At 67.3% G+C, this 55,715-nt stretch carries 56 protein-coding genes, 1 tRNA gene and 2 pseudogenes (2 of these 59 running past the window's edge); 34 read left to right on the forward strand and 25 right to left on the reverse strand.

The window, feature by feature from the left end:
* Nucleotides 1–29, forward strand: the 3' portion of a protein-coding gene (gene rsrA, locus MAAFP003_RS06260) for a mycothiol system anti-sigma-R factor (protein ID WP_096285360.1). It extends 268 nt beyond the left edge of the window; only the last 29 of its 297 coding nucleotides appear in the window; its start codon lies off the left edge, out of view; it ends in the stop codon at nt 27–29.
* Nucleotides 30–57: 28 nt separating this feature from the next.
* Here the strand turns inward: rsrA and MAAFP003_RS30080 are convergent, their stop codons facing one another.
* Complete coding sequence (locus MAAFP003_RS30080; RefSeq protein WP_085976028.1) at nt 58–132, reverse strand: 50S ribosomal protein bL37; 75 nt, start codon at nt 130–132, stop codon at nt 58–60.
* Between the two features lie 215 nt (nt 133–347).
* On the opposite strand from MAAFP003_RS30080, the gene MAAFP003_RS06270 reads away from it, so the two are divergent.
* Nucleotides 348–563 carry a biotin/lipoyl-binding carrier protein gene (locus tag MAAFP003_RS06270; protein ID WP_066956294.1) on the forward strand — a complete coding sequence of 72 codons (216 nt, stop codon included), beginning with the start codon at nt 348–350 and terminating at the stop codon, nt 561–563.
* A gap of 48 nt (nt 564–611) precedes the next feature.
* Nucleotides 612–2,114: a sensor histidine kinase gene (locus tag MAAFP003_RS06275; RefSeq protein WP_096285362.1), complete on the forward strand. Its 1,503-nt coding sequence runs from the start codon at nt 612–614 to the stop codon at nt 2,112–2,114.
* 61 nt (nt 2,115–2,175) lie between these two features.
* On the opposite strand, the gene whiB1 is transcribed toward MAAFP003_RS06275, so the two are convergent.
* Both whiB1 and MAAFP003_RS06285 read right to left on the reverse strand, forming a co-directional pair.
* Nucleotides 2,176–2,430 (reverse strand): transcriptional regulator WhiB1, encoded by a 255-nt coding sequence (whiB1, locus tag MAAFP003_RS06280; protein ID WP_036467351.1) that lies wholly within the window; start codon nt 2,428–2,430, stop codon nt 2,176–2,178.
* A gap of 283 nt (nt 2,431–2,713) precedes the next feature.
* Nucleotides 2,714–3,679, reverse strand: coding sequence for a diacylglycerol/lipid kinase family protein (locus tag MAAFP003_RS06285; RefSeq protein ID WP_096285364.1), 966 nt, complete (start codon nt 3,677–3,679; stop codon nt 2,714–2,716).
* A 119-nt stretch (nt 3,680–3,798) separates the two neighbouring features.
* On the opposite strand from MAAFP003_RS06285, the gene MAAFP003_RS06290 reads away from it, so the two are divergent.
* Nucleotides 3,799–4,227, forward strand: a complete 429-nt coding sequence (locus MAAFP003_RS06290) for a hypothetical protein (RefSeq protein WP_096290913.1) — start codon at nt 3,799–3,801, stop codon at nt 4,225–4,227.
* Here MAAFP003_RS06290 and MAAFP003_RS06295 read toward each other — a convergent pair.
* The 3 genes from MAAFP003_RS06295 to MAAFP003_RS06305 are packed head-to-tail and all read right to left on the reverse strand — an operon-like array spanning nt 4,179 to nt 6,366.
* Nucleotides 4,179–4,661: a GNAT family N-acetyltransferase gene (locus tag MAAFP003_RS06295; RefSeq protein ID WP_096285366.1), complete on the reverse strand. Its 483-nt coding sequence runs from the start codon at nt 4,659–4,661 to the stop codon at nt 4,179–4,181. The two genes, MAAFP003_RS06290 and MAAFP003_RS06295, sit on opposite strands and share 49 nt — an antisense overlap.
* Nucleotides 4,658–5,758 carry an isochorismate synthase gene (locus MAAFP003_RS06300; RefSeq protein ID WP_243393792.1) on the reverse strand — a complete coding sequence of 367 codons (1,101 nt, stop codon included), beginning with the start codon at nt 5,756–5,758 and terminating at the stop codon, nt 4,658–4,660. Before MAAFP003_RS06300 ends, MAAFP003_RS06295 begins: the two co-directional genes overlap by 4 nt.
* Nucleotides 5,755–6,366 carry an acid phosphatase gene (locus MAAFP003_RS06305; RefSeq protein ID WP_096285370.1) on the reverse strand — a complete coding sequence of 204 codons (612 nt, stop codon included), beginning with the start codon at nt 6,364–6,366 and terminating at the stop codon, nt 5,755–5,757. Before MAAFP003_RS06305 ends, MAAFP003_RS06300 begins: the two co-directional genes overlap by 4 nt.
* A gap of 74 nt (nt 6,367–6,440) precedes the next feature.
* On the opposite strand from MAAFP003_RS06305, the gene MAAFP003_RS06310 reads away from it, so the two are divergent.
* Entirely contained in the window at nt 6,441–7,241 is an 801-nt protein-coding gene (locus MAAFP003_RS06310) for a ParA family protein (RefSeq protein ID WP_096290914.1), read from the forward strand.
* A gap of 3 nt (nt 7,242–7,244) precedes the next feature.
* Here the strand turns inward: MAAFP003_RS06310 and MAAFP003_RS06315 are convergent, their stop codons facing one another.
* Complete coding sequence (locus tag MAAFP003_RS06315; RefSeq protein WP_096285372.1) at nt 7,245–8,456, reverse strand: Rv3212 family protein; 1,212 nt, start codon at nt 8,454–8,456, stop codon at nt 7,245–7,247.
* 14 nt (nt 8,457–8,470) lie between these two features.
* The gene (locus MAAFP003_RS06320) at nt 8,471–9,976 is read right to left on the reverse strand and encodes a DEAD/DEAH box helicase (RefSeq protein WP_096285374.1); all 1,506 of its coding nucleotides are present in this window, start codon (nt 9,974–9,976) and stop codon (nt 8,471–8,473) included.
* Between the two features lie 247 nt (nt 9,977–10,223).
* Here MAAFP003_RS06320 and MAAFP003_RS06325 point away from each other — a divergent pair, with 247 nt between their 5' ends.
* A complete protein-coding gene (locus tag MAAFP003_RS06325; protein ID WP_096285376.1) occupies nt 10,224–10,919 on the forward strand; it encodes a ferritin-like fold-containing protein in 696 nt (231 codons plus the stop codon).
* Between the two features lie 3 nt (nt 10,920–10,922).
* Here the strand turns inward: MAAFP003_RS06325 and MAAFP003_RS06330 are convergent, their stop codons facing one another.
* A complete protein-coding gene (locus MAAFP003_RS06330) occupies nt 10,923–11,693 on the reverse strand; it encodes an MmpS family transport accessory protein (RefSeq protein WP_423790883.1) in 771 nt (256 codons plus the stop codon).
* Nucleotides 11,694–11,890: 197 nt separating this feature from the next.
* Between MAAFP003_RS06330 and MAAFP003_RS06335 the strand changes: the two genes are divergently transcribed.
* Nucleotides 11,891–12,163, forward strand: coding sequence for a DUF3107 domain-containing protein (locus MAAFP003_RS06335; RefSeq protein ID WP_096285380.1), 273 nt, complete (start codon nt 11,891–11,893; stop codon nt 12,161–12,163).
* Here the strand turns inward: MAAFP003_RS06335 and fasR are convergent.
* Complete coding sequence (fasR, locus tag MAAFP003_RS06340) at nt 12,150–12,836, reverse strand: HTH-type transcriptional activator FasR (RefSeq protein WP_096285382.1); 687 nt, start codon at nt 12,834–12,836, stop codon at nt 12,150–12,152. The two genes, MAAFP003_RS06335 and fasR, sit on opposite strands and share 14 nt — an antisense overlap.
* Before the next feature lie 196 nt (nt 12,837–13,032).
* Between fasR and MAAFP003_RS06345 the strand changes: the two genes are divergently transcribed.
* The 3 genes from MAAFP003_RS06345 (at nt 13,033) to MAAFP003_RS06355 (ending at nt 16,254) form a co-directional block, all read left to right on the forward strand.
* The gene (locus MAAFP003_RS06345; RefSeq protein ID WP_096285384.1) at nt 13,033–14,070 is read left to right on the forward strand and encodes a DUF3152 domain-containing protein; all 1,038 of its coding nucleotides are present in this window, start codon (nt 13,033–13,035) and stop codon (nt 14,068–14,070) included.
* A gap of 81 nt (nt 14,071–14,151) precedes the next feature.
* Nucleotides 14,152–15,345 carry an adenylyltransferase/sulfurtransferase MoeZ gene (gene moeZ, locus MAAFP003_RS06350; RefSeq protein WP_096285385.1) on the forward strand — a complete coding sequence of 398 codons (1,194 nt, stop codon included), beginning with the start codon at nt 14,152–14,154 and terminating at the stop codon, nt 15,343–15,345.
* A 54-nt stretch (nt 15,346–15,399) separates the two neighbouring features.
* Nucleotides 15,400–16,254, forward strand: a complete 855-nt coding sequence (locus MAAFP003_RS06355) for a TIGR02569 family protein (protein WP_090600798.1) — start codon at nt 15,400–15,402, stop codon at nt 16,252–16,254.
* On the opposite strand, the gene MAAFP003_RS06360 is transcribed toward MAAFP003_RS06355, so the two are convergent.
* Both MAAFP003_RS06360 and MAAFP003_RS06365 read right to left on the reverse strand, forming a co-directional pair.
* A complete protein-coding gene (locus MAAFP003_RS06360) occupies nt 16,251–16,556 on the reverse strand; it encodes an MGMT family protein (RefSeq protein ID WP_096285387.1) in 306 nt (101 codons plus the stop codon). The genes MAAFP003_RS06355 and MAAFP003_RS06360 overlap by 4 nt on opposite strands.
* Nucleotides 16,557–16,558: 2 nt before the next feature.
* Nucleotides 16,559–17,344, reverse strand: coding sequence for an alpha/beta fold hydrolase (locus MAAFP003_RS06365; protein ID WP_096285389.1), 786 nt, complete (start codon nt 17,342–17,344; stop codon nt 16,559–16,561).
* A gap of 79 nt (nt 17,345–17,423) precedes the next feature.
* Here MAAFP003_RS06365 and MAAFP003_RS06370 point away from each other — a divergent pair, with 79 nt between their 5' ends.
* The 4 genes from MAAFP003_RS06370 (at nt 17,424) to nudC (ending at nt 25,959) form a co-directional block, all read left to right on the forward strand.
* Nucleotides 17,424–20,537 (forward strand): ATP-dependent helicase, encoded by a 3,114-nt coding sequence (locus MAAFP003_RS06370; protein WP_096285391.1) that lies wholly within the window; start codon nt 17,424–17,426, stop codon nt 20,535–20,537.
* Nucleotides 20,534–23,818 (forward strand): ATP-dependent helicase, encoded by a 3,285-nt coding sequence (locus tag MAAFP003_RS06375; protein ID WP_096285393.1) that lies wholly within the window; start codon nt 20,534–20,536, stop codon nt 23,816–23,818. Before MAAFP003_RS06370 ends, MAAFP003_RS06375 begins: the two co-directional genes overlap by 4 nt.
* An 89-nt stretch (nt 23,819–23,907) precedes the next feature.
* Entirely contained in the window at nt 23,908–24,978 is a 1,071-nt protein-coding gene (locus MAAFP003_RS06380) for a potassium channel family protein (RefSeq protein ID WP_096285395.1), read from the forward strand.
* Nucleotides 24,979–25,035: 57 nt separating this feature from the next.
* Complete coding sequence (gene nudC, locus MAAFP003_RS06385) at nt 25,036–25,959, forward strand: NAD(+) diphosphatase (RefSeq protein ID WP_096285397.1); 924 nt, start codon at nt 25,036–25,038, stop codon at nt 25,957–25,959.
* 4 nt (nt 25,960–25,963) lie between these two features.
* Here the strand turns inward: nudC and MAAFP003_RS06390 are convergent, their stop codons facing one another.
* Both MAAFP003_RS06390 and mrx1 read right to left on the reverse strand, forming a co-directional pair.
* Nucleotides 25,964–26,605 (reverse strand): sensor domain-containing protein, encoded by a 642-nt coding sequence (locus tag MAAFP003_RS06390; RefSeq protein WP_096285399.1) that lies wholly within the window; start codon nt 26,603–26,605, stop codon nt 25,964–25,966.
* Nucleotides 26,606–26,670: 65 nt separating this feature from the next.
* Complete coding sequence (gene mrx1, locus MAAFP003_RS06395; RefSeq protein ID WP_096285401.1) at nt 26,671–26,925, reverse strand: mycoredoxin Mrx1; 255 nt, start codon at nt 26,923–26,925, stop codon at nt 26,671–26,673.
* Between the two features lie 164 nt (nt 26,926–27,089).
* Here mrx1 and MAAFP003_RS06400 point away from each other — a divergent pair, with 164 nt between their 5' ends.
* The 3 genes from MAAFP003_RS06400 (at nt 27,090) to MAAFP003_RS06405 (ending at nt 29,893) form a co-directional block, all read left to right on the forward strand.
* Nucleotides 27,090–29,201 (forward strand): ATP-dependent DNA helicase UvrD2, encoded by a 2,112-nt coding sequence (locus tag MAAFP003_RS06400; RefSeq protein WP_165796317.1) that lies wholly within the window; start codon nt 27,090–27,092, stop codon nt 29,199–29,201.
* A 131-nt stretch (nt 29,202–29,332) separates the two neighbouring features.
* Entirely contained in the window at nt 29,333–29,482 is a 150-nt protein-coding gene (locus MAAFP003_RS29075) for a hypothetical protein (protein ID WP_165796287.1), read from the forward strand.
* A 141-nt stretch (nt 29,483–29,623) separates the two neighbouring features.
* Nucleotides 29,624–29,893 carry a WhiB family transcriptional regulator gene (locus tag MAAFP003_RS06405; RefSeq protein ID WP_096285413.1) on the forward strand — a complete coding sequence of 90 codons (270 nt, stop codon included), beginning with the start codon at nt 29,624–29,626 and terminating at the stop codon, nt 29,891–29,893.
* Here MAAFP003_RS06405 and MAAFP003_RS06410 read toward each other — a convergent pair.
* The 4 genes from MAAFP003_RS06410 to MAAFP003_RS06425 form a co-directional block, all read right to left on the reverse strand.
* A complete protein-coding gene (locus MAAFP003_RS06410) occupies nt 29,890–31,233 on the reverse strand; it encodes a macrolide-binding ATPase MABP-1 (RefSeq protein WP_096285414.1) in 1,344 nt (447 codons plus the stop codon). The genes MAAFP003_RS06405 and MAAFP003_RS06410 overlap by 4 nt on opposite strands.
* Nucleotides 31,234–31,337: 104 nt before the next feature.
* Entirely contained in the window at nt 31,338–32,189 is an 852-nt protein-coding gene (locus MAAFP003_RS06415) for a cyclodehydratase (protein WP_096285415.1), read from the reverse strand.
* Nucleotides 32,190–32,275: 86 nt separating this feature from the next.
* On the reverse strand, nt 32,276–32,491 hold the full coding sequence (locus MAAFP003_RS06420; protein ID WP_133160823.1) for a hypothetical protein: 216 nt from the start codon (nt 32,489–32,491) through the stop codon (nt 32,276–32,278).
* A gap of 174 nt (nt 32,492–32,665) precedes the next feature.
* Complete coding sequence (locus MAAFP003_RS06425) at nt 32,666–33,418, reverse strand: C39 family peptidase (RefSeq protein WP_096285417.1); 753 nt, start codon at nt 33,416–33,418, stop codon at nt 32,666–32,668.
* A 252-nt stretch (nt 33,419–33,670) separates the two neighbouring features.
* Here MAAFP003_RS06425 and pstS point away from each other — a divergent pair, with 252 nt between their 5' ends.
* Nucleotides 33,671–34,774, forward strand: coding sequence for a phosphate ABC transporter substrate-binding protein PstS (gene pstS, locus MAAFP003_RS06430; RefSeq protein WP_096285418.1), 1,104 nt, complete (start codon nt 33,671–33,673; stop codon nt 34,772–34,774).
* Nucleotides 34,775–34,786: 12 nt separating this feature from the next.
* On the opposite strand, the gene MAAFP003_RS06435 is transcribed toward pstS, so the two are convergent.
* On the reverse strand, nt 34,787–36,172 hold the full coding sequence (locus tag MAAFP003_RS06435) for a zinc-dependent metalloprotease (RefSeq protein WP_096285419.1): 1,386 nt from the start codon (nt 36,170–36,172) through the stop codon (nt 34,787–34,789).
* Nucleotides 36,173–36,250: 78 nt separating this feature from the next.
* Here MAAFP003_RS06435 and MAAFP003_RS06440 point away from each other — a divergent pair, with 78 nt between their 5' ends.
* Nucleotides 36,251–37,273 (forward strand): YlbL family protein, encoded by a 1,023-nt coding sequence (locus MAAFP003_RS06440; RefSeq protein ID WP_096285427.1) that lies wholly within the window; start codon nt 36,251–36,253, stop codon nt 37,271–37,273.
* Between the two features lie 58 nt (nt 37,274–37,331).
* Complete coding sequence (locus MAAFP003_RS06445) at nt 37,332–40,313, forward strand: UPF0182 family protein (protein WP_096285433.1); 2,982 nt, start codon at nt 37,332–37,334, stop codon at nt 40,311–40,313.
* A gap of 6 nt (nt 40,314–40,319) precedes the next feature.
* On the opposite strand, the gene MAAFP003_RS06450 is transcribed toward MAAFP003_RS06445, so the two are convergent.
* Nucleotides 40,320–41,264: a GlxA family transcriptional regulator gene (locus MAAFP003_RS06450; protein WP_096285434.1), complete on the reverse strand. Its 945-nt coding sequence runs from the start codon at nt 41,262–41,264 to the stop codon at nt 40,320–40,322.
* A gap of 125 nt (nt 41,265–41,389) precedes the next feature.
* Between MAAFP003_RS06450 and MAAFP003_RS06455 the strand changes: the two genes are divergently transcribed.
* From MAAFP003_RS06455 to MAAFP003_RS29535, 5 genes and pseudogenes are all read left to right on the forward strand, one after another.
* The gene (locus tag MAAFP003_RS06455) at nt 41,390–42,040 is read left to right on the forward strand and encodes an HD domain-containing protein (RefSeq protein WP_096285435.1); all 651 of its coding nucleotides are present in this window, start codon (nt 41,390–41,392) and stop codon (nt 42,038–42,040) included.
* 38 nt (nt 42,041–42,078) lie between these two features.
* Nucleotides 42,079–42,606 carry a cupin domain-containing protein gene (locus tag MAAFP003_RS06460; protein WP_096285436.1) on the forward strand — a complete coding sequence of 176 codons (528 nt, stop codon included), beginning with the start codon at nt 42,079–42,081 and terminating at the stop codon, nt 42,604–42,606.
* Nucleotides 42,607–42,681: 75 nt separating this feature from the next.
* Nucleotides 42,682–42,755 (forward strand) — tRNA-Met (locus MAAFP003_RS06465).
* Nucleotides 42,756–42,888: 133 nt separating this feature from the next.
* Nucleotides 42,889–44,934, forward strand: a pseudogene (locus MAAFP003_RS06470) (ABC transporter ATP-binding protein); the annotation flags it as partial.
* Nucleotides 44,935–45,015: 81 nt separating this feature from the next.
* A pseudogene (locus tag MAAFP003_RS29535) lies at nt 45,016–45,771 on the forward strand (CbiQ family ECF transporter T component); the annotation flags it as partial.
* A gap of 66 nt (nt 45,772–45,837) precedes the next feature.
* Here the strand turns inward: MAAFP003_RS29535 and MAAFP003_RS06475 are convergent.
* Together MAAFP003_RS06475 and MAAFP003_RS06480 are read right to left on the reverse strand one after the other, a co-directional pair.
* Nucleotides 45,838–46,077, reverse strand: coding sequence for a hypothetical protein (locus MAAFP003_RS06475; protein WP_096285439.1), 240 nt, complete (start codon nt 46,075–46,077; stop codon nt 45,838–45,840).
* Between the two features lie 9 nt (nt 46,078–46,086).
* Complete coding sequence (locus MAAFP003_RS06480; protein WP_133160824.1) at nt 46,087–46,371, reverse strand: hypothetical protein; 285 nt, start codon at nt 46,369–46,371, stop codon at nt 46,087–46,089.
* A gap of 192 nt (nt 46,372–46,563) precedes the next feature.
* On the opposite strand from MAAFP003_RS06480, the gene MAAFP003_RS06485 reads away from it, so the two are divergent.
* Nucleotides 46,564–47,490, forward strand: coding sequence for a metal-dependent hydrolase (locus tag MAAFP003_RS06485; protein ID WP_096285443.1), 927 nt, complete (start codon nt 46,564–46,566; stop codon nt 47,488–47,490).
* Here the strand turns inward: MAAFP003_RS06485 and MAAFP003_RS06490 are convergent.
* Complete coding sequence (locus tag MAAFP003_RS06490) at nt 47,478–48,089, reverse strand: TetR/AcrR family transcriptional regulator (protein ID WP_096285445.1); 612 nt, start codon at nt 48,087–48,089, stop codon at nt 47,478–47,480. The two genes, MAAFP003_RS06485 and MAAFP003_RS06490, sit on opposite strands and share 13 nt — an antisense overlap.
* Before the next feature lie 119 nt (nt 48,090–48,208).
* Between MAAFP003_RS06490 and MAAFP003_RS06495 the strand changes: the two genes are divergently transcribed.
* Nucleotides 48,209–49,354, forward strand: a complete 1,146-nt coding sequence (locus MAAFP003_RS06495) for an epoxide hydrolase family protein (RefSeq protein ID WP_096285447.1) — start codon at nt 48,209–48,211, stop codon at nt 49,352–49,354.
* A gap of 31 nt (nt 49,355–49,385) precedes the next feature.
* Here the strand turns inward: MAAFP003_RS06495 and MAAFP003_RS06500 are convergent, their stop codons facing one another.
* On the reverse strand, nt 49,386–50,318 hold the full coding sequence (locus MAAFP003_RS06500; RefSeq protein ID WP_096285449.1) for an LLM class F420-dependent oxidoreductase: 933 nt from the start codon (nt 50,316–50,318) through the stop codon (nt 49,386–49,388).
* A 205-nt stretch (nt 50,319–50,523) separates the two neighbouring features.
* Nucleotides 50,524–51,012 (reverse strand): glutathione peroxidase, encoded by a 489-nt coding sequence (locus MAAFP003_RS06505; RefSeq protein ID WP_096285450.1) that lies wholly within the window; start codon nt 51,010–51,012, stop codon nt 50,524–50,526.
* A gap of 128 nt (nt 51,013–51,140) precedes the next feature.
* On the opposite strand from MAAFP003_RS06505, the gene MAAFP003_RS06510 reads away from it, so the two are divergent.
* The 7 genes from MAAFP003_RS06510 to MAAFP003_RS06535 all read left to right on the forward strand — a co-directional run.
* Entirely contained in the window at nt 51,141–51,380 is a 240-nt protein-coding gene (locus MAAFP003_RS06510) for a hypothetical protein (RefSeq protein WP_096285452.1), read from the forward strand.
* Nucleotides 51,381–51,497: 117 nt separating this feature from the next.
* On the forward strand, nt 51,498–52,544 hold the full coding sequence (locus tag MAAFP003_RS06515) for an alpha/beta fold hydrolase (RefSeq protein ID WP_096285454.1): 1,047 nt from the start codon (nt 51,498–51,500) through the stop codon (nt 52,542–52,544).
* 81 nt (nt 52,545–52,625) lie between these two features.
* On the forward strand, nt 52,626–53,282 hold the full coding sequence (locus MAAFP003_RS06520) for a class I SAM-dependent methyltransferase (protein WP_096285456.1): 657 nt from the start codon (nt 52,626–52,628) through the stop codon (nt 53,280–53,282).
* Nucleotides 53,283–53,499: 217 nt separating this feature from the next.
* A complete protein-coding gene (locus MAAFP003_RS06525; RefSeq protein ID WP_096285458.1) occupies nt 53,500–54,882 on the forward strand; it encodes an OFA family MFS transporter in 1,383 nt (460 codons plus the stop codon).
* Complete coding sequence (locus MAAFP003_RS29080; protein WP_165796318.1) at nt 54,879–55,019, forward strand: MFS transporter small subunit; 141 nt, start codon at nt 54,879–54,881, stop codon at nt 55,017–55,019. The genes MAAFP003_RS06525 and MAAFP003_RS29080 overlap by 4 nt, the downstream gene beginning before the upstream one ends.
* Before the next feature lie 48 nt (nt 55,020–55,067).
* Nucleotides 55,068–55,496 (forward strand): pyridoxamine 5'-phosphate oxidase family protein, encoded by a 429-nt coding sequence (locus tag MAAFP003_RS06530; RefSeq protein ID WP_096285460.1) that lies wholly within the window; start codon nt 55,068–55,070, stop codon nt 55,494–55,496.
* Between the two features lie 133 nt (nt 55,497–55,629).
* Nucleotides 55,630–55,715, forward strand: the 5' end (the start) of a protein-coding gene (locus MAAFP003_RS06535; RefSeq protein ID WP_096290915.1) for a deoxyribodipyrimidine photolyase. 142 nt of this gene lie beyond the right edge of the window; 86 of the gene's 228 nt are visible here — the first part of the coding sequence; its start codon is at nt 55,630–55,632; its stop codon lies beyond the right edge, outside the window.

A 55,715-nucleotide genomic window follows, 5' to 3' on the forward strand; every position in this document is an offset into this window, starting at 1 on the left:
GCCGCACCACGATCATCCGGGAATCGTAGGAAGGCGCTCCAGCGCGACTACCAGCGGTTAGGCGTTGGGACGCCTGCCGTGGTTGGCCTTGCTGTGCTTGCGGTCACGCTTCTTGCGGCCACGCTTGGCCATGGGGAGAACCTCCGTCGTTCGGTCATGATCTCAGGCGCTGGGCGCCCGTCAGGTTGCCGTCAATTCTCGCACGGCGCAGCGTGTGCTTTTTCACCCCACCGGGGACCGGCCCGCGCGCCGGTATGCCTGATGATGTTGTGGTTCGATATACATGAGCTTGAGATGGAAGCCCAGACCAGCCAGCATGCGCAGTGGCCGAAACGAGTGGGGTGAAGATGGCCGAGGATGTTCGAGCCGAGATCGTGGCCAGCGTGCTGGAAGTCGTTGTCAACGAGGGCGACCAAATCGGCAAGGGCGACATCGTGGTGCTGCTGGAGTCCATGAAGATGGAAATTCCGGTTTTGGCGGAGGTCGACGGCACGATCAGCAAGGTGAGTGTGGCCGTCGGCGATGTCATCCAGGCGGGCGATCTGATCGCCGTCATCAGCTAGCCTCCGGCGCTTCGCACCTACCGCCGTGGGACGACGCGGGAGTATTTGATGTCCACGCTCGGTGATCTTCTGGCCGAACACACGATGCTGCCCGGCAACGCCGTGGACCACCTGCATGCCGTGGTCGGGGAGTGGCAGCTGTTGGCCGACCTGTCGTTCGCCGACTATCTGATGTGGGTTCGCCGCGACGACGGGGTGCTGGTGTGCGTGGCGCAATGCCGGCCCAACACCGCGCCGACGGTTCTACAGACCGATTCGGTGGGCAGCGTCGTGGCCGCCGATCGCCTACTGCTGGTCGCCGAGACCTTCGCGTCGGGCACCGCTCAGCTGAGAAACGAAGCGAGCCAACAGGATTCGTGGCAGCTTCCCGGACCGCACGTTGCGGCGTCGCCGGTGCGCTACGGCGATCAGGTGGTCGCGGTGCTCACCCAGCATCAAACGGCGCCGACCGCCAATCAGAACTCCGGGCACCTGGAGACCGCCTACCGCGAATGCGCCGCCGATCTGGTCCACATGCTGGCGGAGGGCACCTTCCCGGATGTGCGCGACGTCGCCATGTCCCGCTCCACGCCACGGGTGGGTGACGGATTCATCCGCCTCGACGTCGACGGCGTCGTCGCCTACGCCAGCCCCAACGCCCTGTCGGCGTACCACCGCATGGGACTGACCAGCGAGCTGGAGGGCCACAACCTCATCCGGATCACGCGGCCGCTGATCTCGGATTCGTTCGAAGCCCAGGAGATGGCCGAGCACGTGCAGGACCTGCTGGCCGGCGGCAAGAGCATGCGCATGGAGGTCGACGCCGGCGGGGCCACGGTGCTGCTGCGCACGTTGCCGCTGGTGGTGCACGGCGCCGGCGCGGGCGCCGCGGTGCTGATTCGTGACGTGACCGAGGTGAAGCGCCGGGACCGGGCCCTGATCTCCAAGGACGCGACGATCCGTGAGATCCACCATCGGGTGAAGAACAACCTGCAGACGGTCGCGGCGCTGCTGCGTCTGCAGGCGCGCCGGACCGTCAACGCCGAAGGCCGCGAGGCGCTGATCGAATCGGTGCGCCGGGTGTCATCGATCGCCTTGGTCCACGACGCGCTGTCGATGTCGGTCGACGAGCAGGTCAATCTCGACGAGGTCATCGACCGGATCCTGCCGATCATGAACGACGTCGCGTCGGTGGACCGCCCGATCCGGATCAACCGCGTCGGTGATCTGGGCGTGCTCGACTCCGACCGCGCCACGGCGCTGATCATGGTGATCACCGAGCTGGTGCAGAACGCGATCGAGCACGCGTTTGACCCGGCTGCCCCGGAGGGGTCGGTGTCGATTCGTGCCGAGCGCTCGGCGCGCTGGCTCGATGTGGTGGTGCACGACGACGGGCGCGGCCTGCCCGACGGGTTCAGCCTGGAAAAATCCGACAGCCTGGGACTGCAGATCGTGCGCACCCTGGTGGCCGCCGAGCTTGACGGCACCTTGGGGATGCGCCAAGCGCCCCGCGGCGGCACCGACGTGGTGCTGCGGGTGCCGATCGGCCGTCGGTCCAGGTTGCTGCTGTAGGTACCCACGCAACAGCGCGGCCCCGACAAGTTGTCGGGGCCGCGCTGTCTGGAGACTGGGATCAGACTCCGCTGCGGGCCTTCGTCCGGGCGTTGCGGCGCTTGAGCGCACGCCGCTCGTCTTCGCTCATGCCGCCCCACACACCGGAATCCTGACCGGTGTTCAGCGCCCATCCGAGGCACTCCGTGGTCACCGAACACCGATTGCAGACCAGTTTCGCGTCAGCGATCTGCGCGAGCGCCGGGCCACTGTTCCCTACCGGGAAGAACAGCTCCGGGTCCTCGTCGCGACACACCGCCTTGTGGCGCCAATCCATAAGTAGTTACTCCTCACTATGTGCGCAGCATCGCGCACTGGCGTTATTCTTCGGCTCTTAACGCTTGCATGAGTAAGGGTCCGTTTGGTACCCCCACAATCTCTGCATGCAACCTTTCGATCGTTTCACAGGCACAACAGAAGTCAATAGCGTGAGTTGGGCCGTGGGCTATCTCACTTTGATTAAGGCTTAGTCAAGCCCTCACTCCGTTGTACTACACTCGCCGATTACCCTGCCGAGAATATTTGGTCGCTCTCCCGGTATGGGGTGGCGTTTTCGCAGTTCAGGACGGCTTGCTTTGCGGCGGCGCCGCCACGGAAAGTGCATCGGGCACCGATCGGAACGTCATGGATTCGCGCAGCCCGAGGTACTCCCCGTCGTACTGACTGGCCACCGGCCCGGCGCTGCAACTGATTCGCACGCAAGCGGTGTCGTCGTCTCGGACAAGTTGGTTGGCTTGTGGGTTCGGGTTCTTCGCGAGAATCTGGCGCAGTAATCGAAGTGTGGGAATCACCTTCAAACTGGTAACCGCGAACACGCCGAGGCCCGACTCGAAGCTGCAACCCGGGTTGGTCACCATCGGCCGGCTGTTGCTGTAGGTCCAGGGCGTCGTGTTGGACACCCAGGCGAATTGCACGCCCGAGACGGGGTCGCGGCCGGGCAGCTCCAGCGTCATGTCCGGCGCGCGGCGGCTGTAGCGGATCGTTGCGGGCACCGCGACCCGCCAGTACCGCAACGGCGTTACCTTGACGCCCTTGTTGCGCTGGGCCTCCACCGCGGCGACCACCTCGGCGTCGACGCCCATTCCGGCGTTGATCACCGCGTACTGCTCGCCGCAGTCGATCAGGCTGATGCGCCGCCAGCTCTGGTGGCGGCGGTAGTCGTCGATCAGCTGGATCAGCTGGTTGGTGGCGGCGGCCGGGTCCCGGGAGATCCCCAGCGATCTGGCCAGCACGTTCGCCGAACCGCCAGGTACCACCGCGACGGCGGGGACGTGTGCAGGCCGCGGCGTGCCGGGGCGGCCCAGGATCCCGTTGACGACCCCGCTCACCGAGCCGTCCCCGCCGTGCACGACGACCAGGTCGACCCCGCTCTCGGCGGCCGCGTGGCCGAGTTCGGTCCCGTGACCGCGGTGGTTGGTGTGCTCGACGGTGAGCTCGAGGCGGCTCTTGAGCGCATGCGCCAGCAGATCGCGGCCGGCGGGCGTGGTGGATGTGGCTGCGGGGTTCACGATCAGAACGGCACGCATGATGCACGAGCTTATGCGGGCCGGTTAAGGCCTTGCTGTGGGGGAAGCGACGGCTCGGCGGATGGGGGGTTCCGCGTGGCTACGCTGACGCTGTGAACCGCGGCCGCCGCAACCAGGAGATACCACCGCCCCCGTCGGCCGTCCGCGGCGCCGGATTCATTGTCGCGGCGCAGGGGCTGGCCGCTCTGGCGATGGCCGCGGTCCTGGTGGTGCGTGCGATCGCCGGAGCCGACCAGCGGGTGGTCAACGGTCTGGGCACCGCGCTCTGGTTCCTGGTGATCGGCGGCGTGGTGCTGGCCGCCGGTCGCGCGTTGGTCGTTGGGCAGCGCTGGGGGCGTGGGCTCGCGGTGTTCACCCAGCTGCTGTTGTTGCCGGTGTCCTGGTACCTCGCGGTCGGTTCGCATCGTGCGGCGTTCGGTATACCGCTGGCCTTGGTGGCGCTGACGGTGTTGCTCCTGCTCTTCAGCCCCGCCGCACTGCGCTGGGTAGCCGGAGGCGATCAGCGCGGTCCGGCCAGCCCGGACAAGGACGCCCCGGACAGCCGGTAGGTGGTCCACTCTCGTTGCGGTTGCCCGCCGACCTCGTCGTACAGCCTGATCGCGTCGGCGTTCCAGTTCAGCACCGCCCACGACAACCGGGTGTAGCCGTTGTCGACACACTCGGCCGCCAGGGTCGCCAGCAGTGCGCGGGCCAGGCCCCGGCGGCGGAATTCGGGCCGGACGAACAGATCCTCGAGGTAGATGCCGCCGACGCCGTCCCACGTGGAGAAGTTGAGGAACCACAGCGCCATCGCGGCGATCTCACCGTCGACTTCGGCGACATGTCCGTACACGATCGGCGAACGGCCGAAAAGTGCTGCGGAAATCCGCTTTTCGGTGACGGTGCAATCTTGGGCGGCGCGTTCGAATTCGGCCAGCGCGTGGATCATGTCGGCTATGTCGGCGGCGTCTCCGGGTTTGGCGCGACGAATGCTTTCGCTCATTGCTCAACTCCAAGCGCGTTGAGAATCGTGGCGAATTTCGTTGTGGTCTCGTCAACTTCGGCGTCAGGATCCGATTCCGCGACAATGCCGCCGCCGGCGTGGGCCAGGGCGGTGCGGCGATCCGCCGACAGCTGCGCACAGCGGATGGACACCACCCAATAGCCGTCACCGTGGGAGTCGCACCAGCCCACCGCGCCGGCATAGAAGCCGCGGTCGCCTTCGATCTCGGCAATCAGCTCGGACGCTGCCTCGGCGGGCACGCCTCCGACCGCCGGGGTGGGGTGCAGAGTCAGCGCCAAATCGATTGCGGTGGTTGACTTATCGCGCAGCCGGCCGCTGATCGGTGTGCACAGATGCCAGACCGCGGCGGTGCGGCTCAGCTGCGGCTCGGGTGCGATGGTCAGCTCGTCGCACAGCGGTTCCAGCGCGGCCCGCATCGTGTCGATGACCAGCTGATGCTCGTGGCGGTCCTTGGCGGAGGCGGCCAGCGCGGCGCCGTTGGCGGCGTCGCGCTCGGGGTCCGCGGCGCGTGGGGCCGAACCGGCGAACGGCTGGCAGCTCACCCGGTCGCCGGAGCGTGCGACCAGAAGCTCCGGGCTCGCACCCACCAGGGCCGCGCCGGCGCAGTCCGCACCGGCGGCGCTCAGGTCGGCCAGATAGCAGTAGGCCGCCGGATCGTTGGTGGCCAGGCGGCTCAGCACCACACGGGCGTCCAGCGGGCCGTCGGCGGCCAGCCGCAACGCCCGGGCCAGCACCACCTTGCTCAGCGCGGTGTTCGGCGCGGTCAGCTCATCGCGGGCGCGGCTGATCCGGACGCGGTATTCGGCCGGTGGCGGGATGGCCGCGGCGATGCGCACGTTCGGCAGCGGCTCCGTCGGCCAGTCGGGTGGTCCGTCGCTGTGCCGCACCCTGTCCGGCACCAGCAGCGCAGCGGGTCGTTTCACGTCAAAAGGCAATGCGCCCAACACAATTGGGGCGGATCCCGATCTCAGCGCGGCTTGGGCGGCGCCCACGTCGTCGTAGTGCGCCCGCACCCCTTCGGCAATCAGGGTGCCGCGCGGGCCGCACAGTGCGAACGGCGGTTCCGTGGTGCTCAACCGGGTGCGATTGCCTGCGGGAGACCGGTCAGTCCGAGCGCGGCGAGCTGGCGCAGGCCATGCTCGAATCCGCATACGGCGATCGAGCCGGCGAGCATCCAGAACCGGCTGCCCTCGACCAGCGGCAGTTCGACCCACCGGGTGATGACCGAGCGGGAGAAATGGCTGTGACCCACGAACACCACGTCGCGCGAAGCCATGTGCTCCAACGCCAGTGCGACGGCCCGGTCAGCGCGGGCGCTGACTTGCGCCACACTCTCACCGCCGGGGCAACCGTGGGTCCACACCAGCCAATCCGGGTCCGATTCCCGGATCTGTGGAGTCGTCAACCCCTCGTAGGAACCGTAATCCCATTCGGCGAGCAGTTCAGATACCTCGTCGACAGCGAGACCGGCCAGCTTGGCCGTGGTCAGTGCTCGTATCCGCGGACTGCTGATCACCAGCGGATCAGTGAGCTTCAGCTCACGCAGGACGTGCCCGGCAAGCTCGGCCTGCAGCCGGCCGGTGTCGGTGAGCTCTATATCGGTGCGGCCGGTGTGCTGGCCGGATTTCGACCATTCGGTCTCGCCATGGCGCAGCAGTACAAGTCGATGGTTGTGCAAGCCCATGTGGACTGATTCTGCCCGAGACTCGTGGGCCCGTCGCCCCGGCACCCGGCCCCGAACGTGCCAGGATGGCAGGTGTGAGTGAGACGCGGGTATTGGCGGTCGCCAACCAGAAGGGTGGGGTCGCCAAGACGACGACGGTTGCCTCGCTGGGTGCGGCGATGGTGGAAAAGGGGAAGCGAGTCCTGCTCGTCGACCTGGATCCGCAGGGTTGTCTGACTTTCTCGCTCGGTCAAGATCCCGACAAGTTGCCGGTGTCGGTGCACGAGGTGCTGCTGGGTGAGATCGAGCCGAGCGCCGCGCTGGTCACCACGATGGAGGGAATGACGCTGCTGCCGGCCAACATTGACCTGGCCGGCGCCGAGGCGATGCTGCTGATGCGGGCCGGGCGCGAGTACGCACTCAAGCGCGCGCTGGCGAAAGTCGCCGACCAATTCGACGTCGTCGTCATCGACTGCCCGCCGTCGCTGGGGGTGCTGACCCTCAACGGGCTGACGGCCGCCGACGAGGTGATCGTGCCGCTGCAGTGCGAGACGCTGGCGCACCGCGGCGTCGGTCAATTCCTGCGCACCGTCGCCGATGTCCAGCAGATCACCAACCCGAACCTGCGGCTGCTGGGTGCGTTGCCGACTTTGTACGACTCGCGCACCACGCACACCCGCGATGTGCTGCTCGACGTCGCGGACCGCTACGACCTGCCGGTGCTGGCACCGCCGATCCCGCGCACCGTGCGTTTCGCCGAGGCCAGCGCGTCGGGCTCGTCGGTGCTGGCCGGACGCAAGAACAAGGGCGCGCTGGCCTACTCCACGCTGGCGCAGGCGTTGCTCAAACATTGGAAGTCGGGCAAACCGCTGCCGACGTTCTCCGTCGAGGCTTAACCGTCAGCCCAGCGCGACCACGGTGTCGCCGCGCTGCTCGAACACCCGGGATCCCGACACCGCCGGGACCACCGCACGGGTGCTCGGTGCCCGCTGCACCGGGATGTTGCGCTCATTGACTCCGGTCATGGGGTCATAGACGCCGATCCCGCCGGTGACCGGAATCAGCAGCTTGCCGGCCATCATGGTGCCGGGTCCCAACGGGACCGTCTTGTCGCCCGCGGCGACGGTGTAGCGCAGATTCAGGGTGCTTGCCTCGAACACCAACACCGAATCGCCGGTCCACCAGGTCACCAGGTTGCCCGCCTGCGACACCTCCGAGTCCGTCGGCGCCTTGGGCAGCAGCGTGCTCGCCACCGTGGTGCCCATCTCGTCGATCACGTCGACCCGGGGCTGCGGCGCCGGCAGGTAAACGGCTGTGTTGCTTTGCCAGACGGTGAGCACGCGAGCGCCCGAGTTCGCCTTGATCCCGGGCTCGGACACGAGATGCTGCTGGGGTTCGTCGTCTTCCTTGCCCGGGCGCAGCAGGGCCAGGCGCAGGTCGCCCTGGTTCCCGCAGCTCTCCAGCACCGAAACCTCCAACGAGCTGGCCGCCCCCGAGTAGAGCTTGCATCCTGAGTGCAGTCCCCGCGACGACGGTTTCACCCGGGCGTCGGTCTCGCCGTAGGCCAGCATCCGGACCATGTCGGAGCGCCACAGCTCCAGGCGGGTATCGCCGACCGACAACACCGTCGTGCCGTCCGAGGACAGCCGCACCCGCGGGTCGGCGTAGCTGCTGCGGGCAGCCCCCCGGCGGCCGGTGGTCCCGTCGATGGTGCTGACCTGGCCGCAACCGCGGTCGTCGCGGTAGACGGCGACCGCGTAGTGGTAGACCCAGGACAGGCCGCACAGGTCGGTGTCGCGGGAGTACGTCCAGCGCGTCTGGCCGGTGCCGGCGTCGCGGCCGTCCACCTCACGGCCGTCGCCGGTGGTCACCGTCCCGCCCACGATCACCGGTGCCGTGGTGGCGGAGCTGGGCGCGGTCCACAGCTGCTTCAGGCCGGCCGGCACCTGCTTGGCCGGGGCCGGGTTGGGCGCCGGCGTCGCGGCGGGCCGGCTGATCGTGGCCCGGGCGTCGCTGGTCCACCAGATCAGCGAGGCAATTGCGGCGACGGCGGCCGCGATCGCCGCGGCGGCCAGCAGATCGCCTTTGGTGCGGCGTTCGGGTTTGACCATGCCTGGACGTCGGCTCAGCCGGCGTTGGTGGTGGCTTCCGCCGGCTTGCGGCGACGACGGCGACGACGGTTGTTGCTGCTAGCACTGCCGGTGCCGGACGCGTCCGGGGCTGTCTCCGCGGCGGTTTCGCCGTCGCTGTCGGCCGGGTGGCCGCTCACGGGCTGCCCACCGCGGGTGCGGCGGCGCCGGTTCGCCGAACGGGCGCGCGCCGGCTTCTCCGACGTCGTGGTGCGTTCGGTGCGCTCGGTCTCGCGGCGCTTGACCGGCGACTTCTTCGGCGCGCCGATGGTGCCGCTGGCCTCGCCCGGAATGCCCAGCTCGGTGTACAGGTGCGGCGAGCTGGAGTAGGTCTCGGCCGGATCCGGGGAGCCCAGGTTCAGCGCCTTGTCGATGGCCGTCCAGCGCGGCAGTTCGTCCCAGTCCACCAGGGTCACGGCGATACCTGTCTTTCCGGCGCGTCCGGTGCGGCCGATCCGGTGCACGTAGGCCTGCTCGTCCTCGGGGATCTGATAGTTGATGACGTGGGTGATGTCGTCGATGTCGATGCCGCGCGCGGCCACGTCGGTGGCCACCAGCACGTCGACGTCGCCGGCCCGAAACGCCTTGAGCGCCTTCTCGCGGGCGATCTGCCCGAGATCGCCGTGCACGGCGCCGACCTTGAAGCCGCGCTCGGCCAGCTCGTCTGCGACCTTCTGGGCGGTGCGCTTGGTGCGGGTGAAGATCATCGTCGCGCCGCGGCCCTCGGCCTGCAGTATCCGGCTGACCATCTCCACCTTGTCCAGCGCGTGGGCGCGGTAGACGAACTGCTCGGTGGTGTCGTGGGTGGCCGCCGAGTGTGGTGCCTCGGCACGAATATGGGTGGGCTGCACCATGAACGTGCGGGCCAGCGTGATGATCGGGTCGGGCATCGTCGCCGAGAACAGCATCGACTGCCGGTCGGCCGGGATCTGGCGCAGGATCCGCTCGATGTCCGGCAGGAAGCCCAGGTCCAGCATCTCGTCGGCCTCGTCGAGCACCAGCACCGACAACCCGCCCAGCTGCAGGTGACCCTGCTGGGCGAGGTCGAGCAACCGGCCCGGGGTGCCCACCACGACGTCGGCGCCGGTGCGCAGCGCGTCGATCTGCGGTTCGTAGGCCCGGCCGCCGTAGATCGATACCACCGACAGGCGGCGGCCCTCGTCGGCGGTCAGGTGCTTGGCGGCGGCGGCCAGGTCCTCGGTGACCTGCAGGCACAGCTCGCGGGTGGGCACCACGACCAGGGCGCGGGGTGTGCCGTTGAGCGGCCGCGCGTCGCCGCCGTTGGTGATGCGCTGCAGCAGCGGCACGCCGAAGGCGAGGGTCTTGCCCATACCCGTACGGGCCTGTCCGATGACGTCGTCGCCGGACAGCGCCATCGGCAGGGTGAGTTCCTGGATGGCAAAGGCGTGCTCAATGCCCTTCTCGGCGAGCGCCCGGACGATTTCGTCGCGTACGCCGAGTTCGGCGAAGGTGGGTTCAGTTTTGTTCGTCAATGCAGTCATGCGTGGGTGATGTACCTTTCGGTGACTTATTCGATTGGGTCGGTTTTTCTCGCGGGTCACGCGCGCACGAGTTCCGACTCCAAGTCGCTGAGTCACCGGGCCCTGCTGAGATGGGGCGGGCCAGCTGTGCACGCACATTTCGCCGATAGCGGCGGTGCAAAGAAATACAGCCACTATCAATCTGCATGATAGCTGGTCGACAGCTCATCCCCATCTTCTTCCAGGTCTGCCGACTACAGTGATGCCCATGACTTCGGCCTCCTCTGCCGACCAAGTAGACGAATCACCTTCCGTAGGACTGACCGCGGACCATCCGGGCGTCAACGAGCTGTTCGCAGTGCTCGCCTATGGCGAGGTGGCCGCGTTTTACCGGCTGACTGACGAGGCTCGGATGGCTCCCGACCTGCGGGGACGCATTTCCATGGCGAGCATGGCGGCCGCCGAGATGCAGCACTACGAGCTGCTGCACGACGCGCTGGAAAGCCGCGGCGTCGACGTCGTTTCGGCCATGTCGAAGTACGTGTCGGCGCTGGAGAACTACCACCGGCTGACGATGCCCAGCACCTGGCTGGAGGCGCTGGTCAAGACCTACATCGGCGACGCGCTGGCCGCCGACCTCTACCTAGAGATCGCCGACAAGCTGCCCGACGAGGTCGCCGACGTGGTGCGCGCGGCCCTGTCGGAAACCGGGCACTCGCAGTTCGTCGTCGCCGAGGTACGCGCCGCGGTGACCGCGAGCGGCAAACAGCGCAGCCGGTTAGCGCTGTGGGCCCGCCGGCTGTACGGCGAAGCGTTCACCCAGGCCCAGTACCTGTTGGCAGATCACGACGAGCTGGTGGACCTGGTGGTGTCGGGCACCGGCGGCCTGGGTCAGCTCAGCGCGTTCTTCGAGCGTCTGCAGCAAACACACGAGCGGCGTATGCGCGAGCTCGGTCTGGGCTGAGCCCTACTTGGTGCAGGTCGCCAGGTTCGAGTTGTTGGCCGACGCCACCTCGACCTGACCCTGCGCGTTGACGATCGCGCAGTTCACCTTGCCCACGATGCTGGTCGCGACGACCGATTGGGTCGTCACCCCCGGATTCAGCACCACAACCTTGGTCCAGGGCAGCGACACGTTGAACTCGGTCTGGGGGTAGCCACGGGCGTCGGTGTAGACGACGTTCACCAGGTCCAGCAGCGTCTTCGTCCCGGTCACGCTGTAGTAGATGGTGCTGGGATTCACTGTGGCCGTTGGGGCTACGACCGCGGGCGGCGACACGGCCAGCGGCGGAGTCGTCAGCGCCGCGCTCGGCGGGCTCAGCGTGGTGACGGTCTCCGGCGGTAGCTGGGGTGCTTGCGACGTGCTCGGCACCGGGCGTTGCGTGGCGCTCGGCGGGCTGGTGGTCCGCGGTGCGGACGTAGTGGGGGCCGGCGGCGCGATGGTGGCCTTCGTCGACGCGCTGTCGCCGCTGTTGATGATCACCGCGGTCGCGATCGCGCCGATCGCCACCACCGCGCCGAGCAGCGCGACCGCCGGACGCCAGGAGCCGATCGGCCAGAGGAGCTCCTTGAGCTCGTCGTACTCGTATTCGTCGGCTGCGTCCTCGTCCTCGGCGTACTCGTCATCGTCGTAGCCGTCATAGTCGGCTCCGTCGTAGTCGTCGTCATCGGGGTAGTCGTGGGCGAAGCCACGAGCTAGGCCGGCGCGATCATCGAGTGTGTGTCTGATGATGCCGATGTTACTGACGTGAAAAGACGAAAAGGGGCGCCGCGAGCCACCTTGATCAGGCTGGGAGCCAATCGTTATCTGCCGTTCAGCAGCGTTTCGCTTACCGCGAACTCCCCGCCGTCACCCTCTGCTCGGAGCGCCCCGGCCGCGTCCACTAACCTGCTGCTTGACACGCCTGCGACGGAATAGCAACGGAAGGGGCCATCGTGGAGGTCAAGGTCGGTATCACGGACAGTCCGCGCGAGCTGGTCTTCTCCAGCGCGCAGACGCCTGCCGAGGTCGAGGAGGCCGTGAGTGCCGCGCTGCGGGAAGGCTCGAGTCTGCTGGGCCTCACCGACGAGAAGGGCCGCCGCTATCTGATCCACTCCGCCAAGATCGCCTACGTCGAGATCGGTGCCGCCGACGGCCGTCGGGTCGGCTTCGGAATCGGGTCAGACAGCGGCGCGCACGCCAGCGGTAAGCGCGCTAAGAGCGAGTAAGCGGCACGTGTGACAGCCCGCCCCAGGCGAATGCGACGGTGCCGTCGACCGCATCCGACTTCGAGATCGGGCGGTCGGAGTCCAGCCAGTACCTGGCGCAGTCGACGCTGATCCCGACCAGGCCCACCGCGATCATCCGGGCACGGTGCGGGTCAAGGCCGGAGTCCGCGCTGATCAGCGCGAATACCGCGTCGATGCACGATTCGGTGGCCGCCCGTACCTGCGCGGCGACCTCGGGCTCGGTGACGTAGTCGTTCTCGAAGATCAGCCGGTACCCCTGGCTGTCGTGCTCGATGAAGTCGAAGAAAGCCTGAACGGCCGCATGCAACCGCCGCCGGTTGTCGGTGGTGGTGCTCAACGCGTTCTGCACACCCGACACCAGGTTGTCGACGTGGCGATTGAGCACCGCCAGATACAGCTCCAGCTTGCTGGAAAAGTGTTGGTACAGAACGGGTTTGCTGACTCCCGCCCGATCGGCGATCTCATCCATGCCGGCCGCGTGGTAACCGTGGTCGACGAAGACATCGCTGGCCACGATCAGCAGTTGGCCGCGACGCTCGTCGCGCGGCAACCGGTTCCCCCGCCGGTTCGAGGTCGCTATGCCGTCACTCGGCCGACCGCGGTCACCCGATCTGACGGCACGTCGTGCCGCCGACTTGGCGAGATCGCTCACTTGGTCCTCATTTGAATTGTGGCGACTGACCATCGGATATTGACAGGCCCGCCGCGCGCCGCTCGTCGCTCGTCGCACAGACATTACTACCCATGGTGTACCTGCGACCGGCATCGGCACCGTCTGCGCAGGGGAGAACCGGTGTCCTAGGGCGCGCCAGGGACACCCGGCGTCGCGGCTGTGCCATCCTGGGGCAATGACGTCCGAGCCGCCCGTGCCCGGCAGCGGTCGAGTGCCGATGCTGCGCGACGAGTGGCGAGAGCCGCTTCGCGCCCTGCGGGATCCCGTCGCGGTCGGCAGCGGACGTGCCCGCGCCGATCGCGACCGTCCCCGCCAGTGGCGCAAGCAATCGTGGCTGGGCCGATTCGTCTCCACCTACGGCTGGCGCGCCTATGCGCTGCCCGTTCTGGTGGCATTGACCGCGGTGGTCATCTATCAGACGGTGACCGGCGTCGGCGCGCCGCAACCGACGGCGACCAAGCCGACCATCCAGGGCCCGCCGGCCATCGGGGCCGTGGGCACCGCGATCCTCGACGCTCCGCCGCGCGGCCTGGCCACCTTCGACGCCAATCTGCCGGCCGGGACGCTGCCGGACGGCGGTCCGTTCACCGAAGCCGGCGACAAGACCTGGCATGTCGTACCCGGCACCACGCCGCAGATCGGTCAGGGCACCGCCAAGGTGTTCCGGTACACCGTCGAGGTCGAGAACGGTTTGGACCCCGCGATGTTCGGCGGTGACGACGCGTTCGCCACGATGGTCGATCAAACGCTGGCCAACCCCAAGGGCTGGACGCACAATCCGCAGTTCGCGTTCGTCAGGATCGACGGAACTAGTGGGGCCAAACCCGACTTCCGGATTTCGCTGGTGTCGCCGGTGACGGTGCGCGAGGGGTGCGGCTACGAGTTCAGGCTGGAGACCTCCTGCTACAACCCGGCCTACGGCCCGGAGCGCCAGGCCCGGGTGTTCGTCAACGAGGCGCGCTGGGTGCGCGGCGCCGTGCCGTTCGAGGGCGACGTCGGTTCGTACCGGCAGTACGTCATCGACCACGAGGTCGGCCACGCCATCGGCTACGTGCGCCACGAGGCGTGCGACAAGCAGGGCGGGTTGGCGCCGGTGATGATGCAGCAGACGTTCTCCACCTCCAACGACGACGCCGCGAAGTTCGACCCGGAATACGTCAAGGCCGACGGCAAGACCTGCCGATTCAATCCCTGGCCGTATCCGATCGCCTGAAACACCCTCGGGGAAGCGTCGCCGGCAACCGAAGCGTTGACTGGAGACGTTGAGTCGCGAAGCTGACCGAGGAGATATTCGGTGTCCACATCGTTGCCGCCACTAGTCGATGCCGCCGGCGAGCTGAGTCGCGACGAAGTGGCGCGCTACAGCCGCCATCTGATCATCCCGGACCTGGGCGTCGACGGGCAGAAGCGGCTGAAGAACGCGCGGGTGCTGGTGATCGGCGCCGGCGGGCTCGGCGCACCGGCGCTGTTGTACCTGGCCGCGGCCGGCGTCGGGACGATCGGCATCGTCGACTTCGACGTCGTCGACGAGTCCAACCTGCAGCGTCAGATCATCCACGGCACCGCCGACGTCGGCCGTGCCAAGGCGCAATCCGCCCGCGACTCGATCCACGCGATCAACCCGTTGGTCGCGGTGCGGCTGCACGAGTTCCGGCTGGAGGCGGGCAACGCCGTCGAGCTGTTCAGCCAATACGACCTGATCATCGACGGCACCGACAACTTCGCCACCCGGTATCTGGTCAACGACGCCGCGGTGCTGGCCGGCAAGCCCTATATCTGGGGGTCGATCTACCGCTTCGAAGGTCAGGTCTCGGTGTTCTGGGAGGATGCCCCGGCCGATCAGGCCGGCAACGAGCGCGGCCTGAACTACCGCGACCTCTACCCGGAGCCGCCACCGCCCGGCATGGTTCCGTCGTGCGCCGAAGGAGGCGTGCTCGGCATCATCTGCGCCTCGATCGCGTCGGTCATGGGCACCGAGGCGATCAAGCTGATCACCGGCATCGGGGAACCGCTGCTGGGCCGGCTGATGATCTACGACGCGCTGGAGATGAGCTACCGCACGATCAGGATCCGCAAAGACCCCGCCACGCCGCGGATCACCGAACTGATCGACTACGAGGCGTTTTGCGGTGCGATTTCCGACGATGCCGCCGAGGCGGCCGCCGGCTCGACGATCACACCGGCGGAGCTGCGCGCGTTGCTGGACTCGGGCAGGAAGCTGGCCCTGATCGACGTTCGAGAACCGGTTGAGTGGGCCATCAATCACATCGACGGCGCCCAGCTGATCCCGAACTCGTTGATCAGCTCCGGCGAGGGTCTGACCAAGCTGCCGCACGACCGCAAGGCGGTGCTGTACTGCAAGACGGGGGTGCGCTCGGCCGAGGCGCTGGCGGCGGTGAAGAAGGCCGGTTTCGCCGATGCCGTGCACTTGCAGGGTGGAATCGTGGCGTGGGCGCAGCAGATGCAGCCCGACATGGTGATGTACTGACGCACGCCAGCGCGTCGCGCGGACCCGCATCGTCGCACTTGTAGGCTAACCCCCGTGAGCGTCGAACCACCGCCGGAGCACGTGCTTTCGGCGTTTGGTTTGGCCGGTGTCAAGCCCATCGCGCTGGGCGCCAGCTGGGAGGGCGGCTGGCGATGCGGCGAGGTCGTCCTGTCGGTCGTTGCCGACCACGCGCGCGCGGCCTGGTCTGCGCGAGTGCGGGAAACGCTGTTCGTCGACGGGGTGCGGCTGGCCCGTCCGGTGCGCTCGACCGACGGGCGCTACGTGGTCTCCGGATGGCGGGCGGACACGTTCGTCGCCGGTACGCCGGAGCCCCGGCACGACGAAGTCGTCTCGGCGGCGGTGCGGCTGCACGAGGCCACCGGCAAACTCGAACGCCCCCGATTCCTGACCCAGGGACCGACCACGCCGTGGTCGGACGTCGACGTGTTCATCGCCGCCGACCGGTCCGCCTGGGAAGAGCGGCCACTGCAGTCGATTCCACCCGGCGCGCGCACCGCTCCGCCCAGCGCCGACGCCGAGCGGTCGGTCGAGCTGATCGGCCAGCTGGCCACGTTGCGCAAGCCGACCAAGAGCCCCAACCAGCTGGTGCACGGAGACCTCTACGGGACGGTCCTCTTCGTCGGCACCGCCGCGCCGGGGATCACCGACATCACGCCCTACTGGCGGCCCGCGTCGTGGGCCGCCGGTGTGGTCGTGGTCGACGCGCTGTCCTGGGGTGAGGCCGACGACGGACTGATCGAACGCTGGAACGCGCTGCCGGAGTGGCCTCAGATGTTGTTGCGCGCGTTGATGTTTCGTCTCGCGGTGCATGCGCTGCATCCCCGGTCTACCGCCGAGGCATTCCCGGGTCTGGCCCGCACGGCGGCCCTGATCCGCCTGGTGCTCTAGTCCGGCGGAAACTCGTAGCGGACTTCGCTGAGCGCCACCCTGCCGTCGACGGACAGCACTCCCTCGGCGCGTAACAGTTCCAGTTGCCGCGTCGTCAGATGCCGAGCCGGTCGCCCGGATGCGGTGATGACCCGGTGCCAGGGCAGGTCGGAGGAGTCGGTGCGCATGATCCAGCCGACGATCCGCGGGCTGGAAAGCCCTGCGACAGCGGCGATGTCGCCGTAGGTGCAGACGCGGCCGGAGGGGATCGCGGCGACCAGTGCGCGCACCCGCTCGACTTGATCCTCGGTCACCGGCGCCACGGTCAGCCGGCCCGCAGCTGTTTGCGGATCAGCGCGGCGACCTCGGTCGGTTTGGCGCCCGGCACCATGTGGTTGCACTCGTAGGTCAGCAATTCGAAATCGGCGCCCAGCCGTTGCTGCAGACCCGCGATGAGCTGCTCGGTGACGTAGGGCGGCGACGTCCACGCCGCGCGCACCAACGTCGTCGGCGTGCCCGCCGGCGGAAGCACGGTGGGACGGGCCAATTCGCTCCAGTAGGACATCATCGCCGGCACGCTCACCCGCCAGCCGTAGCGCCCGCTGGGCAGCTGGACCAGGTGCTCGTCGAGTTCGGCGTCGAGCACGTCCGGATCGACGTCGGCCCAAGAGCCGGTTGCCTTTTCCTGGCGAGCTTCGGCCGGGTCCGGATAGTCGGGCGAGGAGAACATCGCCTCGGCGATCTGCCACGTCCAGTTGCCGTCCAGGCCCACCGCGGGGTCGAGCAGGAGCAGACCCGACACCAAGTCCGGCCGGTTCGCGGCCAGGTTCATTGCCAGCCCGCCGCCGAACGAGTGGCCGACGACCAGCACCGGCGCCTCGGCCGCCTCGTCCAGCAGCGCGGCCAGCGCAGCGACGTTGGCGTCAATGGTCCACGGCGCAGCCCACGACGACCTGCCGTGGCCGATCAGATCGGGAGCGGCAATGGTGATTTCGGGCAGATGATCGCCCAACTGCTGCCACCGCTGGCCGTGTCCGGTCAGTCCGTGCAGGGCGAGCATCTGCACCGGGCCGTCCGGACCGATGCGGTGTACGTGAAGGTCGGTGGTCACGCGTTGATGATGCCAGGCTCGGGGGACACCGCCGGCCTGGCCGGACCGACTTGTCAGACCCTCGTGATGTCATGCCGGTATGTCGTTGACGTGGGGTGCCGAGGCGAGCGCCGTGCTGGCTCCGGGCGCTCGCGGCGCGATCCGGATCCTGGGCGGTCCGGGTACCGGGAAGAGCAGCCTGCTGGTCGATGCTGCCGTCGCTGCGGTCGACGCCGGTGCCGATCCGGAATCGGTTCTGCTGCTTACCGGTTCGGGACGGATCGGGATGCGCCAGCGCAGTGCTTTGACGATGTCGTTGCTGCGTGCCACCGGCCCGGGTCGGTCCGCGATCCGTGAGCCGGTCGTGCGCAGCGTGCACAGCTACGCCTACGCCGTCCTGCGGCGGGCGGCCGAGCGCGCCGGGGATGCCCCGCCGCGGCTGGTCACCAGCGCCGAACAGGATGCCATCATCCGCGAGCTGCTGGCCGGTGACCTCGAGGGCGAGGGCACCTCCGGATGGCCGGCGCACCTGTGGCCCGCGCTGAGCACCGCGGGATTCGCCACCGAACTGCGAAACCTGTTGGCGCGCTGCGCGGAACGCGGCGTCGACCCGCAAGAGCTACAGCGCATCGGCCGGCTGTGCCGTCGACCGGACTGGACCGCGGCGGGCCGGTTCGCCCAGCAGTACGAACAGGTGATGCTGCTGCGCGCGGCGGTGGGCACCGCGGCGCCGCAAGCCACGACGCCGGCGCTGGGTGCCGCCGAACTCGTGGGCGCCGCCCTGGAGGCGTTCGCGGTCGACGCCGAGCTGCTGGCCGCCGAGCGCACCCGCATCCGGGTCCTGTTGGTCGACGACGCCCAGCAACTCGACCCGCAGGCAGCGCGGCTGGTCCAGCTGCTGGCGGCGGGAAGCGAACTGGCGCTGCTGGCCGGAGACCCCAATCAGGCGGTGTTCGGCTTCCGGGGCGGCGAGCCGGCCGGGCTCCTGGATGGCGATGCCCCCGCGGTGACGCTGACCCGGTCGCATCGGTGCGCACCGGCGGTCGCGCGCGCCGTCAGCGGCATCGCGGGCCGGCTGCCCGGCAGCAGCGAGGGACGGCGAATCGACGGCACCGGCGCCGAGGAGGGTTCGGTCCAGCTGCGGCTGGCGGCGTCGGCGCACGCGGAGGCCGCGCTGATCGCCGACGCGCTGCGGCGTGCGCACCTGGTCGACGACGTGCCGTGGTCGCAGATGGCGGTGATCGTGCGGTCGGTGCCACGAGCGGGAACCCGGTTGCCGCGCGCGCTGGCGGCCGCCGGGGTGCCGGTCGCCGCACCCGCCGTGAGCGGGTCGCTGAGCGAGGAGCCCGCGGTGCGGGCGATGCTCACGGTGCTGGCCGCGACCGCCGACGTGCTCGACGGTGACCAGGCGCTGGCATTGCTGCCCGGGCCCATCGGTCGCGTCGCCCCGGTTTCGCGGCGGCAGCTGCGCCGACCCCTGATGCGCGGCAACCCCGCCGATGCGGCAGGCGGGTTCGGTGATCTGCTGGGGGCCGCGCTGGGGGACGCCGCGCCGCCGCCGGCTCGCCCGCTGCGCCGGGTTCGCGCGGTCCTTGACGCCGCCGCGCGCTGCCACCGCGACGGCCAAGACCCGCGCTACACGCTCTGGGCGGCCTGGCAGCGGTCCGGTCTACAGCGGCGCTGGTTGGCGGCCAGCGAGCGCGGCGGCACCGCCGGCGCCCAGGCCACCAGGGACCTGGACGCGGTGACGGCATTGTTCGACGTCACCGATCAATACGTGTCGCGCACCCCCGCGGCGTCGTTGCGCGGTCTCCTCGATCACGTCGCGGCGCTGCAGCTGCCGAGCGTCAAGACCGAGCCGGCATCGACGGCCGAGCAGGTCCAGGTGCTCAGTGCTCACGCCGCGCTCGGACACGAATGGGACGTGGTGGTCATCGCCGGCCTGCAGGATGGTTTGTGGCCCAACACCGTTCCGCGCGGCGGCGTGCTGGCGACACAACGCCTGCTCGACGTCGTCGACGGTGTCTGTCCGGACGCCTCGGTACGGGCCCCGCTGCTGGCCGAGGAACGCCGGCTGCTGGTGGCCGCAATGGGCCGGGCCCGGCGCCGGCTGCTGGTGACCGCGGTCGACAGCGACACCGGTGGGGCGGACGGCGGAGCCGCGCTACCCTCGCCGTTCTTCTTCGAGCTCGGGAAGTGGGCCGATGAAGACGCCGATCATGTTGTAGCGCTGCCCGTTTCGGCCCCGCGCGTATTGTCGACCACCGCGCTGGTCGGCCGGTTGCGGGGTGTCGTGTGCGCACCGGACGGCGCCGTCGACGATGAAACCCGCCATTGTGCGGCAACGCAATTGGCCCGGCTGGCCGCCGCCGGTGTGCCCGGCGCCGATCCGTCCGGCTGGCACGGTCTGACCATGGTCAGCACCAGCGACCCGCTGTGCAACGGCGGCGATACCGTCACGCTGACGCCGTCGACGCTGCAGACACTGACTGACTGCCCGCTGCGCTGGCTGGTCGAGCGGCACGGCGGGACTAACCCGCGCGAGCTGCGGGCCACGATCGGCTCGGGGCTGCACGCGTTGCTCGCCGAATCGGGCAAGACCGAAACGCAACTGCTGGTCGAGCTGGAAAGAGCCTGGGAGCACTTGCCTTTCGAGGCGCGGTGGCATTCGGCCAACGAGCTGACCCGCCATCGCGCCATGATCGAGGCGTTCGTCGAGTGGCGGGCCCGCACCCGGGGCGAACTGACGGAGGTCGGCGTCGAGGTCGACGTCGACGGAGTCCTGGACGCGCCCCGGGCCGACGGCGGCGAAACCCGGCTGCGCGGCCGGGTCGATCGCCTGGAACGCGACGCGGCCGGACGGCTGGTGATCGTCGACATCAAGACCGGCAAAACCCCGGTCAGCAAGGACGACGCCCAGCAGCACGCTCAGCTGGCCATGTATCAGCTGGCGGTGGCCGAAGGCCTGATCCCCGGCGGGGACGAGCCCGGCGGCGCCCGGCTGATCTACGTCGGCAAGAGCGGGACAGCCGGCGCCACCGTCCGGGAGCAGGATCCACTGACACCGGCCGGGCGTGACGAATGGCGCGACCTCGTCACCCGCGCGGCCGACGCGACCGCCGGGCCGCAGTTCGTCGCCCGGCGCAACGACGGTTGCTCGCATTGTCCGGTCCGGCCGTCGTGCCCCGCCCACCTCGACGGGGCGGCATCATGAAACCACGCTACAGTCCGGACGAATTGGCTTGCGCCCTAGGACTTTTCCCGCCGACCGCCGAGCAGGCCGCGGTCATCGCCGCGCCGCCCGGGCCACTGGTCGTGATCGCGGGGGCAGGCGCGGGCAAAACCGAGACCATGGCCGCGCGGGTGGTATGGCTGATCGCCAACGGCTACGCCGACCCCGGCCAGGTGCTGGGATTGACGTTCACCCGCAAGGCCGCCGGACAGCTGCTGCGCCGGGTCCGTTCCCGGCTGGCCCGGTTGGCCGGTATCGGGTTGGGCGCTGCCAGCCCGGGGATCCTGGAGTCGGCGGGCAGCCCTGCTGTCAGCACCTATCACTCGTTCGCGGGCTCGCTGCTGCGCGACTACGGGCTGCTGCTGCCGATCGAGCCCGACACCCGGTTGCTCAGCGAGACCGAACTGTGGCAGTTGGCCTTTGACGTGGTGAACGGCTACGGCGGGCAGCTGCATACCGACAAGTCACCGGCCGCGATCACCTCGATGGTGCTGCGACTGTGGGGCCAGCTCACCGAGCACCTGGTCGACACCGACCAACTCCGTGACACCCACCTCGAGCTGGAGCGGCTGGTGCATGCCCTGCCCGCCGGTCCCTACCAGCGCGACCGCGGGCCGAGCCAATGGCTACTGCGGCTGCTGTCCGCTCAAACCGAACGCACCGAGCTGGTACCGCTGCTCGACGCGTTGCAGGAGCGGATGCGCACCGCGAAGGTCATGGACTTCGGTGTGCAGATGGCCTCGGCGGCAAGGCTTGCCGCGAATTTCCCGCAAGTCGGCGAGGACCTGCGCACCCGCTACCGGGTGGTGCTGCTCGACGAGTACCAGGACACCGGGCATGCCCAGCGCGTCGCGTTGTCGGCCCTGTTCGGCGGTGGCTGCAATGTTCAAGACGACGGGCTGGCGCTGACGGCGGTCGGCGATCCGGTTCAGTCGATCTACGGCTGGCGCGGCGCTTCGGCAACCAACCTGCCCCGGTTCACCACCGACTTCCCGCAATCCGACGGCACTCCCGCGCCGGTGCTGGAGCTGCGGACCAGCTGGCGTAACCCGCCCAGCACGCTGCACATCGCCAATGCCATTTCGGCGGAGGCACGACGCAGGTCGGTGGCGGTGCACGCCCTGCGATCCCGGCCCGACGCCCCGCCCGGCACGGTCCGCGCCGCGCTGCTTCCCGACGCGCAGGCTGAACGAGAGTGGATCGCCGACCACCTGCACGAGCACTACCAGCGAGCGCGTGCCGACGGCGTTAACCCGCCGACCGCCGCGGTGCTGGTGCGCCGCAACGCAGATGCCGCACCCATCGCCGATGCCCTTCGCGCGCGCGGGATCCCGGTCGAGGTCGTCGGGCTGGCCGGCCTGCTGTCCATCCCGGAAGTGGCCGAACTGGTGGCGATGCTGCGCCTGGTCGCCGATCCCACGGCCGGCGCGGCGGCGATGCGGGTACTGACCGGGCCGCGCTGGCGCCTGGGCGGCCGGGATGTCGCCGCACTCTGGCAGCGTGCCGCGTCGCTCGGCGCGGGGCGACCCGCCGACGCGTCCTCGGCCGAGTCGATCGCGATGGCCGCGGGGCCCGACGCCGACACCGCGTGCCTGGCCGACGCGATCGGTGATCCCGGTCCGGCCACCGCGTATTCGGTTGCGGGGTATCAGCGCATTGCCGCGCTGGGCGCCGAGCTGAGCGCCCTGCGTGGCCACCTGGGTCACTCGCTACCCGACCTGGTCGCCGAGGTGCGGCGGGTGCTGGGTGTCGACTGCGAGGTCCGTGCCGCCGCGGGCCATGGCGGTTGGGCCGGCGCCGAACACCTCGATGCCTTCGCGGACGTGGTCGCCGCTTACGCGGAACGCACTTGCGCGACCGACGTTTCGGCGACGGCGTCGGTGCTGGGGCTGCTGGCCTATCTGGACGCCGCCGAGATCGTCGAAAACGGTTTGGCGCCTGCGCCGTTGACGGTCGCGAGGGATCGGGTCCAGGTGCTCACCGTGCACTCCGCGAAGGGCCTGGAGTGGCAAGTGGTCGCGGTGGCCCACCTGTCCGGCGGAACGTTCCCGTCGACCGCGTCGCGCAGCAGCTGGCTGACGGACGCGGCCGAGCTGCCGCCGTTGTTGCGCGGCGATCGGGCCTCGGCGGGCTCGCTGGGCATCCCGGTGCTGGACCTCTCCGACGTCACCAATCGAAAGCAGCTGTCGGACAAGATTGCCGAGCATCGGCGGCAGCTGGAGCAGCGGCGCGTCGACGAAGAGCGCCGATTGCTCTACGTCGGGATCACCCGGGCCGAGGACACCCTGCTGGTCTCCGGTCATCACTGGGGGCCCACCGGAATCAAACCCCGCGGGCCGTCGGACTTCCTGCTTGAACTCAAGGACGTCATCGACCGGTCGGCCGCGGTCGGCGAGCCCTGCGGCGTGGTGGAGCAGTGGGCACCGGCGCCCGCCGACGGTGAACGGAACCCATTGCGCGACAATGCAATCGAAGCGATATGGCCCGCCGATCCTCTTGCCTCTCGTCGTACCGACGTCGAACGTGGAGCAGCGCTGGTGGAAGCGGCGATAGCGGCCCCGGCCACAGAGTGTGTGGACGTCGACGGCTGGGGTGCCGACGTCGATGCGTTACTGGCCGAGCGTGCTCGCTGCGAACGACGAGTGCAACGCGCCCTGCCCAGCCAGTTGTCGGTCAGTGGCCTGGTGGACCTGGCCCGCGATCCCGAGGGCGCGGTGCGGCGGTTGGTGCATCGCCTGCCGACGCGTCCGGATCCGCATGCATTGCTGGGCAATGCCTTTCACTCCTGGGTGCAACATTTCTACGGAACCGAATGGCTCTTCGACCTCGGCGACCTGCCGGGTGCGGCGGATGCCGATGTCGGCCATACCGAAGAATTGGCGGCGCTGCAGGAGGCATTCACCCGATCGCGGTGGGCCGCCCGCACGCCGATCGCCGTCGAGGTCCCGTTCGAGATGCCGATCGGCGACACGGTCGTGCGCGGGCGCATCGACGCCGTCTTCGCCGAACCCGACGGCGGCGCCACGGTCGTGGACTGGAAGACCGGCGAACCGCCGCGGGGTTCCGAGGCGATGCGACAGGCCGCCATTCAGCTCGCCGTCTACCGCCTGGCGTGGGCGGCGTTGTCCGGATGCCCGGAGTCCTCGGTGCGCACCGCGTTCCATTACGTACGCACCGGCGCAACCGTGGTCCCCGACGAATTGCCCGATCTCAGCGAGCTGGCGCGGCTGGCCCCGCACGGGGAGCGTGATGTCGCCGTCTGAGGCGATCAAGTGTCTGTCGACCGGCGATCGTGGTTACATGTGAGTCGTGCGTGTGGCGTGCGGTGTTGGCCAGCCAATGATGGACCGCTGTGCCCAAGGGTAGCTTGCGACGGCTGAGAGGTCTCGACGAGAGACTGACCACCCAGCCCGGTCACCTGCTGGTCGGCGTGCTGCGTATCCCCGAAGACCACGGCAGCCCCGCTCGCGTCATCACCCGCCGGCTGATCATCGCGCTGCTGGTGTTGTTCGGTGCCGCCCTTGTCGTTTACCTCGACCGCAACGGGTACCGCGACGTGCGCGGCGGGCGGCTGACGTTCCTGGACTGCCTGTATTTCTCGGCGGTCTCGCTGTCGACGACCGGTTATGGCGACATCACACCGATTACCGAAACCGCGCGGCTGGTCAACACCGTTGTCTTCACCCCGCTGCGCATCGCGTTCCTGGTCGTGTTGGTCGGAACCACGCTCGAGGTGCTTTCCGAGCGGTCCCGGCAGGGGTGGAAAATCCAGCGTTGGAGGAGCAGAGTGCGTAACCACACCATCGTGATCGGGTACGGCACCAAGGGCAAACGTGCCGTTGCCGCCCGGGTCAGCGACGAGGCCGCTCAGGGCGAAATCGTCGTCGTCGACACGGATCGCAGCGCCCTCGAGCACGCGACCACCGCCGGGCTGGTCACGGTGCACGGCGACGGCACCAAGTCCGACGTACTGCGGCTGGCCGGTGCGCAGCACGCCTCATCGATCATCGTGGCCACCAACCGTGACGACACCGCCGTGCTGGTGACCCTGACGGCACGCGAAATCGCGCCCAAGGCCCGAATTGTGGCCGCCATCCGGGAAGCCGAGAATTCGCACCTGCTGCAGCAATCGGGCGCGGACTCGGTCGTCGTCTCCTCCGAGACCGCCGGCCGGCTGCTCGGTCTGGCCACCACCACGCCCAGCGTGGTGGAGATGATCGAGGACCTGCTCACGCCGGACGCCGGGCTGGCCATCGCCGAACGCGAAGTGGAGGCGAGTGAGGTCGGCGGATCGCCGCGTCACCTGCGCGACATCGTGCTGGGAGTCGTGCGCGACGGACATCTGCTGCGCATCGGTGCACCCGAAGTCGATGCGATCGAGGCCACCGACCGGCTGCTGTACATCAAAAACGCGGGGCATTAGTGACGATCGCAAGCGCGGCGAAGCCGGGCGCGGCGAGTCGGCACCGGGAGGCATAGCGTGGACTTTCAGCTGAGCAGTGTTCCGCTGCTCTCGCGCGTCGGCGCCGACCGGGCCGATCAGTTGCGTACCGATGTCGACGCGGCCACCGTCGGATGGGCAGACGCGGCGGTGCTGCGGGTGGATTCGCGCAACCAGGTGCTGGTCGCCAACGGCCGGGTGGTGCTCGGTGCGGCGGCCGAACTGGGCGAAAAGCCGCCGCACGATGCTGTTTTCCTTGGCCGCATCGAGAACGACCAGCACGTCTGGGCCATCAGGGGAGCGCTGCAGGCACCCGCGGACCCGGACGTCCAGACCGAGGTGGTGAACCTGCGCAGCCTCGGCCCGATCTTCGACGACACCAGCAGCCAGCTGGTGGCGTCGGCGGTTGCGCTGCTGAATTGGCATGACCGGGCGCGGTTTAGCGCGGTGGACGGCTCCCCGACGAAACCGGCCCGGGCGGGCTGGTCGCGGGTCAACCCCGTCACCGGGCACGAAGAGTTCCCGCGGATCGACCCGGCGGTCATCTGTCTGGTGCACGACGGTGGCGACCGCGCGGTACTGGCCCGCCAGGCGGTGTGGCCCGAGCGAATGTTCTCTCTGCTGGCCGGATTCGTCGAAGCCGGAGAGTCTTTCGAGGTCTGCGTGGTCCGCGAGATCCGCGAGGAAATCGGCCTGAACGTCACCGATGTTCGTTACCTGGGCAGCCAGCCGTGGCCCTTTCCTCGTTCGCTGATGGTCGGTTTCCACGCGTTGGGCGACCCCGACCAGGAGTTCTCGTTCAACGACGGTGAAATCGCCGAGGCGGCCTGGTTTACCCGCGACGAGGTGCGCGCGGCACTTGCCGCCGGCGACTGGAGCAGTTCAGCAGACTCGAAACTGCTTCTGCCAGGCTCGATTTCGATTGCGCGGGTGATCATCGAATCCTGGGCGGAGCTCGACTGACGCGCTAGTTGATGCGATCGGTGATGATCTTCAGGACGGAATTCGCGATCTGATCCGAGGCTTCAAGACCCACCACGCCGACCGACACCAGCACCGCCGACTCGGTGCGGTACAGGTGGCTCCATTGGTCGGCGCTGAGTCTCAGGGTCGAGGGATCGGGTTTGTCGAAAGCGAAGGCGTAGTTGGGGTCGTGTAGGGCAACACACGCCCGCAGCGACGATTCCAGCTGACGCAACGCGTTCTGCGCCGCATCGGGGGTCGCGTATCGTGCGGCCGCCTGAGTGACTCCGTTGACCATCGCATTGCCGCCTGGCTGTATGTCGTCGGTGACCCCGTGATAGCCCGCGCTGCGGAACTCCGTCCAGTTGCTGCCGAAGGTGAGCTCGTTGTGTCCCACTGCCCGGCACGGCGCGGGAGCGCTGGCATCGGAGGGGGCCGGCTTATGTGTGTCCACCTTGGCGCGCGGCCTCAGATCGTCCGTCTTGGCGATTTGTCGGACCTCGTCGATGCTGACAATCATGTCGTCGACGTGCGTGGCGGTGTGGGATTTGGACGGGGTGCTCGAATGCGAGCAGCCCGTCATCACCAGCATCGTGCAGCAGGCGATGGCGGCCGGCCAGAATCCGCGCCCGGAATTCGATCCCATGTGTTCCGATGGTAGGGCGCTCCGCTGCGCCGCTGCGGCCAAGCGTGCGTGTTCAGGCCGAGTGCTTAACCGGCGACCTCAGCCAGCTTCGCTTTCACCTCGGCAGCACTCGGGTTGGTCAGCGTCGACCCGTCGGCGAACTTGACCGTCGGCACGGTCTGGTTGCCGCCGTTGACCGAACCGACGAATTCGGCGGCCGCCGAATCGTGTTCGATGTCGACCGTCTCGTAGGGGATTCCGTTGGACTTGAGCACGGTCATGAGCCGGTGGCAGTAGCCACACCATGACGTGGTGTAGACGGTAATCGGAGCGTTGCTCATAACCCGATAACGTAGCCCGCCGACGATGCGTTGCGTGTAGCGGGCGCTGAGGAGGCGGGCAGTTTGGCTGGGCCCGCCGACGATGCGTTGCGTGTAGCGGGCGCCCGGGCCTACGGCGTGGCGAAACACCCGGTTTGTCGGCAACCGCTGCCAAGATGGACGGCATGCCCATGGTCGCCGATCCACTGACCGCCGGGCTGGACGACGAACAGCGTGAGGCCGTGCTGGCGCCGCGCGGACCGGTTTGTGTGCTCGCGGGTGCCGGAACAGGCAAGACCCGCACCATCACGCATCGCATCGCCCAGCTCGTCGCGAGCGGCCATGTCGCCGCAGGGCAGGTGCTTGCGGTCACCTTCACCCAGCGCGCGGCGGGCGAGATGCGCTCGCGATTGCGGACGCTGGACGCCAATACCCAGACCGGATCGGGCGTCGGCGCCGTGCAGGCCCTGACTTTCCACTCGGCCGCACACCGCCAGCTGCGCTACTTCTGGCCGCGGGTGGTCGGCGACACCGGCTGGCAGCTGCTGGACACCAAGTTCGCCGTCGTGGCCCGCGCGGCCAGCCGGCTACGGCTCAATGTCAGCACCGACGACGTGCGCGACCTGGCCGGCGAGATCGAATGGGCCAAGGCCTCGCTGATCAGCCCCGAGGCGTATCCGAGCGAGGTCGCCGCCGCCGGCCGCGACATCCCGCTGGACGCCAAGAAGGTCGCCGACGTCTACACCGCCTATGAGGCGCTCAAGGTCCGCGACGAATCGGTGACGATGCTCGACTTCGACGACCTGTTGCTGCACACCGCGGCCGCGATCGAGAACGACGCCGCGGTCGCCGAGGAGTTCCGCGACCGTTACCGCTGTTTCGTGGTCGACGAGTACCAGGACGTCACCCCGCTGCAACAGCGGGTGCTGTCGGCATGGCTGGGCGATCGAGACGACCTCACGGTCGTCGGCGACGCCAACCAGACCATCTACTCGTTCACCGGCGCCTCGCCCCGTTTCCTGCTCGACTTCTCGCGGCAGTTCCCGGACGCCACGGTGGTGCGCCTGGAGCGTGATTACCGTTCCACCCCGCAGGTGGTCTCGCTGGCCAACCAGGTGATCGCGGCGGCCCGCGGTCGGGTGGCCGGCAGCAAGCTGCAGCTGTCGGGTCAGCGGGCGCCGGGCCCGGCCCCGACGTTCAGCGAGCATCCCGACGAAACCGTCGAGGCGGCCGCGGTCGCGAAGGCGATAGGCGGGCTGATCGAATCCGGCACCGCGCCATCGGAAATCGCGGTGCTCTATCGCGTCAATGCACAGTCGGAGATCTACGAGGAAGCGTTGACCGAAGCGGGCATCGCCTACCAGGTTCGCGGCGGCGAGGGCTTCTTCAACCGCCAGGAGATCAGGCAGGCGATGGTGGCCCTGCGCCGGGCAGCCGAGCGCCGCGCCGAGGGGCCCCTGGACAAGCCACTGCCCGACGTGGTCCGCGCGGTGCTGGAGCCGCTGGGGCTGACCGCCGCCGAACCCGACGGCACCCGCGCCCGGGAGCGCTGGGAGGCGCTGTCCGCGCTGGCCGAGCTGGTGGACGACGAGGTGGCGCAGCGCCCGCAGCTGGAGCTGCCGGCCTTGGTGACCGAGCTGCGGGTCCGGGCCGACGCGCGCCATCCGCCGGTGGTGCAGGGCGTGACGCTCGCGTCGTTGCACGCCGCCAAGGGGCTGGAATGGGATGCGGTGTTCCTGGTCGGGTTGGCCGACGGCACGCTGCCCATCTCGCACGCGTTGGCCCATGGCGCCGAGAGCGAACCGGTCGAGGAAGAGCGTCGCCTGCTGTATGTCGGAATCACCAGGGCCCGAGTGCATTTGGCGCTGTCCTGGGCGCTGTCGCGCAGCCCGGGCGGCCGGCAGACCCGCAAGCCGTCGCGGTTTCTCAACGGCATTGCACCGCAGGCGCGCGTCGACCCGGCGCCGGGCAAATCCCGGCGCAAGCAAGGCGCGTCGCGATGCCGGATCTGCAACAACAACCTGACCACCCCGGCGGCCGTCATGCTGCGCCGCTGCGAGACATGCTCGGCCGACATCGACGAGGCATTGTTGCTGCGGCTCAGACAGTGGCGATTGGACGTCGCCAAGGAGCAGAAGGTGCCCGCGTATGTCGTCTTCACCGACAACACGCTGATCGCGATCGCCGAACTGTTGCCCGGCGACGAAGCGGCGCTGATCGCGATCCCGGGTATCGGCGCGCGCAAACTCGAGCAGTACGGAGCCGACGTGCTGGAGTTGGTGCGCGGCCGCGCCTGATCGTCTCCCGACGCCAAACGCGCAGGTCAGAAAATCGGTTGCCAGCGCCGTGGGCTAACATCTACTCTCGGAAACGCAATCTGCTGCCGGCGCGACGCCGGCATGCGCCCAGGCGAGAGGAGGTGGCCACGATGATCAACGACACGTTTGAGGTAGGCGTGGCCGGCGCGGTGCTGTCCGCGTGGACCCTCCATGCCGCCCACGCCGCCGTAAAGGCGGCCGGTGCTAAGCATCGCGCCGCCGCCGCGACTGACGCGTTCGTGGATCGGGGAAGTACGTAACCACCCGGTTTTCAAATGGCCACGGACCCGAAGTCACAAGGATCCGTGGCCATAGTTTTCGGGGCTGAAATCTTTCAAAGCCCGCAACCTGGTTCGGATCACCGAAGAAGGACACCCGACCAGGAAGCAGGTGAGCAGGACATGTCGGCACAGACAGTCCCCAGACAGCCCGCGCCGGCGTTGCCATGTCACGCCGGCGATCCCGATCTATGGTTTGCCGACGCCCCGGCCGACCTGGAGCGCGCCAAGACACTCTGCACGGACTGCCCGGTCCGGCGACAGTGCCTGGCCGCGGCGCTGGACCGTGCCGAACCGTGGGGCGTGTGGGGCGGCGAGATATTCGATCGGGGCTCGGTCGTGAGCTACAAACGTCCGCGCGGACGCCCGCGCAAGGACGCGGTCGCTGCCTAGACGGCCGCCACGTCGGGGTCGGCGAAACCGGGGACCAGTTCCTCGGTCAGTGCCTTGATCGGCACGTGAGCGTCCAGCTGGCACAGGATCGCGGCCACCGACATGATCACCCGCATCGGGATCACCAGTTTGGGCGGTAGATCCATCTGCCGGGCCGTCCGGATCTGCGACACCGATCGGTCGATCTCGACGGCCGACATCTTCTGCAGCCACTTGCGGGTGTAGTGGAAAACCTCCACCTCGACCGGTTCGACGTACTGGCGCAGCATGTCGTCGATGTCGCGCACCGACACCTGCTGGCCTTTCTGGATGAAGCCGGCCTTTTCCATCGTCGGCAACAGCAGGTCGTAGTTCTTGTCGCGGGCCAACCGGATGGTCATCCCGAGTTCGATTGGAAAGCCACCGGGCATCGGCGCGACGGCGCCGAAGTCGATGACGGCCATCCGGCCGTCGGCCAACAGCATGAAGTTTCCCGGGTGCGCGTCGCCGTGCAGCATCTGCAACCGGCGCGGGGCGTCGAAGGTGAGTTCGAGGAGCCGGGTGCCGATCAGATCGCGCTGCTCGACGGTGCCGTGGCGGATGATCTCGGCCATCGGCACACCCTGGATCCACTCCTGGACCACGACCTTGGGTGCGCTGGCCACCACGCGCGGCACCGCGAAGTGCGGATGATCGTGATACGCCTTGGCGAACGCGCGCTGGTTGTCGGCCTCCAGCCGGTAGTCGAGTTCCATCTCGGTGCGTTCGATCAGCTCGTCAACCACGCCTTGGACGTCGGCGCCGGGCGCAAGCTGTTTGGCCACCCCGACCATCCGCTGCATCGTCTTGAGGTCGGCCCGCAGGGCCTCGTCGGCGCCCGGGTACTGGATCTTGACGGCCACCTCGCGGCCGTCGGACCACAGCGCCTTGTGCACCTGGCCGATGCTGGCCGAAGCCACCGGGGTGTCGTCGAACGAATTGAACCGGTCCCGCCACTTGGTGCCCAACTGCGCGTCAAGTACCCGGTGCACCTTCTCGGCGGGCAACGGCGGAGCGTCTTTCTGCAGCTTGGTCAGCGCCTCCCGGTAGGGCTCACCGAACTCCTCGGGAATGGCCGCTTCCATCACGGACAGGGCCTGGCCGACCTTCATCGCCCCGCCCTTGAGTTCGCCCAGCACCTGGAAAAGCTGGTTGGCAGCCTTCTCCAGCAGTTCGGCCTGGACTTCGTCTTTCGACTTGCCGGTCAGCCGCTTACCTAAGCCCAGCGCGGACCTCGCAGCAAAGCCGACCGGAATACTGGCCAGCTTCGCGTTGCGCGCCGCCCGACCCCGTTTAATCTCAGACACATATCCATCATCCATGACGACGCGGCCGCCCCGGGCTTGATCTTGGCAACAGTGGGGTGTCAGCTCGACCGGCGGTCACGTCGGGCCGCACGTGCCCGGCCACTCGGACGACGGCCCGATCAGCACGAACACAACGGATGCTTGGTCCATTGCCGCGCGACGATGGCGCCGGCGTGCAGATCGAATTCCAGGGTGGCGTTCAACGCTTGCGGTGGACCGGGATCGGGCCCGGCATCGCGGCCGCGCACCGCCGCGATCACGCGGTGCACCTGGCTCAGCGCCAGCGCGGCGGTCGCCAGCAGGGTGGGCCGATCGGCCACACCGACGGTCTCGCGTAGCTGAGCCGCGACCGCCGGCCACGCGGCATCCCGGTCGCTGCGGTGCAGATCGGCGCAACTCAGGCAGCTGGTCACGCCCGGAATGACCAGCGGCCCGACCAGCCCGGTGCCGTCGCGGACCCGTACCGCCAGGTGCGCGACGCGTTGGCTGTGCAGATCGCGGACCATGCGCGGGTCGGCGACCAGGTAGTCGGCCAGCACCACCAGATCCACGGCGGCGCGCGACACCGCGGCGTGGGGTTGACTGCTGTGCGCAATCCGCGCCCCCGAGCAGCGCAGCGACTCCATCAGCAGGTCCGACAGGGGCCCGCGGCCGTGCACCCGGATCGACGCGGCCCGGCCGCCGGATTGCCGGCGGCTGCGGGTCACCACCCCGGCGTTCACCAGCTGCGTGACGAGATGTGTCAGGTCGGGGTCCGTCAGCCCGTGCTCGAGGGCGTGCCGCTGCAACTCGGCGATCGGCAGGGGCGATCGCATCGTGTGCAAGAGCGTCGCCACTGCCGCGGCGGCCAGGCCGCGCGGGGGACGGATCAGCACCGCGCGCCGCGGATCCCAACCCACCTGCACCGCACCATCGGGGCGCAGCAACACGGGCATCGCCGGGTCCAGCGCATAGGTAGCGGTGCCGGGCATGAACCAGACTGTGCCACGCCGGGCGCGCACGCCCGATCAGCTCTCCACAGGACCTTCAGGACCTCTGCGGTGGTCGCCTCGTCTGCTTACTCGCCCGGCGGCGGGCATGGGTGTGAATAACGCCATGCCATGATCTCTCCGAATTGTGCGTGCGTATTGACCGGCCCGAACGTGTATCCACAGGGCCAGTTGCGCTGTTCGCCGGGGTCGTCGTTCGGGTCCGGATCAGCGTGCGCGATTCCCGCACCGAACGCCAGGGCCAACAGCGCCGATCCCACAGCGATGATTGGTCGTTTGCGCATTTCCTGCACCTCGATCTGTCGTCCGTGGCCAGTGTCGCGGTACTGGCCGAGTGGATTGAGCCGATGCGGTCGGCCCTCCGCACGCTTACCCACGCTGCCCGTGGACTTTGTCAACGAAGCCGTGAACAGCGCGCAAATTATGGGTTCAGCGCATACACCCAGAGCGGGCGACGTTCAGCCGGGCGGCGCGGTCACGATCATCGTCTGTTGCCCGGTCTTCCACGCAGCCATGAATGTCGTGATGCTGACCTTCGTGTCGCCGTGGTCGGCGTACGGGTCGTTGAGGTGAACGGTGTCGTTGTTGGTGTCCACCCCGGTGACGACGAGCAGGTGATCGGCCGTTTTGCGCTGGTCGTTGCTGTCCAGGATGGTTCCGCCGTTGACCCAGGCGATGACCTTGCGGCGGGCGCCGAGGTCCTGCTCGAGCGCGGACAGAGTTACCTCGTCGGGGTATTTGTCCCAGGTCATCCGTGACTTGATGCCGTAGTGGTCGAGCAGGACGACGGTGTCGGCCGCATCGATGCCACCCTTCTCGGTCTCATGGCCCGGGTCGCCGGTGGGCAGGTAAATCGGTCCGTCGCGGATCACCGAGGGCGTCTTCTGCGCCAGCTTGATGATCTCTTGCTCGGTCGCGGGAGTGCCGGTGACCTCACCGACCACGTCGGCCACCGAAGCCAGCCCGCACGTGTCTTCCGTCGACTGCTGCACCCAGTACTTGGCGGCCGCCTCGGGGTCGCCGTACACACCGCTGACGGTCGGCTTCGCCGGCGCCGCCATGCTGCCGGTCGCGGCCGCGGGTGAGGTCGTCGCGGCACCCGTCGATGACGGCGCCGCCCCGCACGCCGATACCACCAAAACGTTGGACAGGCCAATGCCAGCGCAAACCAACGCGGTGCGCAGCGCGGCTGCCATACGGGTGCTAAACATGCTGCCGCCAAGGCCAGTCGGGATAGTCGATCAACGACAATATAGCACCTCCAGCAAACACCTGCGATCCAATTGGATGCAATGACGATAAGCCGGTTTCCGGGTGCGTGAACGCCCCGCTCGGCCGTCGGTCGAAACCGTCCACTCAGTTGCTCCTGCGGTCCAAGTGCGGAACTGCAATAGTGATCGCGGGCATTTGCGGCGCCGCCGTGGCCCACAGCGCCAAACCGGAGCAAAAGGTGAGGTCGGTCGATGAAAATTCGTCTGTGTGGGCTGTCACTGGCGGCGTCGGTGATGCTGGTCGCGGCGGCCTGCGGTTCGCACTCCACGAGCCCGGTCGCCCACTTGGCGACGGCGCCGGCGACGTCGAACGTGACGCTGACCGAGACCGGTTCCAACAACCTCTACCCGCTGATGGACGCGTGGGCCGCGTCGTATCACTCGAAATACCCCAACGTCACGATCACCGTCGCCGGCGACGTGTCGGGCAACGGGATCGCGCAGGCCGCGGACGGCGCGGTCACCATCGGTGCATCCGGTCTCTACCTGACCGAGGGGGACTTGTCCGCACACCCGGGCCTGCTGAATATCGCGTTGGCCGTTTCTTCGCTGCACGTCAACTACAACCTGCCGGGTCTGCTCACGCATGTCCGGCTGGATGGCAAAGTACTCGCGGCCATGTACAAGGGCACCGTCAAGACCTGGAACGACCCGCAGATCGCCGACCTCAATCCGGGCGTGGTCCTGCCGGCCATCCCGGTGATTCCGTTGCACCGCACGGACCCCGGGAGTAACGACACCTACCTGTTCACCCAGTACCTGTCCAAGCAGGACCCTGACGGGTGGGGCAAGTCGCCCGGCTTCGCCACCTCCGTCGACTTCCCCGCTGTGCCAGGCGGTTCGGGTCTCAACGGAATGGCGGCCGTGGTAACCAGTTGCGCCCAGAATCCGGGATGCATCGCCTACCTGGGCACCCGCTACCAGGCCGAGGCCGCACAGAAGGGGCTCGCCGAGGCCGAGTTGGCCAATGCCTCAGGCCATTACGTGCTTCCTGATGCCGAGAGCGTCGAGGCCGAGGCCGCCGGATCCGCCTCGCAGACGCCGGCCAATCAGGCGGTCTCGTTGGTCAACGGGCCCGCCGCGGAAGGGTACCCGATCGTCAACTACGAATACGCGATCGTCTACAGCAAGCAGAAGGACCCTGCCGTTGCGCAGACGTTGCAGGCCTTCCTGCACTGGGTGGTGACCGACGGCAGCGGCCCCAAATTTCTTGACGCCGTTCATATTTACCTTCGGCCGCTGCCGGACGCGGTCAGGGCGCTGTCCGACGCCCAGATCGCCAAGATCACCAGCTAGGCAAACGCCGGCCTAGTCGCTGACCGGCCCGCCGCCGGCGCCGGAGTCGTCTTGCTCCAGCCGTGCGATGGCCTCATCGATTCCGCTGGTGTCGCCGCCGATCACGCGATCGATGAAGCCGGCGGGTTCGTCGAGGTCCTCGGTGCCCGGCAACAGATCGGGATGTTGCCAGACTCCGTCGCGGACATCCATACCGGCGGCTTCGGTCAGCCGCTGCCACAGCGCCGCGGCTTCCCGCAGCTTGCGCGGGCGCAACTCCAGGCCGACCAGCGTGGCAAACGTCTGCTCGGCCGGACCGCCGCTGGCCCGGCGTCGGCGCAGCGTCTCGCTCAACGCGGCCGCACCCGGAATCCGGTCGCCCAGGGCCGCGGTCACCACGACCTCCACCCAGCCCTCGATCAGCGCGAGCAGGGTCTCCAGCCGTTCCAGCGCCTGGGTCTGCGCCGGCGTGGCCTTCGGCTCGAAAACGCCTTGGCCGAGCAGGTTTTCGATCGCGGCCGGATCCGTAAGCGAGGCGGGGTTGAAGTCGCGTGCCAACTCCTCGATGCCGCTCATGTCGATCTTCATGCCCATCGCGTAGGCCTCGATGGCGCCCAGCAGCTGGCTGGACAACCACGGAACGTGGCTGAACAACCGGTGGTGGGCCGCTTCCCGGGCGGCCAGGAACGTCATGATCTCGCTGCGGGGCTGCTCGAGTCCGGCGGCGAAGGCTTCTACGGCGTCGGGCATGATCGCCGCCACGCCCTTCGGCCCCAGCGGCAGGCCGATGTCGGTCGACGTCAGCACCTCGCGGGACAACCGGCCCAGGGCCTGGCCCAGCTGCGACCCGAACGCCATCCCACCCATTTGCGACATCATCGCCATCAGCGGGCCGGCCATGCTCTTGGCCTCCTCGGGCAGCGACGACGCCCACACCGTCGAAATCTGTTGGGCCATCGGGTCGCACAGCCGTTTCCAGGTTTCCAGGGTGTTGTCCACCCAATCGCTCGGACTCCAGCCGACGGACTTGGTGGTGCCGGCGGGCAGCGCGGGGACGCCGTCGAGCCAGGTGTCGGCGAGGTGTACCGCATCGACGATCGCCGAGGTCGTCGTGGCCGGGATCGGTGCGACGAATCCAATCGAGCTGGCCGCGACTTGCCGGGCCAGGTCGTAGTTGACGGGTCCCGACGGGGCGCCGCCGGCCGGCCCGGTGCCCGCGCTGCTGAACATCTGACCCAGCTGCGTGAAGATTTGCCCCAGGTCACCCATGTTGAAGTCCCCGCCCATGCCGAACGCGCCGAGCGGGTCTGACGGGCCCGAGCCGGACTCGGGATTCTTCTTCCCGTGCTTGTCGCGCTCGGGGTCTTCTCCGTGGGAGAAGCCGAAAGGCAGGTCAGCCATGACCTCAACGGTACTCACCGCTGGAACAGAAGTTGCCATCCGGCGTCACGCTTGTAGCTGAACGAGTCGCCCCGGTGTCCGGTTAGGGTAAGCGGCGTGAACAGGCGGATTCTGACCTTGATGGTCGCGCTGGTGCCGATCTTGGTCTTCGGCGTGTTGCTCGCGGTAGTGACGGTGCCGTTCGTCTCGCTGGGCCCCGGCCCGACTTTCGACACGCTCGGTGAGGTCGACGGCAAGCAGGTGGTCGCGATCGAAGGTACGCAGACTCATCCGACGACCGGTCACCTCAATATGACAACGGTGTCCCAGCGCGACGAGCTGACCCTCGGCGAGGCGCTCACGCTGTGGTTCTCCGGGCAGGAGCAGTTGGTACCGCGCGACCTGATCTATCCGCCCGGCAAGTCCCGCGAAGACGTCGACAAGGCCAACACCGCCGACTTCAAAGATTCCGAGGACAGCGCCGCCTATGCCGCCCTGGGCTATCTGAAATTCGCCCCCGCAGTCACCGTCGCGACGGTCACCGATCCCGGCCCGTCGGTGGGCAAGCTGAAGGCCGGTGACGCTATCGATGCGGTCAACGGCACCCCGGTGGTCAATGTCGAGCAGTTCACCGGACTGCTGAAGACCACCAAGCCCGGCCAGACGGTGACGATCGACTACCGCCGCAAGAACGAACCGGCCGGCGTCGCGCAAATCACCCTCGGTACAAATAAGGACCGCGACTACGGCTTCATGGGTGTCGCGGTGCTCGACGCGCCGTGGGCACCGTTCTCGGTGGATTTCAACCTTGCCAATGTGGGCGGACCGTCCGCCGGTCTGATGTTCAGCCTGGCCGTCGTCGACAAGCTCACCACCGGTGACCTGGCCGGTTCGACGTTCATCGCGGGGACCGGCACGATCACCTCCGACGGCAAAGTCGGCCAGATCGGCGGCATCACGCACAAGATGGTGGCCGCCCAGGAGGCGGGCGCCACGGTGTTCCTGGTGCCGGCAAAGAATTGCTACGAGGCGACCTCGGACAATCCGCACGGTTTACGGCTGATCAAGGTCGAGACGCTCGGGCAAGCCGTGGATGCGCTGCACGCGATCCAACAAGGAGGTCAGGCGCCCAGTTGCTAGCCCGCAATTCTGCGTACAGTTGTGACGTCCAGCTCACATTGATCAGGGAGCGTAGCTAGTGGGGATGCGGCCCACCGCAAGGATGCCGAAGCTGACTCGGCGCAGCCGGATTCTGATTTTGGTCGCGCTCGGGGTGATCGCGCTGCTGCTCGCCGGCCCGCGCCTCGTCGACGCCTACGTCGACTGGTTGTGGTTCGGTGAGCTCGGCTATCGCTCGGTGTTCACCACCGTGCTGATGACCCGCATCGTGGTGTTCCTGGTCGCGGGCCTGCTGGTCGGCGGGATCGTGTTCGCCGGGCTCGCGCTGGCCTACCGCACCCGTCCGGTCTTCGTCCCGAGCAACGACAACGACCCGGTGGCGCGCTATCGCACCGTCGTCATGTCCCGGTTGCGGCTGGTGGCCATCGGCATCCCCGCGGCAATCGGGCTGCTGGCCGGCATCGTCGCGCAAAGCTACTGGGTGCGGATCCAGCTGTTCTTGCACGGCCAAAGCTTCGGGATCAGGGATCCGCAGTTCGGCAAGGATCTCGGCTTCTACGCGTTCGAGTTGCCGTTCTACCGGCTGGTTCTCAGCTACCTGTTCGTGTCGGTATTCCTGGCCTTCGTGGCGAATCTGCTGGCGCACTACATCTTCGGCGGCATTCGGCTCTCCGGCCGCACCGGTGCACTGAGTCGTTCGGCCCGGGTGCAGCTGGTCAGTCTGATCGGCACGCTGGTCCTGCTTAAAGCCATTGCCTACTGGCTGGATCGTTACGAGCTGTTGTCGCACACGCGCGGCGGCAAGCCGTTCACCGGTGCCGGCTATACCGACATCAACGCGGTGCTGCCGGCCAAGCTGATCCTGATGGCGATCGCGCTGATCTGTGCGGCCGCAGTCTTTTCCGCGATCGTGCTGAAGGACTTGCGGATCCCGGCGATCGGCTTGGTCCTGCTGCTGCTGTCGTCGTTGATCGTGGGCGCCGGCTGGCCGTTGGTCGTCGAGCAGATCAGCGTGAGACCCAATGCCGCGCAAAAGGAAAGCGAATACATCGGCCGCAGCATCACCGCGACACGGCAAGCGTACGGCCTGACGTCCGACCAGGTGACCTATCGCAATTACAGCGGCGACAGCCAGGCCACCGCCCAGCAGGTGGCGGCCGACCGGGCGACGACCTCGAATATCCGGTTGCTTGACCCGACGATCATCAGCCCGGCGTTCACCCAGTTCCAGCAGGGCAAGAACTTCTACTTCTTCCCCGACCAGCTGTCGATCGACCGCTACCTGGACCGCAACGGCGCGTTGCGTGATTACGTAGTCGCGGCCCGAGAACTCAACCCGGACAGGCTGATCGACAATCAGCGCGACTGGATCAACCGGCACACCGTCTACACCCACGGCAACGGTTTCATCGCCTCTCCGGCCAACACAGTGCGCGGCATCGCCAACGATCCCACCCAAAACGGTGGCTACCCAGAGTTTCTCGCCAACGTCGTCGGCGCCAACGGCAGCGTGGTGTCGGACGGGCCGGCCCCGCTCGACCAGCCCCGCATCTACTTCGGGCCGGTCATCTCCAACACCTCGGCCGACTACGCGATCGTCGGCCGCAACGGCGCCGACCGCGAATACGACTACGAGACCAACACCGAAACCAAGAACTACACCTACACCGGACTCGGGGGCGTCCCGATCGGTGACTGGCTATCCCGAAGCGTGTTCGCCGCCAAGTTCGCCGAGCGAAACTTCTTGTTTTCCAGCGTGATCGGTTCCAACAGCAAGATCCTGTTCAACCGTGATCCGGCCGCGCGGGTGGAGGCGGTGGCGCCGTGGCTGACCACCGACAGCGCGGTCTACCCGGCGATCGTCAACAAGCGTCTGGTGTGGATCATCGACGGCTACACCACGTTGGACAACTACCCGTACTCCGAACTGACGTCGTTGGAGTCCGCGACGGCCGACTCCACCGAGGTCGCGTTCAACAAGCTCGGGCCCGACAAGCAGGTCTCCTACATCCGTAACTCGGTGAAGGCCACGGTCGACGCCTACGACGGGACCGTGACGCTCTACCAGCAGGACGAGCAGGATCCGGTGCTCAAGGCCTGGATGCAGGTGTTCCCGGGCACGGTCAAACCCAAGAGCGACATCAGCCCCGAACTGGCCGAGCATCTGCGTTATCCCGAGGACCTGTTCAAAGTGCAGCGGATGCTGCTGGCGAAGTATCACGTCAACGACCCCGTGACGTTCTTCTCCACCTCGGATTTCTGGGACGTGCCGCTGGATCCGAATCCGACGGCCAGCAGCTATCAGCCGCCGTATTACATCGTCGCGAAAAACATTGCGAAGAACGACAATTCGTCGTCATATCAGTTGACGAGCGCGATGAACAGATTCAAGCGCGACTACCTGGCCGCTTACATCAGCGCCAGCTCCGATCCCGCGACGTACGGCAAGATCACGGTGCTGACCATCCCCGGTCAGGTCAACGGTCCGAAGCTGGCCAACAACGCAATCACCACCGACCCGGCCGTGTCTCAAGACCTGGGAGTGATCGGGCGAGACAACCAGAACCGAATACGGTGGGGCAACCTGCTGACTCTGCCGGTCGCGCAGGGTGGACTGCTGTACGTCGAACCCGTCTACGCCTCTCCGGGAGCCAGCGACGCTGCCTCGTCGTACCCGCGGTTGATCCGGGTTGCGATGATGTACAACGACAAGATCGGCTACGGGCCCACCGTCGGTGACGCGCTCACCGGGTTGTTCGGGCCAGGCGCGGGTGCGGCCGCGACGGGGATCGTTCCCACCGATGCGGGTGCCCCGGCGACTCCGCCCGCGAGTCCACCGACCCCGGCCCAGGCGCCCGGCCCGAACAACCCGCCCACGGCGGTGCCGCCGGCGCCGGATGGGGTGACGACGCTGTCGCCCGCGAAAGCCGCTGTCCTGCAGGAGATTCAGACCGCGATCAACGCCGCGCGCGACGCGCAGAAGAAGGGTGATTTCGCCGGATACGGAGCCGCGCTGCAGCGGCTCGACGACGCGATCACCAAGTACAACAACACGAAGTAGCCGCTTTCACGCGCAGGCGGTGCGGAACCGGTCCCGGTAGGCCTTCGGGCTGATGCCCAGGTGGTTGACGAACACGCGGCGCAGCGTTTCGATGCTGCCGAAACCCGCGAGATGCGCTGTCTCCGTGACGGTCCGGCCGGCTTCGAGCCCGGCACGCGCGAAGTCGATTCGAACCAACTCGACATAGCGCGCCGGTGTCATCCCCAGCTCCGACTGGAACAGCCGGGTCAGCTGCCGGGTGCTCAGCGACGCCTTGGCGGCGAGCTTGGACACGCTGTGGTCGAGAGCGGGATTGGCCGCGATCGCATCGGTGACCGTGCGCAGCGGCGATCCCGCCGGCGGGTCGGCCTCGACCAGCACCGAGAACTGCGATTGGCCGCCCGCGCGTTTGAGGTAGACGACCAACCACCGGGCCACGTCACGGACCAGCTCTGTCCCGTAATCCATTTCGACCAACGCCAGTGCCAGGTCGATGCCCGAGGACACGCCCGCGGAGGTGTAGACGTCGCCGTCGCGCACGAAGATCGCGTCCGGCTCGACGGTGACATCTCCGAAGGCCCGGGCCAATCGCCGGATCTCGTGCCAATGGGTGGTGGCGCGCCGGCCGTTGAGTAAGCCGGCCCGCGCGAGGACGAACGAGCCCGTGCAGATGGACGCCAGCCGCCGGGTTCGCGGCCCCACCGATCGGACCGCCTCCACGAGCGCGGGATCGATCGCTTGCGTTGGCAGACTGTCGCTGCCGGCGACCATGACGGTATCGGCGGAATCGATGGCCGAAAGGCTGTCGGTGACGCCCAATCGTGTCCCGATCGAGCTGGTCACGTCGTTGCCGTCCACGGACGCGATCTTGAGTTGATAGTCGGCGCCGAACCGGTTGGCCTCGACGAACACTTCACCCGCCCCCGCGACGTCCAACAGCGTTACTCCGTCGAAGACGACGATTACCACCACTCGCGAACGCGCTTCGGCCACCGATCCATTGTGTCGCTTTCTGTGGAGAAGACGGCAGGAACGACGACGGTCGGTTTGCCCGTATCCCCGCAAACTGACTGGCAACACCAACGAGGAGGCAAATCATGGATATTCAGATGGTGGACACCATTGCCGACATCGCGATACCCGACACCGCATTGGTGCGGGCGATCACCGCCCACATCCGCGGGGCAGAAGACGACCTGCTCTTCGACCACTCCCGCCGGGTGTTCCTGTTCGGTGCTTTGCAGGGACGCCGTCGCGGACTGCAACCGAACCTGGAGTTGCTCTACGCCGGGGCGATGTTCCACGATCTCGGCCTCACCGAGCGTTACCGGACCTCGCAGCTGCGTTTCGAGGTCGACGGCGCCAACGCGGCACGTACCTTCCTGCTCGAGCATGATGTCGACCAAGCCGACGCCGACAAGGTGTGGCTGAGCATCGCGTTGCACACGACTCCCGGCATCCCCGAGTTCCTGGCACCCGAAGTCGCCCTGGTGACCGCGGGCGTTGAAACCGACGTACTGGGCATCGACCGCGACGAGCTTTCGCCGCAGGCCCTGGAGGCGGTCACCGCGGCGCACCCGCGCCCGAATTTCAAGCAGCGCATCCTGGCCGCGTTCAACGACGGAATGAAGCACCGCCCACACAGCACCTTCGGCACGGTCAACGACGACGTGCTCGCGCACTTCGACCCGACGTTCGTCCGCGAGAACTTCGTCGAGACCATCCTCAACAACACGTGGCCTGAATAAGCGTTGCAGCGCAAGGGCTTTCCGAGGAGGGTAGGCACATGAACCAAATCGGGGTGACGGTGGTGCGGCCGGGGGAGGGCGACGTCGTGACGCTGCCGGGTTTCGGGGCGGTGTTCAAGCTGTCCGGCAAGACCAACGGGGGTGAGGTGTCCATCGTCGAGCACCCGTTCGCCGTCGGCTTGCTCACCGCGGCGCATCGGCACACCCGTGAGGACGAGCACTCGATCGTGCTGGCGGGCGAGATCGGCTTCCGCTCCGACGACAGCGAGGTGGTGCTCGGACCCGGTGGTTACATCACCAAGCCGCGCGGGCAGATGCACGCGATGTGGAACGCCGGCAGCGAGCCGGGCCGCATCATCGAGATCATCACTCCGGGCGGGTTCGAGAATTACTTCCGCGAACTCGGCGAATTGCTCGTCGAGCACGCCGACGACCCGGCCGGCAAGCCGCTGCACGAACTGCCCGCGTTCGGCGAACTCGCCGACAAGTATGGGCTGATCTACGGCTCGCCGGCCTGGATGGACGACCTCGCGCGGCGGTACGGGCTGAACCCGCCTTCCCATTGAGGTCAGCACCGATACCCCCGCTGAGCCCGCGATTTGGTCGGCTCGACACCGGTTCGGTAACCTTGCATTTACCGACGCGGGGTGGAGCAGCTCGGTAGCTCGCTGGGCTCATAACCCAGAGGTCGCAGGTTCGAATCCTGTCCCCGCTACAAAGCGAAACGGCCCCCGGAGAGATCCGGGGGCCGTTTTCATGCCCGATGGCCAGGTATTTGTCGAAGAATCCCACCTTGCCGGCGCGGTCGTCTCAGTGAGTTCTCAGCACCGGGTGCGCACAGTAGATAGATGAGTGTTGGGTTCGGTGACGTTGACGTGCGCGCGGTACGCACCATCCCGCCTGGGCTGGCGCCGGCGGAGATGGCTCAGGCCGCGGTGACCGCGGCTCTGGTGGCAGCCGCGGCGATTCTCGGGACGGTCACTCCGTTCGCTGGTGCTTTGTCGGTGTTGGGCAGTGTGCCGATGGGCTTGCTGGCTTACCGCTACCGTCTCTCGGTCCTCGTCGTCTCCACCGTCGCCGGGTGCACGATCGCATTCCTGGTCGCGGGTGCCGAGGGGGTGCCGGCGGTGGCGGCCTGCGCCTACGTGGGTGGGCTGACCGGGATCGTCAAACGACGCCGCATGAGTGCGTTGACGGTGGCCGGGGTCGGTGCGGCAGCCGGCGGCGTGCTGGGAGCGGCAACCGTTGCCGCGCTGGCGGTGCTTGCGCCGCTGCGGAAACTGGCGTTCATCTCGTTGACGGCCAACGTCGATGGCACGGTAGCGGTGCTGTCCTGGATTCCCCAGCTGCGCACTCCGGCCCACGAGCTCAAGTCCGTTTTCACGATGGCTCTGGGTAATTGGCCGCTGCTGATCGGCGCCTCGTCGGTCGTCGGGGTCTGCGTCGCCACGCTGATCGGGTGGTGGGCGTTATCGCGGGTGCTTAGTCGGCTGGCGGGCATCCCGGACGTGCACAAGCTCGACGTGACCACGCATGAGGGACCGGTCGGACCGGTGCCGGCACGGCTCGACGATGTGACGTTCCGTTATCCCCACACCGACAGCGACGCGCTGGGGCCGGTATCGCTGACCGTGGAGCCGGGTGAGCATCTTGCGATCACTGGGTCCAACGGATCGGGCAAGACGACGCTGATGTTGATGTTGGCCGGGCGTGCGCCCACCTCGGGGACGATCGAGCGCGCAGGAGCGGTCGGCTTGGGCCGCGTGGGCGGCACCGCCGTCATCATGCAGCATCCCGAAAGCCAAGTGCTGGGAACGCGTGTCGCCGACGATGTGGTGTGGGGATTGCCGCCTGGAGCGGACGCCGACGTGGCTGCGTTGCTCAGCGAGGTCGGGCTTGACGGGATGGCCGAGCGCGACACCAATGGACTGTCGGGCGGGGAATTGCAGCGGCTGGCGGTCGCCGCGGCGTTGGCGCGTAAGCCGAGGTTGTTGATCGCCGACGAGGTGACCAGCATGGTGGATCAGCGCGGGCGGAAGTCGCTGATGGCGGTGTTGTCGGGGCTGACCCGGCATCGCGGTATGTCGCTGGCTCACATCACGCACTACCGCAGCGAGGCCGACGCGGCCGATCGGGTGTTGCGGCTCAACGGCAATGCGTCCGGCGCCGCCGACAACGCTGGAATGGTCCTGGGTGCTGCCACGCCCTCGCCGAGCGCTGCGACCGGTTCGGGTGACTCGACACTCTTTGAACTGCAGTCGGTTTGGCACGAGTACGGCAGTGGCGGCCCGTGGGCCAAGACGGCGCTGCGCAACGTCAACCTAGTCGTCGAGGAGGGCGACGGCATCCTGATCCACGGCGACAACGGCTCGGGCAAGTCGACGCTGGCGTGGATCATGGCCGGTCTGATCGAACCGACGGCTGGCCGGTGCCTCATCGACGGGCGACCGGCCCATGAACAGGTCGGTGCGGTGGCATTGTCTTTTCAGGCGGCGCGGCTGCAGCTGATGCGCGAACGCGTCGGGCAGGAGATCGCCTCAGCGGCGTTGTTCAGCGCGCACGATCGGCAGCGCATCGAGTCGGCGCTAAAAATGGTCGGGCTGGATTCGAACTTGGCCGGTCGGCGCATCGATCAGCTCAGTGGCGGACAGATGCGCCGAGTTGTGTTGGCCGGCTTGCTGATCCGCTCACCGCGTGCGTTGATCCTCGATGAGCCACTGGCTGGACTGGACGCGTCCAGCGCCGAGGGGCTGGTGCGGCTGTTAGCAGAGCTGCGTCGTGAGACAGGCTTGACGATCATTGTGATCTCGCACGACTTCTCGGGCCTGCAAGAGGTCTGCCCGCGCTCGGTGCATCTGGCGGGCGGCACGGTGTCGGGCAGTGCTCTTGAGGCGAGTCCCCCGGATCGGTCGGGTCGACGCGCGCGGCGATCGCCGGTCCTGTTGACCCCGGTGCCCGGTGATACCGCGGTGCACCGGATGTGGGCGGGCACGAAACTGGTTGTCGTCGCGGCGATTGCGGCCCTGCTGGCGGTCTGCCCCGGATGGGCGTCGATCGGGTTGGCGGCCGGTGTGGCCGCCGGGGCTATGCGGTGGGCGCGTATCCCGCGGGGCGCGTTGCCGACGGTTCCGCGCTGGGCCTGGGTGATGCTCCTGATGACCATCGTGGCCGCCGCGCTGGCCGGGGGGAGCCCGGTCCTCACGGTGGCTTCAGTGCGAGTACCGCTCGGTGGGCTGTTGCACTTTATGCAGTTCTTGACGATGACGGCAATCGTGCTCGGTCTCGGCGCACTGGTCTCGTGGACCACCAACGTCGCCGAGATCGCACCAGCGCTGGTCCGGCTCGGTAAACCGCTGCAGCGCATGAGGATTCCGATCCGGTCATGGTCGGTGGCGGTGGCGCTGGGTTTACGGGCGTTTCCGATGCTGGTCGACGAGTTTCGGGTGCTATATGCGGCGCGGCGGCTGCGGCCGCGGCCGGTGGTGTCGGGAGTGTGGGCACGGGCACGGTGGTGGTTCACCGAAAGCGTGGACTTGATGGCCGCAGTGATCACCGTGGCCTTGCGCCGCGGCGATGAGATGGGTGACGCGATCACGGCGCGCGGCGGGTTCGGGCAACTCTCTGCGGCGCGATCACGCCCCGGCCGGGTCGACTACTGGGTCATCACCACGGTGTTTGCGCTGTGCGCCGTGACCGCGGTGCTGCAGTTCGTCTACCTGGGCATCGGCTAGTCAGGTTTTTAGGGGAGACGGCCCCCGGAGATCAATCCGGGGCCGTTCTCATTGCCCGCCGGCGGGTCAGGAGTTCTCGAGCGGTACCAGGGTGGCCTTCTTGCCGTCCGCCCGGACGACGTGCGTCGTATGTAGTTCGACGACGTGCTCGATCGTGCTGACGTGATCGGGCAACTCGAGTTCGTGGATCTGCTGCCCATCGAGCGCGTTGAAGCCGTACATCACCTGGCCGTCCCGCTTTTCGTCCGGGTGCGGACCGGTCGCGATGATGTGTCCGCTGTCGTCGCTCACAACGAGTCGCTTCATGGCTCCTCCTCAGCTCAACTGACCGATTTGGACGCGGAAGGCGGCGGGCCCACCTGTGCCGTTGCCCTCCGCGTGCAGATTCACCGTGTACACAATTCCGCTGGGACCCGCGCTTGGGGACCAGTCCATCGAGTGGCTGTCGGCGACGACGCGGCTCGACTGCGTCCACACCGCCGACGGGAACGGAAACCCGATGTTGTAGGCGTCGACACCGGTCCACCACACTTGGACTGCCGCACCCGGATTCAAGGTGAAGTTCACCAAAGGGTTGTGGTCACCAATGATTTGAGACATCTGTCCTCCCTGAGACCGGTTCGCTACGTCTTGGCGCCTTTCGAACGTAGGCAGCCGCCGCACGCCAAGCACGCGTAGTCGACTACTCGAATCCGCGCGGCTTGACGACTAGACATACTTGACTAAGCGTCAAGTCTAGATCTACCGTGATCCCAGACCGGAAGTTTCGCGCGAGAGGGGATCTACGCGCCCATGACCGACGTGCAGTTCCGAAAGATGCGGTTCGACCTCGACGAATCGGTGCCCTTCCAGTGGAACCCCGCCAATCCCGCGTCCGGCGTGATGGCGAACATGATCTCGTTTATGGCCGTCGGATTCGAGCGCTACATCGTGCTGGCCGTGAAGGAAGCCCTGAAAGTCATGACCGATGCCGCGCTGCGCGAGGAGGCCGAGGTGTTTCTCGCCCAGGAGTGCCAGCACTCGGCAGCGCATCGTCGTCACGTCAACGGACTCATCAAGCAGTATCCGGCGCTCAGCGCGGTTCTGGACACTGTCATCAAGTCCTACGAAGACCTCTATGCGGCGCGGCCCCTCAAATTTCACCTGGCATATATCGCCAGCATCGAGGCGACCTTTCCGGCGCTGTTCAGCTTCATGATCCAGCATCGAGATCGCCTGTACTACGGCGACTCTCGGGTCGCATCGCTGTTCATGTGGCACTACGTCGAAGAGATCGAGCACCGCAGTTCCGCGGAGATCATCTTCGACGGCGTGGTGGGCGACAAGTGGTATCAGTTCCGGACGTTGCGCCACTCGATGCGCCACGTGGCAATGCTGTCGCGAAAGATCGCCGACGGCATCGCCGAGGCGGTACCTTCCGAGGATGCGAAAGTCGATGCGCGCTCGGCGACTTCCGCGATGTGGCGTACTGAGTTGATGAAACGACTGCCGCTGCTGAAGAATCGCCCCGACGCCCACACTCCGACGGCATTCGACGGCATTGCGACGCGGGAAGTCCTGCGACTCGTTGGTGGCCTGATGGTTTCGCAGTTGCCGACTCATCACCCGGGCAATGTCGCCGTGCCCGAGTGGTTTCACACCTGGATGCGCGACTTCGACGCCGGCCAGGACATGGCGCACTACTACGGCGTCGGCAGCACGACCGCTCAGCGGCGGTGACTGGCGAGCTCCGAGTCCAGCACGGGCGCGACCCAGCGGCGAAGATAACTGCGCAGCGCCTTGCCCTTGCGCGGCGGCTGGCCCGGATTCAGCATGAACGACTGCAGCATCCGCAGCATGTACTCGACCAGATCGTCGATCGCGCGATCGTCGAAACCTATTGCTGTCCAATCAATTTCGAATTTCTCCAGCACGGCATGCCCGAACTGCTTGGCCTGATCCGACATCATTCCCGCGGACGTCCGGCTGGGGTCGTGCGCCAGCATCAGTTGAAACGGCTTGTCGTCCGGCAACCATTCCAGGGTGTAGGCAAGACTCTCGACGAGCGCGTCGACCGGATCGGTGGTGCCCGCCAGATGGTCTGTCAGCTGCTGCAGGAACCGGATTCCCGATCGTTCGGCCACGGCCCGCTCGAGCGTGTTCGACCCGGGGTAGTAGTTGTAGACGGTCTGGCGGGAGACTCCGAGCTTGCGCGCCACGTCCGCGACGCGCATGCTCGTCCCGCGTTCGTCAATTGCCTCGGCGGCCGCGTCGAGTATGCGTTCGATCGCTTCCTCGTCACTGGCCGGCGTCGACCCGCTCCATCCGTGGGTGCGCATGCTTGGAATGTAGTCGCCGCCGCGCCGGGGTCGCGTTCGCCGGTGGTCAGCGCGCCGAGGCGGCCGGATCGGCTAGACATAACAGTGATTGTGTCTAGCCATAAACTAGGCTGAATGCCATGACTCCTTCCGTCGAGCCGTTTCCCATTGCCGTCGAGCAGTCGCAGCTCGACGATCTGCATCGCCGCCTCGAGCACGGCCGCTGGCCGGCCGAACTCGCCGGCGCCGGTTGGGATTACGGCACTGATCAGACGTTTTTACGCGAGGTCACGGCGCGGTGGCTGGACGGCTACGACTGGCGGGCCACGGAGGACGAGCTCAACTCGTGGGGTTCGGCGCACACCACGGCGGCGGGTCAGCACGTCCACCTGCTGCACGCCCGCTCGTCGGAGCCCGATGCGATCCCGTTGGTGCTCATCCACGGCTGGCCGGGCTCGATCATCGAATTCCTCGATGCTGCAGTGCTTTTACGCGAGCGGTTTCACCTGGTGGTGTTCTCGATGCCCGGCTACGGATTCTCGGGTCCCACGCGGGAAAGGGGAGTGGACGTCGCCCGGGTCGCCGCGGCCGTGGACGAAACCATGAGCCGGCTCGGTTACCACCGGTACGTTGCGCAGGGTGGTGACTGGGGCGCTTTGGTGGTTCGCTACCTCGGCGAGCACTTCAGCGCGAGGGTGGCGGCGATCCACACCAACATGCTGTTCGCGCCGCCGTGCGAGGGCGATACCGATCCCCTCGCCGGTGTCACGCAGGACGAACTGGCCAACATCGCCGCGTCTGCCGAGAGACACAAAGACGGCACCGCGTACATGGAGATCCAGGGCACCCGTCCGCACTCTCTCGGGTACGGCCTCGACGATTCACCGCTCGGCCTGGCGGGCTGGATCCTGGAGAAGTTTCACGCGTGGTGTGACATGCGCTCGGGCATGCCGGTGCGCACCGACAGACTGATCGACAACTTGATGCTGTACTGGCTGACCCGAACTGCCACGTCTGCGGCGCGCTTGTACTGCGAGGCCGCACGCGCCGGAAACTCGGCCCTGAGTACGTGGAACGGGCGAGTCGACGTCCCCACCGGTTATGCGGTGTACCCGGGAGAACTCCTGCAAACGCCGCGTGCCTGGGCCGAAAAGCGCTACAACTTAGTGCATTACACGGTGGCCGACCGCGGCGGACATTTCGCGGCGCTGGAGAACCCGCAGTGGTTCGCCGCGGATGTCATCGCATTCGGCGACCGGCTGCACGAACTCGGCATGGCCCCGTGAATCATCGCGACAGCACGGCCAGTCCAAGGCGCTACCGCGGTCGTGACATCACCTCGGCCGCCAACAGCTCCAGATGGGCCAGATCAGACAAGTCCAGGACTTGGGCGTAGATCCGTTGCACACCCAGGTCTGTCCACGCGCTCAACTTGTCGACGATTTCGGCGGGGGTACCCACGAGCGGGCTGTTAGAGCGCAGTTCCGCCACGTCGCGGCCGATCGCCGCCGCGCGCCTGGCCACCTCCGAGTCATCGCGTCCGGCGCACAGCACGAACGCGCACGAGTAGACGATCGAGTCGGCCGGGCGGTTGGCCGCCTCCATCGCGGCGCCCACCCGTCGGAATTGAGTTCTGACGACGTCGATCGGGGCAAAGGGGACGTTGAATTCGGCGGCATAAGAGGCCGCCAGTGCCGGGGTGCGTTTGGCTCCGGCGCCCCCGATGATGATCGGCGGATGCGGACGCTGCAGCGGTTTAGGAAGTGCCGGCGAGTCGCTGACTTGATAGTGCTCGCCCGGGTAGTCGAATGTCGCGCCGGAGGGCGTCGTCCACAATCCGGTGACGATGGCCAGCTGTTCGGTGAGCCGGTCGAAGCGTTCGTGCACCGGGGGAAACGGCAGCCCGTAAGCGGCGTGTTCTTTTTCGAACCAACCGCTACCGAGGCCCAATTCGACTCGCCCGCCGCTCATTTCATCCACCTGGGCCACCGCGATCGCTAACGGTCCCGGGTAACGGAAGGTCGCGGAAGTCACCAGCGTCCCCAGCCGTATGCGTGAGGTCTCGCGCGCGATCGCCCCCAACGTCACCCACGAATCAGTCGGGCCGGGTAAGCCGTCGCCGCTCATCGCCAGGAAGTGGTCGGATCGGAAGAACGCGGCGAAGCCGAGCTGTTCGGCGGTCTGAGCGACAGCGAGTTGATCTGCGTAGGAGGCACCCTGTTGTGGCTCGACGAATACCCGAAAATCCATGGCTCTCTTCGTATCCTGTCTGCGTCGTGGTCATGCTGTGACAGCGTTAGGTGCGCTGGCGACTATGCCCACGCTAGCGGAACTCGCACCACGGGCGGCGCGCTCGACCCCGTCGCGCGGCTGCGGCCAACCTGATGCTGGGGCTGTTGGCAACGACCACGAACTCCCCGTGCGTGAGCAAAACGCGCTAAAGCCGAACCGTCGTCTACCGCGGCAGCACGGCCTCGATGGCGGTGACGACCTCGGGGGCGTCGGGCTCGGTGCGAGGCCGGAAGCGGTTGGTCACCGCACCGTCGGAGGAGAGCAGGAACTTCTCGAAGTTCCACTGGATGTCTCCCGCTTGGCCGTCGGCATCGGCGGCCTTGGTCAGCTCGGCATACAGCGGGTGGCGGTCGTCGCCGTTGACGTCGGTCTTCGCCAGCAGCGGGAACGTCACCCCGTAGGTCGTCGAGCAGAACTCCTGAATCTCATCGGCCGTGCCCGGCTCCTGGCCCATGAACTGATTGCACGGGACGCCGACCACCGTCAGGCCGCGGTCGCCGTAGTCCTTGGCCAGCTTCTCGAGGGCCGTGTACTGCGGCGTCAGCCCGCATTTGGAGGCCACGTTCACGACCAGCGTTGCGCCGTCGGACAATTCGGCCAGCGTGGTCGGTTGGCCGTCGAGGGTGGTCAGGGCGATGTCTTTGAGAGTCACGCCGATGACGCTAACGCACCGAACCGATCCAGGGCTACGGCTGTTCGCCGGCATCAGAAGTGGGTAACCGCTGCGGTAACGCGCGGGACGTTTCGACAACAGGTTGCTAGCTGGGAAGGCGGGATCGAATGGCTGATCAAGAGGGAAGCCGGTGGGACGTCAGTATCAAGAGCAACGCGGTTTGCCTTGAGCGCATCTCCGACAAGGAAGACCAAGTCTTCGAAGATTCGTTGTCGGCGCAGGAGGCCAAGAAGCTTGGCGCGCTCCTGACGAAGTTCGCCGACAAGCTCGACGAGTCCGACGAGTCCGACGAGTCCGACGACGCCGACGAGTCCGACGCCGACGACTCCAACGACTCCACGGACTAGACGACGACGCGTCGTCGATCATCGTCTAAATACGTCACCGACCTGCAATTGATCGGACTGCTCTAGCCCGTCGAATAACGGTTCTTTCGCCGGCCGCAACGTCGTACGCTCATTGCGATGCTGGCAAAGTCCGAGATCCGGTTCCTGCGCGTCGGCGACCGCCGCGTGGCGTTCGACGTACGCGGGGACGGTCCGCCGCTGGTGGCTCCGGCGTGGTGGGTAAGCCATCTCGAACTCGACTGGGAGGGCGCCGGCTTCCGGCAATTCTGGGAGGCCGTCGCCGACGGCTACACCCTGATCCGCTACGACCGGCTCGGCGTCGGCATGTCGGACCGCACGGTCGAAGATTCGGACCTGACCCTGGACGGGGAAGTGGCCATGCTGCGCGCGCTCCTCGACGAGCTGGGCTACGAACGCGTATCGCTGCTGGGCGGATCCTGCGGGAGCTGCACCGCAATCGCTTATGCCGCAACGTATCCCGAACAGGTCGAGCGGTTGGTGTTGTACGGGTCCTACGCCGACGGCTCGGCTATTACCGCACCCGAAGTGGGCGACGCGATCGTCGCGGCGGTTCGCGCGCATTGGGGACTCGGCTCCCGTCTGCTCAGCAACATGTTCCTCGGCGCTGCCGACTCAGCAGAGCACGAACGTTTTGCGCAGTTGCAGCGCGAGGCCGCGACCGCCGAGGCCGCCGCCTCGTTGTTGCGCCTCGTCTATCGCCTCGACGTACGGGCGTACCTGCCCAGGGTCAGCGCCGAAACGCTGGTGGTACATCGACGCGACGATCGGGCGGTGCCGCACCGGCTCGGTCGCGAGGTCGCGGCCGCGATTCCGGGCGCCGCCTTGACCTCGCTGCCCGGCAGCGCGCACTTCCCCTGGCACGGTGACGTGGATTCCGTCGCGCGCGCATGCCGGGCGGCACTGGGGCCGCTGGACCCTCTGTCCCAGGGGCACACCCGCGAGGCGGAGCCCGGCCTGCTCTCCGCCCGCGAACGCGAGGTTCTCGGCTGCCTCGCGCACGGTCTGAACGATCGCGAGATCGCCGAGCAGCTCGTGCTGAGCCCGCACACGGTGCACCGCCACGTCGCGAACATCCGCCGCAAGCTAGGGCGCACCTCACGCGCGGCCGCCGTTGCCGAGGCGGCGCGTCTCGGACTTCTCTGACCTAGCCGAAACGGGCCATCGCTGCAAGATGGCCGTCTTGGGCGATGCGCGCACCCCGTGGCGGCTTCTACGTTATGCGCCATGACACAGACCGTTACCGAACTGGAAATGGGCCCGCCGTCCGCGGCCTGGCTGCGGATCATGGCGCTGGTGTACGACCCGTTCGTGTGGGTCGGCGAGCTGGCGGGCATGCGCCGCCGGCGGCGCACGCTGGTGAGTGCCGCGCGGGGGCGCGTCGTCGAGATCGGCGCGGGAACGGGACTGAACATCGCGCACTATCCCGACGACATCGATGATCTGGTGCTCATGGAGCCCGAGCCGGCCATGCGCAGAAAGCTCGCGCGCCGCTTGCATCGGCATGCCCGTCCGGCGCGAATCGTCAATGCACCCGCGGAGTGCTTGCCGCTGACCGATGAGTCGGTGGATACCGTTGTCTCGACGCTTGTCCTGTGCACCGTCGAGAATCCCGAGCGTGCCTTGCGCGAGATCGCCCGCGTGTTGCGCCCGGGTGGGCAGTTGCTGTTCGTCGAACATGTGCGGGCGAATTCTCGGTTGCTTGCGGCGTGGCAGGACTACCTGTTCCGCCCGTGGCGTGCTTTCGCCGGCGGCTGCTGCTGCAATCGCCCGACCGGGGAGCTGATGCGTGCGTGTGGATTTGCTGTCACGGCGGAAAGTTTCGTATGGCGCGGAATGCCGCGGATTGTGCATCCGCTCTTGACGGGGCGGGCAACTCGCTAGTCTGTGTGACTACCCCCGTTTTCATCACAATTCCACGACGTCCAACTGTGACCTCGGTCGCTAGCATCGGGTGGACTTGCCGAAAATTGATCGGCAGGACCTCCGCGACGCTTCATCAAGATGCTTCCGGATATTTCTGTCTTGCTTAGCAATTGGCAACCGACAGGACATCGCCGGACGTTGCGATGCGCGCGGAGCCCGGTGTGAAAAGAGGACGATGGAGTCTGCTGGAGTGCTGTCGCGCGATCGGATCGTTGCCAGTCCAGGATGGAGTAGGTGGCTCGTCCCGCCCGCCGCGCTCTCGATACATTTAGCGATCGGCAGCGTTTACTCCTGGAGCGTGTTCAAGCTCCCACTGCACGAATCGCTGAGGGCATCTGGCCTTTTGAGTGCCATGCCGTTCACGCTGGGCATCGTCATGCTAGGCGTGTCGGCAGCCGTCTTCGGCACCGCGGTCGAACGGCGAGGCCCCCGTTGGGCGATGTTCGTGGCGACCGTCTGCTTTTGCGGCGGTTTGCTCGTTTCGGCGGTGGCGGCCGATATCGGCCAGATGTGGCTGGTCATCCTGGGCTACGGAGTCATCGGCGGAATTGGACTCGGGATCGGTTACATCGCACCGGTTTCCACATTGATGAAGTGGTATCCCGACCGGCCGGGCATGGCGACCGGATTCGCCATCATGGGGTTCGGCGGCGGTGCGCTGATCGCCTCGCCGTGGTCGTCGCAGTTGATGAAGTGGTTCGGTACCGACCGCCATGGGCTGGCGGCGACGTTCTTGGTCATGGGCCTGGTGTATGCGGTCTTCATGTCGGTGGGAGTCCTCCTGGTTCGCGTGCCCCCGCACCAATGGGAACCGCCGATCGTCAGGGTGGCAGCGTCGAAGATCCCGCATGCGGCGGGGCCCGACCGCACCGCCAATGAGGCGATCAAGACGCCCCAGTTCTGGTTGTTGTGGATTGTGTTGTGCTTCAATGTCACTGCGGGCATTGGCATCCTGGAACGGGCAGCGCCGATCTACCGAGACTACTTTCCGCATGCGGCCTCGCCCACGGCCTTGACCGCGGCGGCGGCGGGCTTCGTCGCAATGCTGTCGCTGGCCAACTCGGCCGGACGCATACTCTGGTCCACGGCTTCGGACACGGTGGGCCGCAAGAACATGTACCGGCTCTATCTCGGTGTCGGGGCGATCCTCTACGCCGTCTTGATCGTCGCGCAGAACGCGAGCAAGCCGCTGTTCCTGGTGATCTGCATCCTGCTGCTGTCTTTCTACGGCGCGGGGTTCGCGACGGTGCCGGCCTATCTACGCGACCTGTTCGGCTATCTGGAAGTCGGGGCGATCCACGGCCGGCTGCTTACCGCGTGGTCGACCGCGGGCGTGCTCGGGCCGGTGATTGTCAACGCGATTGCCGACAATCGCATCGCCGCCCATGTGGTGGGTCCGCAGCGATACCGCTGGTCGTTCACGATCATGGTGATCCTGTTGCTGATCGGCCTGGTGTGCAACGAGCTGATTCGTACGCCGCGCCCCCCGAGTTTCATCGTGTCGGCGGTCGATACGCGAAAACCCGAGAGTGTGATTTCCGGGGAGGCTACCCAATGACCACCGGCCGATCGGGCGCCGCGGCCTCACCGCGCGGCACGCTGCTGGGTCTTGCCAGCTGGTTGTGGGTCGGAGTGCCATTCGCCTACGGCGTCTACGAGCTGGTGGCGAAGATCCCGGCTTTGTTCCTGAACTGACTCGGCGTCGGAGGGAATAGCCTCGCTCGGGTTGCGCGTTGCCCCGCCATGGGCTCATTCACCGAAAGCGAACGTCAGGAATTCCTCGAAGCCAAGCACGTTGGCGTGCTGTCCGTAGCCGCTGACGACGGCCGCCCGCCGGCCAGCGTTCCGATTTGGTACGACTACGCCCCGGGCGGAAACATCCGGGTCAACACCGGAGCGTCGTCTCGTAAGGCCAAGCTCATCGAGCGGGCCGGAGTGGTGACACTTGTCGTGCAGCGCGAGGAACTGCCGTATCAATATGTGGTCGTCGAGGGCACCGTGGTCGACACCGCCAAGCCGGCCCCCTTGGTCGTTCGCGAGGAGATCGCGATCCGCTACCTCGGAGAGGAGGGCGGGCGCGCGTTCGTCAGCAGCATGGAGAATGACGAAAGCGTATTGTTCACCGTGCGCCCGGACCGCTGGATCACCGCTGATTTCTCCGATGCGTTCTAAGCGCGTGCCTTCCGTGGCAAACGGTTAAGGATCGCGTTTCGCTGGCGACGGGATGCTCCGGCGCGTAATTGCTGTTTAGGCGATCCTTGTGAGGGTATTCCCTAACGACTTCTCACGAGGAAAGGACCTCGACATGTTGCACTCGGTAATTCTGGCTAGTTCGGATCCGCTTGCGGCGGGGTTCATTCTGCGCGGGATCAAGGGTATATTCGTCGCGAT

It is taken from the genome of Mycobacterium ahvazicum (assembly GCF_900176255.2).
GTDB lineage: Bacteria > Actinomycetota > Actinomycetes > Mycobacteriales > Mycobacteriaceae > Mycobacterium > Mycobacterium ahvazicum.

Coding starts and splice junctions, on each gene's coding strand:
- MAAFP003_RS06270 (WP_066956294.1), top strand. CDS start 348: ATGGCCGAGGATGTTCGAGCCGAGATCGTGGCCAGCGTGCTGGAAGTC.
- MAAFP003_RS06275 (WP_096285362.1), top strand. CDS start 612: ATGTCCACGCTCGGTGATCTTCTGGCCGAACACACGATGCTGCCCGGC.
- whiB1 (WP_036467351.1), bottom strand. CDS start 2,430: ATGGATTGGCGCCACAAGGCGGTGTGTCGCGACGAGGACCCGGAGCTG.
- MAAFP003_RS06285 (WP_096285364.1), bottom strand. CDS start 3,679: ATGCGTGCCGTTCTGATCGTGAACCCCGCAGCCACATCCACCACGCCC.
- MAAFP003_RS06295 (WP_096285366.1), bottom strand. CDS start 4,661: ATGAGCGAAAGCATTCGTCGCGCCAAACCCGGAGACGCCGCCGACATA.
- MAAFP003_RS06305 (WP_096285370.1), bottom strand. CDS start 6,366: ATGGGCTTGCACAACCATCGACTTGTACTGCTGCGCCATGGCGAGACC.
- MAAFP003_RS06315 (WP_096285372.1), bottom strand. CDS start 8,456: ATGGTCAAACCCGAACGCCGCACCAAAGGCGATCTGCTGGCCGCCGCG.
- MAAFP003_RS06320 (WP_096285374.1), bottom strand. CDS start 9,976: ATGACTGCATTGACGAACAAAACTGAACCCACCTTCGCCGAACTCGGC.
- MAAFP003_RS06325 (WP_096285376.1), top strand. CDS start 10,224: ATGACTTCGGCCTCCTCTGCCGACCAAGTAGACGAATCACCTTCCGTA.
- MAAFP003_RS06345 (WP_096285384.1), top strand. CDS start 13,033: ATGACGTCCGAGCCGCCCGTGCCCGGCAGCGGTCGAGTGCCGATGCTG.
- MAAFP003_RS06370 (WP_096285391.1), top strand. CDS start 17,424: ATGTCGTTGACGTGGGGTGCCGAGGCGAGCGCCGTGCTGGCTCCGGGC.
- MAAFP003_RS06375 (WP_096285393.1), top strand. CDS start 20,534: ATGAAACCACGCTACAGTCCGGACGAATTGGCTTGCGCCCTAGGACTT.
- MAAFP003_RS06390 (WP_096285399.1), bottom strand. CDS start 26,605: ATGGGATCGAATTCCGGGCGCGGATTCTGGCCGGCCGCCATCGCCTGC.
- mrx1 (WP_096285401.1), bottom strand. CDS start 26,925: ATGAGCAACGCTCCGATTACCGTCTACACCACGTCATGGTGTGGCTAC.
- MAAFP003_RS06400 (WP_165796317.1), top strand. CDS start 27,090: ATGCCCATGGTCGCCGATCCACTGACCGCCGGGCTGGACGACGAACAG.
- MAAFP003_RS29075 (WP_165796287.1), top strand. CDS start 29,333: ATGATCAACGACACGTTTGAGGTAGGCGTGGCCGGCGCGGTGCTGTCC.
- MAAFP003_RS06405 (WP_096285413.1), top strand. CDS start 29,624: ATGTCGGCACAGACAGTCCCCAGACAGCCCGCGCCGGCGTTGCCATGT.
- MAAFP003_RS06410 (WP_096285414.1), bottom strand. CDS start 31,233: ATGGATGATGGATATGTGTCTGAGATTAAACGGGGTCGGGCGGCGCGC.
- MAAFP003_RS06415 (WP_096285415.1), bottom strand. CDS start 32,189: ATGCCCGGCACCGCTACCTATGCGCTGGACCCGGCGATGCCCGTGTTG.
- MAAFP003_RS06420 (WP_133160823.1), bottom strand. CDS start 32,491: ATGCGCAAACGACCAATCATCGCTGTGGGATCGGCGCTGTTGGCCCTG.
- MAAFP003_RS06425 (WP_096285417.1), bottom strand. CDS start 33,418: ATGTTTAGCACCCGTATGGCAGCCGCGCTGCGCACCGCGTTGGTTTGC.
- pstS (WP_096285418.1), top strand. CDS start 33,671: ATGAAAATTCGTCTGTGTGGGCTGTCACTGGCGGCGTCGGTGATGCTG.
- MAAFP003_RS06455 (WP_096285435.1), top strand. CDS start 41,390: ATGGATATTCAGATGGTGGACACCATTGCCGACATCGCGATACCCGAC.
- MAAFP003_RS06460 (WP_096285436.1), top strand. CDS start 42,079: ATGAACCAAATCGGGGTGACGGTGGTGCGGCCGGGGGAGGGCGACGTC.
- MAAFP003_RS06475 (WP_096285439.1), bottom strand. CDS start 46,077: ATGAAGCGACTCGTTGTGAGCGACGACAGCGGACACATCATCGCGACC.
- MAAFP003_RS06480 (WP_133160824.1), bottom strand. CDS start 46,371: ATGTCTCAAATCATTGGTGACCACAACCCTTTGGTGAACTTCACCTTG.
- MAAFP003_RS06485 (WP_096285443.1), top strand. CDS start 46,564: ATGACCGACGTGCAGTTCCGAAAGATGCGGTTCGACCTCGACGAATCG.
- MAAFP003_RS06490 (WP_096285445.1), bottom strand. CDS start 48,089: ATGCGCACCCACGGATGGAGCGGGTCGACGCCGGCCAGTGACGAGGAA.
- MAAFP003_RS06495 (WP_096285447.1), top strand. CDS start 48,209: ATGACTCCTTCCGTCGAGCCGTTTCCCATTGCCGTCGAGCAGTCGCAG.
- MAAFP003_RS06500 (WP_096285449.1), bottom strand. CDS start 50,318: ATGGATTTTCGGGTATTCGTCGAGCCACAACAGGGTGCCTCCTACGCA.
- MAAFP003_RS06510 (WP_096285452.1), top strand. CDS start 51,141: ATGGCTGATCAAGAGGGAAGCCGGTGGGACGTCAGTATCAAGAGCAAC.
- MAAFP003_RS06515 (WP_096285454.1), top strand. CDS start 51,498: ATGCTGGCAAAGTCCGAGATCCGGTTCCTGCGCGTCGGCGACCGCCGC.
- MAAFP003_RS06520 (WP_096285456.1), top strand. CDS start 52,626: ATGACACAGACCGTTACCGAACTGGAAATGGGCCCGCCGTCCGCGGCC.
- MAAFP003_RS06525 (WP_096285458.1), top strand. CDS start 53,500: ATGGAGTCTGCTGGAGTGCTGTCGCGCGATCGGATCGTTGCCAGTCCA.
- MAAFP003_RS29080 (WP_165796318.1), top strand. CDS start 54,879: ATGACCACCGGCCGATCGGGCGCCGCGGCCTCACCGCGCGGCACGCTG.
- MAAFP003_RS06530 (WP_096285460.1), top strand. CDS start 55,068: ATGGGCTCATTCACCGAAAGCGAACGTCAGGAATTCCTCGAAGCCAAG.